64 protein-coding genes (2 of these 64 only partly in view) are annotated in these 52,429 nt (G+C 66.5%); 33 read left to right on the top strand and 31 right to left on the bottom strand.

Going from position 1 to position 52,429, the window contains the following annotated elements:
* The 9 genes from AC1RT8_RS06585 to AC1RT8_RS06625 all read left to right on the top strand — a co-directional run.
* Positions 1 to 297, top strand: partial view of a TetR/AcrR family transcriptional regulator gene (locus AC1RT8_RS06585; protein WP_493074797.1) — the 3' portion only. It extends 273 nt beyond the left edge of the window; the window shows 297 of its 570 coding nt (coding positions 274-570); the start codon falls outside the window, past its left edge; the stop codon is at positions 295 to 297.
* Between the two features lie 89 nt (positions 298 to 386).
* On the top strand, positions 387 to 1,127 hold the full coding sequence (locus AC1RT8_RS06590; RefSeq protein WP_493074798.1) for a 3-oxoacyl-ACP reductase family protein: 741 nt from the start codon (positions 387 to 389) through the stop codon (positions 1,125 to 1,127).
* 134 nt (positions 1,128 to 1,261) lie between these two features.
* Positions 1,262 to 1,549, top strand: a complete 288-nt coding sequence (locus tag AC1RT8_RS06595) for a hypothetical protein (RefSeq protein WP_493074799.1) — start codon at positions 1,262 to 1,264, stop codon at positions 1,547 to 1,549.
* 78 nt (positions 1,550 to 1,627) lie between these two features.
* On the top strand, positions 1,628 to 2,464 hold the full coding sequence (locus AC1RT8_RS06600; protein ID WP_493074800.1) for a TIGR00266 family protein: 837 nt from the start codon (positions 1,628 to 1,630) through the stop codon (positions 2,462 to 2,464).
* 58 nt (positions 2,465 to 2,522) lie between these two features.
* Positions 2,523 to 3,971, top strand: coding sequence for a M23 family metallopeptidase (locus AC1RT8_RS06605; protein WP_493074801.1), 1,449 nt, complete (start codon positions 2,523 to 2,525; stop codon positions 3,969 to 3,971).
* Positions 3,972 to 4,066: 95 nt separating this feature from the next.
* Entirely contained in the window at positions 4,067 to 4,738 is a 672-nt protein-coding gene (locus tag AC1RT8_RS06610) for a hypothetical protein (RefSeq protein WP_493074802.1), read from the top strand.
* Between the two features lie 241 nt (positions 4,739 to 4,979).
* The gene (locus AC1RT8_RS06615; protein WP_493074803.1) at positions 4,980 to 6,089 is read left to right on the top strand and encodes a hypothetical protein; all 1,110 of its coding nucleotides are present in this window, start codon (positions 4,980 to 4,982) and stop codon (positions 6,087 to 6,089) included.
* A gap of 166 nt (positions 6,090 to 6,255) precedes the next feature.
* Positions 6,256 to 6,864, top strand: coding sequence for a hypothetical protein (locus AC1RT8_RS06620; protein ID WP_493074804.1), 609 nt, complete (start codon positions 6,256 to 6,258; stop codon positions 6,862 to 6,864).
* Positions 6,865 to 6,968: 104 nt separating this feature from the next.
* Positions 6,969 to 7,397, top strand: a complete 429-nt coding sequence (locus AC1RT8_RS06625; protein ID WP_493074805.1) for a lysozyme inhibitor LprI family protein — start codon at positions 6,969 to 6,971, stop codon at positions 7,395 to 7,397.
* A gap of 27 nt (positions 7,398 to 7,424) precedes the next feature.
* On the opposite strand, the gene AC1RT8_RS06630 is transcribed toward AC1RT8_RS06625, so the two are convergent.
* From AC1RT8_RS06630 to AC1RT8_RS06665, 8 genes are all read right to left on the bottom strand, one after another.
* A complete protein-coding gene (locus AC1RT8_RS06630; protein WP_493074806.1) occupies positions 7,425 to 7,688 on the bottom strand; it encodes a hypothetical protein in 264 nt (87 codons plus the stop codon).
* Between the two features lie 287 nt (positions 7,689 to 7,975).
* The gene (arsC, locus tag AC1RT8_RS06635; RefSeq protein ID WP_493074807.1) at positions 7,976 to 8,431 is read right to left on the bottom strand and encodes an arsenate reductase (glutaredoxin); all 456 of its coding nucleotides are present in this window, start codon (positions 8,429 to 8,431) and stop codon (positions 7,976 to 7,978) included.
* Positions 8,428 to 9,093, bottom strand: a complete 666-nt coding sequence (locus tag AC1RT8_RS06640) for an aquaporin (RefSeq protein WP_493074808.1) — start codon at positions 9,091 to 9,093, stop codon at positions 8,428 to 8,430. The genes arsC and AC1RT8_RS06640 overlap by 4 nt, the downstream gene beginning before the upstream one ends.
* Complete coding sequence (locus AC1RT8_RS06645; protein ID WP_493074809.1) at positions 9,090 to 9,428, bottom strand: ArsR/SmtB family transcription factor; 339 nt, start codon at positions 9,426 to 9,428, stop codon at positions 9,090 to 9,092. Before AC1RT8_RS06645 ends, AC1RT8_RS06640 begins: the two co-directional genes overlap by 4 nt.
* A complete protein-coding gene (locus AC1RT8_RS06650; protein ID WP_493074810.1) occupies positions 9,428 to 9,856 on the bottom strand; it encodes an ArsI/CadI family heavy metal resistance metalloenzyme in 429 nt (142 codons plus the stop codon). The genes AC1RT8_RS06645 and AC1RT8_RS06650 overlap by 1 nt, the downstream gene beginning before the upstream one ends.
* 64 nt (positions 9,857 to 9,920) lie before the next feature.
* A complete protein-coding gene (locus tag AC1RT8_RS06655; protein WP_493074811.1) occupies positions 9,921 to 11,291 on the bottom strand; it encodes a PepSY-associated TM helix domain-containing protein in 1,371 nt (456 codons plus the stop codon).
* A gap of 229 nt (positions 11,292 to 11,520) precedes the next feature.
* Positions 11,521 to 13,860 carry a TonB-dependent receptor family protein gene (locus AC1RT8_RS06660; protein WP_493074812.1) on the bottom strand — a complete coding sequence of 780 codons (2,340 nt, stop codon included), beginning with the start codon at positions 13,858 to 13,860 and terminating at the stop codon, positions 11,521 to 11,523.
* Between the two features lie 68 nt (positions 13,861 to 13,928).
* Positions 13,929 to 14,342: a DUF2946 family protein gene (locus tag AC1RT8_RS06665; RefSeq protein ID WP_493074813.1), complete on the bottom strand. Its 414-nt coding sequence runs from the start codon at positions 14,340 to 14,342 to the stop codon at positions 13,929 to 13,931.
* A 313-nt stretch (positions 14,343 to 14,655) separates the two neighbouring features.
* On the opposite strand from AC1RT8_RS06665, the gene AC1RT8_RS06670 reads away from it, so the two are divergent.
* Together AC1RT8_RS06670 and AC1RT8_RS06675 are read left to right on the top strand one after the other, a co-directional pair.
* Positions 14,656 to 15,099 carry a hypothetical protein gene (locus AC1RT8_RS06670; RefSeq protein ID WP_493074814.1) on the top strand — a complete coding sequence of 148 codons (444 nt, stop codon included), beginning with the start codon at positions 14,656 to 14,658 and terminating at the stop codon, positions 15,097 to 15,099.
* 128 nt (positions 15,100 to 15,227) lie between these two features.
* Positions 15,228 to 15,938, top strand: coding sequence for a DUF2490 domain-containing protein (locus tag AC1RT8_RS06675; RefSeq protein ID WP_493074815.1), 711 nt, complete (start codon positions 15,228 to 15,230; stop codon positions 15,936 to 15,938).
* Between the two features lie 40 nt (positions 15,939 to 15,978).
* Here AC1RT8_RS06675 and AC1RT8_RS06680 read toward each other — a convergent pair whose 3' ends face one another.
* Together AC1RT8_RS06680 and AC1RT8_RS06685 are read right to left on the bottom strand one after the other, a co-directional pair.
* The gene (locus AC1RT8_RS06680; RefSeq protein ID WP_493074816.1) at positions 15,979 to 17,190 is read right to left on the bottom strand and encodes a glycosyltransferase; all 1,212 of its coding nucleotides are present in this window, start codon (positions 17,188 to 17,190) and stop codon (positions 15,979 to 15,981) included.
* A 492-nt stretch (positions 17,191 to 17,682) separates the two neighbouring features.
* Complete coding sequence (locus tag AC1RT8_RS06685; protein WP_493074817.1) at positions 17,683 to 20,883, bottom strand: cadherin domain-containing protein; 3,201 nt, start codon at positions 20,881 to 20,883, stop codon at positions 17,683 to 17,685.
* A gap of 294 nt (positions 20,884 to 21,177) precedes the next feature.
* Here AC1RT8_RS06685 and AC1RT8_RS06690 point away from each other — a divergent pair, with 294 nt between their 5' ends.
* Genes AC1RT8_RS06690 through AC1RT8_RS06700 form a run of 3 tightly spaced genes read left to right on the top strand, consistent with a single transcriptional unit; the run spans position 21,178 to position 22,438 of the window.
* Positions 21,178 to 21,714, top strand: coding sequence for an RNA polymerase sigma factor (locus tag AC1RT8_RS06690; protein WP_493074818.1), 537 nt, complete (start codon positions 21,178 to 21,180; stop codon positions 21,712 to 21,714).
* Positions 21,711 to 22,310, top strand: coding sequence for a hypothetical protein (locus AC1RT8_RS06695; protein ID WP_493074819.1), 600 nt, complete (start codon positions 21,711 to 21,713; stop codon positions 22,308 to 22,310). Before AC1RT8_RS06690 ends, AC1RT8_RS06695 begins: the two co-directional genes overlap by 4 nt.
* Positions 22,307 to 22,438 carry a hypothetical protein gene (locus AC1RT8_RS06700; protein WP_493074820.1) on the top strand — a complete coding sequence of 44 codons (132 nt, stop codon included), beginning with the start codon at positions 22,307 to 22,309 and terminating at the stop codon, positions 22,436 to 22,438. Before AC1RT8_RS06695 ends, AC1RT8_RS06700 begins: the two co-directional genes overlap by 4 nt.
* A gap of 406 nt (positions 22,439 to 22,844) precedes the next feature.
* Here the strand turns inward: AC1RT8_RS06700 and AC1RT8_RS06705 are convergent, their stop codons facing one another.
* Entirely contained in the window at positions 22,845 to 23,018 is a 174-nt protein-coding gene (locus tag AC1RT8_RS06705; protein WP_493074821.1) for a hypothetical protein, read from the bottom strand.
* Positions 23,019 to 23,441: 423 nt separating this feature from the next.
* Here AC1RT8_RS06705 and AC1RT8_RS06710 point away from each other — a divergent pair, with 423 nt between their 5' ends.
* The 3 genes from AC1RT8_RS06710 to AC1RT8_RS06720 all read left to right on the top strand — a co-directional run bounded on the left by AC1RT8_RS06710 (position 23,442) and on the right by AC1RT8_RS06720 (position 25,579).
* Entirely contained in the window at positions 23,442 to 24,572 is a 1,131-nt protein-coding gene (locus AC1RT8_RS06710; RefSeq protein ID WP_493074822.1) for an aldose epimerase family protein, read from the top strand.
* Between the two features lie 431 nt (positions 24,573 to 25,003).
* The gene (locus tag AC1RT8_RS06715; RefSeq protein WP_493074823.1) at positions 25,004 to 25,348 is read left to right on the top strand and encodes a PilZ domain-containing protein; all 345 of its coding nucleotides are present in this window, start codon (positions 25,004 to 25,006) and stop codon (positions 25,346 to 25,348) included.
* A gap of 96 nt (positions 25,349 to 25,444) precedes the next feature.
* On the top strand, positions 25,445 to 25,579 hold the full coding sequence (locus tag AC1RT8_RS06720) for a hypothetical protein (protein ID WP_272624978.1): 135 nt from the start codon (positions 25,445 to 25,447) through the stop codon (positions 25,577 to 25,579).
* A gap of 323 nt (positions 25,580 to 25,902) precedes the next feature.
* On the opposite strand, the gene AC1RT8_RS06725 is transcribed toward AC1RT8_RS06720, so the two are convergent.
* Positions 25,903 to 26,301, bottom strand: a complete 399-nt coding sequence (locus AC1RT8_RS06725) for a MerR family transcriptional regulator (RefSeq protein ID WP_493075562.1) — start codon at positions 26,299 to 26,301, stop codon at positions 25,903 to 25,905.
* 81 nt (positions 26,302 to 26,382) lie between these two features.
* Between AC1RT8_RS06725 and AC1RT8_RS06730 the strand changes: the two genes are divergently transcribed.
* Entirely contained in the window at positions 26,383 to 27,150 is a 768-nt protein-coding gene (locus AC1RT8_RS06730; protein WP_493074825.1) for a MauE/DoxX family redox-associated membrane protein, read from the top strand.
* A gap of 171 nt (positions 27,151 to 27,321) precedes the next feature.
* On the opposite strand, the gene AC1RT8_RS06735 is transcribed toward AC1RT8_RS06730, so the two are convergent.
* The 4 genes from AC1RT8_RS06735 to AC1RT8_RS06750 all read right to left on the bottom strand — a co-directional run bounded on the left by AC1RT8_RS06735 (position 27,322) and on the right by AC1RT8_RS06750 (position 31,501).
* Positions 27,322 to 27,807, bottom strand: a complete 486-nt coding sequence (locus AC1RT8_RS06735; protein ID WP_493074826.1) for an SRPBCC family protein — start codon at positions 27,805 to 27,807, stop codon at positions 27,322 to 27,324.
* A gap of 207 nt (positions 27,808 to 28,014) precedes the next feature.
* On the bottom strand, positions 28,015 to 28,644 hold the full coding sequence (locus AC1RT8_RS06740) for a retropepsin-like aspartic protease family protein (RefSeq protein ID WP_493074827.1): 630 nt from the start codon (positions 28,642 to 28,644) through the stop codon (positions 28,015 to 28,017).
* A 90-nt stretch (positions 28,645 to 28,734) separates the two neighbouring features.
* Positions 28,735 to 31,245 carry an ABC transporter permease gene (locus AC1RT8_RS06745; protein ID WP_493074829.1) on the bottom strand — a complete coding sequence of 837 codons (2,511 nt, stop codon included), beginning with the start codon at positions 31,243 to 31,245 and terminating at the stop codon, positions 28,735 to 28,737.
* A gap of 28 nt (positions 31,246 to 31,273) precedes the next feature.
* Positions 31,274 to 31,501 carry a hypothetical protein gene (locus AC1RT8_RS06750; protein ID WP_493074831.1) on the bottom strand — a complete coding sequence of 76 codons (228 nt, stop codon included), beginning with the start codon at positions 31,499 to 31,501 and terminating at the stop codon, positions 31,274 to 31,276.
* Between the two features lie 393 nt (positions 31,502 to 31,894).
* Here AC1RT8_RS06750 and AC1RT8_RS06755 point away from each other — a divergent pair, with 393 nt between their 5' ends.
* Positions 31,895 to 32,086, top strand: coding sequence for a hypothetical protein (locus AC1RT8_RS06755; RefSeq protein WP_493074832.1), 192 nt, complete (start codon positions 31,895 to 31,897; stop codon positions 32,084 to 32,086).
* Between the two features lie 61 nt (positions 32,087 to 32,147).
* Here AC1RT8_RS06755 and AC1RT8_RS06760 read toward each other — a convergent pair whose 3' ends face one another.
* The 3 genes from AC1RT8_RS06760 to AC1RT8_RS06770 all read right to left on the bottom strand — a co-directional run bounded on the left by AC1RT8_RS06760 (position 32,148) and on the right by AC1RT8_RS06770 (position 33,074).
* Complete coding sequence (locus tag AC1RT8_RS06760; RefSeq protein WP_493074833.1) at positions 32,148 to 32,417, bottom strand: GlsB/YeaQ/YmgE family stress response membrane protein; 270 nt, start codon at positions 32,415 to 32,417, stop codon at positions 32,148 to 32,150.
* A 124-nt stretch (positions 32,418 to 32,541) separates the two neighbouring features.
* Positions 32,542 to 32,745 carry a DUF6771 family protein gene (locus AC1RT8_RS06765; protein ID WP_493074834.1) on the bottom strand — a complete coding sequence of 68 codons (204 nt, stop codon included), beginning with the start codon at positions 32,743 to 32,745 and terminating at the stop codon, positions 32,542 to 32,544.
* A 68-nt stretch (positions 32,746 to 32,813) separates the two neighbouring features.
* Positions 32,814 to 33,074, bottom strand: coding sequence for a hypothetical protein (locus tag AC1RT8_RS06770; protein WP_493074835.1), 261 nt, complete (start codon positions 33,072 to 33,074; stop codon positions 32,814 to 32,816).
* Between the two features lie 215 nt (positions 33,075 to 33,289).
* On the opposite strand from AC1RT8_RS06770, the gene AC1RT8_RS06775 reads away from it, so the two are divergent.
* The 3 genes from AC1RT8_RS06775 (at position 33,290) to rarD (ending at position 34,924) form a co-directional block, all read left to right on the top strand.
* Positions 33,290 to 33,424: a hypothetical protein gene (locus AC1RT8_RS06775; RefSeq protein WP_493074836.1), complete on the top strand. Its 135-nt coding sequence runs from the start codon at positions 33,290 to 33,292 to the stop codon at positions 33,422 to 33,424.
* A gap of 110 nt (positions 33,425 to 33,534) precedes the next feature.
* A complete protein-coding gene (locus tag AC1RT8_RS06780) occupies positions 33,535 to 33,843 on the top strand; it encodes a hypothetical protein (protein WP_493074837.1) in 309 nt (102 codons plus the stop codon).
* 145 nt (positions 33,844 to 33,988) lie between these two features.
* Entirely contained in the window at positions 33,989 to 34,924 is a 936-nt protein-coding gene (gene rarD, locus AC1RT8_RS06785) for an EamA family transporter RarD (RefSeq protein WP_493074838.1), read from the top strand.
* 152 nt (positions 34,925 to 35,076) lie between these two features.
* Here rarD and AC1RT8_RS06790 read toward each other — a convergent pair whose 3' ends face one another.
* Positions 35,077 to 36,249, bottom strand: a complete 1,173-nt coding sequence (locus AC1RT8_RS06790; protein WP_493074839.1) for a serine hydrolase domain-containing protein — start codon at positions 36,247 to 36,249, stop codon at positions 35,077 to 35,079.
* A gap of 143 nt (positions 36,250 to 36,392) precedes the next feature.
* Between AC1RT8_RS06790 and AC1RT8_RS06795 the strand changes: the two genes are divergently transcribed.
* Positions 36,393 to 37,475, top strand: coding sequence for an extracellular catalytic domain type 1 short-chain-length polyhydroxyalkanoate depolymerase (locus AC1RT8_RS06795; RefSeq protein ID WP_493074840.1), 1,083 nt, complete (start codon positions 36,393 to 36,395; stop codon positions 37,473 to 37,475).
* A 31-nt stretch (positions 37,476 to 37,506) separates the two neighbouring features.
* Here AC1RT8_RS06795 and AC1RT8_RS06800 read toward each other — a convergent pair whose 3' ends face one another.
* The 3 genes from AC1RT8_RS06800 to AC1RT8_RS06810 all read right to left on the bottom strand — a co-directional run bounded on the left by AC1RT8_RS06800 (position 37,507) and on the right by AC1RT8_RS06810 (position 39,378).
* Positions 37,507 to 37,740 (bottom strand): hypothetical protein, encoded by a 234-nt coding sequence (locus AC1RT8_RS06800; protein WP_493074841.1) that lies wholly within the window; start codon positions 37,738 to 37,740, stop codon positions 37,507 to 37,509.
* Positions 37,741 to 38,055: 315 nt separating this feature from the next.
* Positions 38,056 to 38,547: a hypothetical protein gene (locus AC1RT8_RS06805; protein WP_493074842.1), complete on the bottom strand. Its 492-nt coding sequence runs from the start codon at positions 38,545 to 38,547 to the stop codon at positions 38,056 to 38,058.
* Between the two features lie 222 nt (positions 38,548 to 38,769).
* Positions 38,770 to 39,378, bottom strand: coding sequence for an FMN-dependent NADH-azoreductase (locus tag AC1RT8_RS06810; RefSeq protein ID WP_493074843.1), 609 nt, complete (start codon positions 39,376 to 39,378; stop codon positions 38,770 to 38,772).
* 107 nt (positions 39,379 to 39,485) lie between these two features.
* Here AC1RT8_RS06810 and AC1RT8_RS06815 point away from each other — a divergent pair, with 107 nt between their 5' ends.
* From AC1RT8_RS06815 to AC1RT8_RS06825, 3 genes are read left to right on the top strand one after another with little or no spacing between them, the layout of a single operon-like run.
* Positions 39,486 to 40,403: a LysR family transcriptional regulator gene (locus AC1RT8_RS06815; RefSeq protein WP_493074844.1), complete on the top strand. Its 918-nt coding sequence runs from the start codon at positions 39,486 to 39,488 to the stop codon at positions 40,401 to 40,403.
* Positions 40,396 to 40,806, top strand: coding sequence for a thiol-disulfide oxidoreductase DCC family protein (locus AC1RT8_RS06820; RefSeq protein ID WP_493074845.1), 411 nt, complete (start codon positions 40,396 to 40,398; stop codon positions 40,804 to 40,806). The genes AC1RT8_RS06815 and AC1RT8_RS06820 overlap by 8 nt, the downstream gene beginning before the upstream one ends.
* Positions 40,803 to 42,431 carry a saccharopine dehydrogenase family protein gene (locus tag AC1RT8_RS06825; protein WP_493074846.1) on the top strand — a complete coding sequence of 543 codons (1,629 nt, stop codon included), beginning with the start codon at positions 40,803 to 40,805 and terminating at the stop codon, positions 42,429 to 42,431. Before AC1RT8_RS06820 ends, AC1RT8_RS06825 begins: the two co-directional genes overlap by 4 nt.
* Before the next feature lie 276 nt (positions 42,432 to 42,707).
* Here AC1RT8_RS06825 and AC1RT8_RS06830 read toward each other — a convergent pair whose 3' ends face one another.
* On the bottom strand, positions 42,708 to 43,250 hold the full coding sequence (locus AC1RT8_RS06830; protein WP_493074847.1) for a GNAT family N-acetyltransferase: 543 nt from the start codon (positions 43,248 to 43,250) through the stop codon (positions 42,708 to 42,710).
* Between the two features lie 113 nt (positions 43,251 to 43,363).
* On the opposite strand from AC1RT8_RS06830, the gene AC1RT8_RS06835 reads away from it, so the two are divergent.
* The 3 genes from AC1RT8_RS06835 to AC1RT8_RS06845 all read left to right on the top strand — a co-directional run bounded on the left by AC1RT8_RS06835 (position 43,364) and on the right by AC1RT8_RS06845 (position 45,532).
* The gene (locus AC1RT8_RS06835) at positions 43,364 to 44,374 is read left to right on the top strand and encodes a M28 family peptidase (RefSeq protein WP_493074848.1); all 1,011 of its coding nucleotides are present in this window, start codon (positions 43,364 to 43,366) and stop codon (positions 44,372 to 44,374) included.
* A gap of 104 nt (positions 44,375 to 44,478) precedes the next feature.
* Entirely contained in the window at positions 44,479 to 45,087 is a 609-nt protein-coding gene (locus AC1RT8_RS06840; RefSeq protein WP_493074849.1) for a hypothetical protein, read from the top strand.
* Positions 45,088 to 45,097: 10 nt separating this feature from the next.
* Positions 45,098 to 45,532, top strand: a complete 435-nt coding sequence (locus AC1RT8_RS06845; RefSeq protein ID WP_493074850.1) for a nuclear transport factor 2 family protein — start codon at positions 45,098 to 45,100, stop codon at positions 45,530 to 45,532.
* Between the two features lie 291 nt (positions 45,533 to 45,823).
* Here AC1RT8_RS06845 and AC1RT8_RS06850 read toward each other — a convergent pair whose 3' ends face one another.
* From AC1RT8_RS06850 to AC1RT8_RS06860, 3 genes are all read right to left on the bottom strand, one after another.
* Complete coding sequence (locus tag AC1RT8_RS06850) at positions 45,824 to 47,065, bottom strand: esterase-like activity of phytase family protein (protein ID WP_493074851.1); 1,242 nt, start codon at positions 47,063 to 47,065, stop codon at positions 45,824 to 45,826.
* A gap of 37 nt (positions 47,066 to 47,102) precedes the next feature.
* Entirely contained in the window at positions 47,103 to 47,294 is a 192-nt protein-coding gene (locus tag AC1RT8_RS06855; RefSeq protein WP_493074852.1) for a hypothetical protein, read from the bottom strand.
* 131 nt (positions 47,295 to 47,425) lie between these two features.
* Positions 47,426 to 47,755 (bottom strand): hypothetical protein, encoded by a 330-nt coding sequence (locus tag AC1RT8_RS06860; RefSeq protein ID WP_493074853.1) that lies wholly within the window; start codon positions 47,753 to 47,755, stop codon positions 47,426 to 47,428.
* 162 nt (positions 47,756 to 47,917) lie between these two features.
* Between AC1RT8_RS06860 and AC1RT8_RS06865 the strand changes: the two genes are divergently transcribed.
* From AC1RT8_RS06865 to AC1RT8_RS06875, 3 genes are all read left to right on the top strand, one after another.
* Positions 47,918 to 48,373, top strand: coding sequence for a hypothetical protein (locus AC1RT8_RS06865; protein WP_493074854.1), 456 nt, complete (start codon positions 47,918 to 47,920; stop codon positions 48,371 to 48,373).
* A gap of 85 nt (positions 48,374 to 48,458) precedes the next feature.
* A complete protein-coding gene (locus tag AC1RT8_RS06870) occupies positions 48,459 to 48,812 on the top strand; it encodes a hypothetical protein (protein WP_493074855.1) in 354 nt (117 codons plus the stop codon).
* A gap of 54 nt (positions 48,813 to 48,866) precedes the next feature.
* Positions 48,867 to 49,541, top strand: a complete 675-nt coding sequence (locus AC1RT8_RS06875; RefSeq protein ID WP_493074856.1) for a methyltransferase family protein — start codon at positions 48,867 to 48,869, stop codon at positions 49,539 to 49,541.
* Positions 49,542 to 49,583: 42 nt separating this feature from the next.
* On the opposite strand, the gene AC1RT8_RS06880 is transcribed toward AC1RT8_RS06875, so the two are convergent.
* The gene (locus tag AC1RT8_RS06880) at positions 49,584 to 50,408 is read right to left on the bottom strand and encodes an SDR family oxidoreductase (protein WP_493074857.1); all 825 of its coding nucleotides are present in this window, start codon (positions 50,406 to 50,408) and stop codon (positions 49,584 to 49,586) included.
* Positions 50,409 to 50,510: 102 nt separating this feature from the next.
* On the opposite strand from AC1RT8_RS06880, the gene AC1RT8_RS06885 reads away from it, so the two are divergent.
* Positions 50,511 to 51,158, top strand: a complete 648-nt coding sequence (locus tag AC1RT8_RS06885; protein ID WP_493074858.1) for a TetR/AcrR family transcriptional regulator — start codon at positions 50,511 to 50,513, stop codon at positions 51,156 to 51,158.
* A 5-nt stretch (positions 51,159 to 51,163) separates the two neighbouring features.
* Here the strand turns inward: AC1RT8_RS06885 and AC1RT8_RS06890 are convergent, their stop codons facing one another.
* The 3 genes from AC1RT8_RS06890 to AC1RT8_RS06900 all read right to left on the bottom strand — a co-directional run.
* A complete protein-coding gene (locus tag AC1RT8_RS06890; protein ID WP_493074859.1) occupies positions 51,164 to 51,664 on the bottom strand; it encodes an FKBP-type peptidyl-prolyl cis-trans isomerase in 501 nt (166 codons plus the stop codon).
* Positions 51,665 to 51,729: 65 nt separating this feature from the next.
* Positions 51,730 to 52,125, bottom strand: coding sequence for a type II toxin-antitoxin system VapC family toxin (locus AC1RT8_RS06895; protein WP_493074860.1), 396 nt, complete (start codon positions 52,123 to 52,125; stop codon positions 51,730 to 51,732).
* Positions 52,122 to 52,429 carry the 3' portion of a type II toxin-antitoxin system Phd/YefM family antitoxin gene (locus AC1RT8_RS06900; protein WP_493074861.1) on the bottom strand. It continues 52 nt past the right edge of the window, so the window shows 308 of its 360 coding nt (coding positions 53-360); its start codon lies beyond the right edge, outside the window — the gene reads right to left on this strand; the stop codon is at positions 52,122 to 52,124. Before AC1RT8_RS06900 ends, AC1RT8_RS06895 begins: the two co-directional genes overlap by 4 nt.

Consider the following 52,429-nt stretch of genomic DNA (forward strand, 5'->3'; position numbering starts at 1 on the left):
GCCGCCCGGCCGGCCGGGGACGGATGCCTCGGCGTCTGCTCGATCGTCGAGTTCGGCAGCGCCGCGCCCGATATCGCCGCCATCAACGCGGCATCGGGCGGGGTCCTGGCCGCCGCGTTCGAGGCAGTGATCGTCAAGGGCAAGGCGCAAGGGGACTTCGCCGCCGATCTCGATCCGAAAGCCGCGACTCAGTTCCTGGCGACGACGCTGTCGGGGATGAAGGTCGCGGCACGCGGCGGCACCTCGCCCGAAAGCTTGCGCAGCGTCGCGCGGATGGCGCTGCGCAGCCTCACCTGACTGACCGGGAATGGAAGAAACGTCGCAACGGCGGGCATTGTCACGCCGAATTATAGATCAATCAGTCCAAAACAAAAAGGAAGCCCATCATGACCAAACCCCTTTCAGGCAAGATCGCCCTCGTCACCGGCGGATCGCGCGGCATCGGTGCCGCGATCGTGCGGCGCCTCGCGGAGGAGGGCGCGAGCGTTGCGTTCACTTACTCATCATCGGCCGACAAGGCCGGGGCGCTCGCCACCGAGATCGCCGGCAAGGGCATCACCGCCATGGCGATCGCCGCCGACAGCGGCGATGTTGCGGCAGTACGCGCGGCGGTGGCGCGGGCGGCCGAGCGGTTCGGGCGGGTCGATATCCTGGTCAACAATGCCGGCATCCTGATCCCCGGGCTGGTCGACGATTACGACCTGGCGGCGTTCGACCGGATGGTCGCGGTCAATGTGCGTGCGGTGTTCGTCGCGGCGCAGGCGGTGCTGCAGCATATGGGCGAGGGCGGGCGGATCGTCACGATCGGCAGCGTCACCGCCGATCGGTCCGGGATTGCCGGCGCGTCGGTCTATTCGATGACCAAGGGCGCGGTGGCGGCGCTGACCCGCGGGCTGGCGCGGGACCTGGGGCCGCGCGGCATCACCGTCAACAATGTCCAACCTGGACCAACCGAAACCGACATCAACGATGTGCCGGGCCAGCGCGAGTGGATTCGCCCGATGATGGCGATCGGCCGGATGGGCCGTGACGACGAGGTCGCGAACCTGGTCGTGTGGCTGGCGGGGCCGGAATCCAGCTTCGTTACGGGGGCGGCATTGACCATCGATGGCGGCTGGCTCGCCTGAGTCGCGAGCAGCCGCCGGAAGCCTCATCGCCCGCAAATTTATTTCCTATTCGGGTGTTTCCCTGTTTGCCTTCGGTGCCGCTCCGGACCTATGTTGTCGGCAAGGAGTAGGGGCTCCAGGGGGGTTGCAGGGTGATGCAGGTTTTCAAGCGGAAGGCGGCGGCAATGGTCGCCTTCCGTCCGGGTGTCGCACCGGATTTCCGGGCGGATACGGAAAAGGCGATCGCGGCGGGGCGCTATCTGATTTTCGGTGGTGAAGAGGAAGGCACGGCGACGCTGTTGCTGAGCGGCGAACCGCGGCTGGTCGCGGTCGTGCGCAAGGCGGCCGACGAGCCGGGCCGGACTCCCGCGTTCGACGTGCTGTCGGTGCGCGAGGCGCAGGCCGATCTCGACCGGGAACGGGAAGAGCTGAGCCAGCTTTGACCCGGCAAAGGCGCGGGCGGTGGCGAATCGCGCGCGGCCCGGGCTAGGGTGCACCCGAACCATCGGGAGCCTTTCATCATGACCAATCCCAGCCCCTGGGCGCATCACCGCGGCGCCGGGATCGCCGACGATATCGATTTCGAGATCAAGGGCCAGGAACTGCAATTCCTCGAGATCGAACTCGATCCGGGCGAGAGCGCGGTGGCCGAGGCGGGCGCGCTGGTGTGGAAGGACGCCTCGGTGGGCATGACCACCGTGTTCGGCGACGGCAGCGGCGACACGGGTGGCGGCTTCATGGGCAAGCTGCTCGGCGCGGGCAAAAGGCTCGTCACGGGCGAGAGCCTGTTCACCACCGTCTTCACCCATAATGGCTCCGGCAAGGCGCGCGTCGCCTTCGCCTCGCCCACGCCGGGCGCGATCCTGCCGCTGAAGCTGTCCAGCTATGGCGGGCGGCTGATCTGCCAGAAGGACAGCTTCCTCGCGGCGGCCAAGGGCGTGTCGATCGGCATCGAATTCCAGCGGCGCATGATGACCGGCCTGTTCGGCGGCGAGGGCTTCATCATGCAGAAGCTGGAGGGCGATGGCTGGGTGTTCGTCCAGATGGGTGGCACCGTGGTCGAGCGCGAGCTGGCGGCGGGCGAGCAGCTCCATGTCGATACCGGCTGCCTCGCCGCCTATACGCAGGGCGTGGATTTCGATCTGGTCGCGGCCGGCGGCGTGCGCAGCGCGCTGTTCGGCGGCGAGGGGCTGTTCTTCGCGCGACTAACCGGGCCGGGCCATGTCTGGATCCAGTCACTGCCCTTCTCGCGCCTGGCCGGGCGCATGCTGGCAGCGGCGGGTAGCCGCGGCGGGCAGAATCGCGGCGAGGGCTCGGTGCTGGGCGGGCTGGGCGATCTGATCGGCGGGAACAACTAGGGTCGATTCAACCTTGTCGCTGCCCGGCCTAGCCACCTCCTGAACCTGGAGGTGTGCAATGGCCGATGTTACCCAGCAGACCGGCGACGAGAATACCGGCGACCCCGCCGATATGTCCGCTGCGATTCCGGATGCCGCCAATGCGGTGCCCGGGCCGCAGGATAATGTCCAGGATGCGCCTCCCGACGCCGAGCCGGCGCCGGAGAAGGAGACGGACGAGCAATGGATCCTGCGCTTCCTGGAGGAGAACCAGCATCTCGCCCGCCCGCGCCCGGAGCGGCCGCCACCGCCTCCACCGTCGCCCTGGGACGGGCCGCCCTCGACCTGGAAGGTGCCCGACCATCTGAGCCTGCGGCACCCCAGGGGCGGCTATATGGCAATGGCGCTGCTGTCGCGGACGATGGACGATCTCGACGAAGTGACGAAGGGCGAGCGCGCCGCGACCTATGAGGAGGTGGACAAATATCTCGGCCATGCGCTGATCGCCGAGGGGTTGGTGCCGTTCACCTACACCGCCGACGAGGCGATCTGGTGGTGGAAGTCGGGTGGGTACAAGGTGCTAGGCGGGTCGCCCGAAGCAGCGCCTAACCCACCCTCGGCGGTCAGTGCGGCGAGCGGCGCGTATATGACCAACGACTCTGCGCCAGACGACACGCCGGAGGCGCAAGGCGACGCGCCGATCCGGTCGCCTGCCTATATGAATTTCAACGGCACATCGATTGGTGACGGAGGCGAACCCTTCGACGCGAATGAGATGGGAGAAGCGCCGGCAGGCGCGCGGCCACAGGCCGCGACCTCCCCGACAAAGCTGGCCGATATGTTCAGGGATATCGAAACATGGGGGACACCCAATCCTGTGCCGGTCGGGGCGGTGCCCGGTCCGGCCCCTGCTCCGGCGCCTCGCCAAATCCCGGCCAAACCGCCAGCCGTGGCGGGCGCTCAGCCTGGTGCTCTCAAAAGAGGCTGGCCGGTGCCCGGTGGCGGCCGTACAGCACAGCAGGGGCAGAGAGATTCGCGCGGTAGAGTCTATTCCGATGGCAGCTATGATCTGACCGGGCGGAAGAGAGGCGGCCGGAAACACAAGGCATATGATCTTCCCGGTGAGATCGGCGCCGTTATCGGCGCCGCTGCTGATGGCATTGTCGCGGCCACGCCCAATACCGAGTACGAGAAGATCTGGACCCGCGACAAGGCCGGCGTCATCAAACGAAACAAGAAGGGGCAAAAAATCTTCACGCGCGGCAAGAAGGTCGTTGGCTGGGGCAATTACATAATCATCCAACACCCCGATGGATATCGGACGGTCTACGCGCATTTGCGGGAAGTGCCGAAATTGAAAGAAGGCCAGCCGGTTCGCATGGGCCAGGAAATTGGCCGGCTGGGCATTACCGGCAACGCCGCGACCAAGGGCAGTCACGTCCATTTCGAGGTTCGCGACAGCACGATGGAAAGAACCTACAATCCTGGCGATTGGCTTGCCGGACGCCTGCCTGCACTCCGCCGCTGAATGAGATACCAAGCCGACCATATTACAGCCCGTTGGTTATGGATCGACCGGAACATTTGCAGTACAGATGTGCCGACTCGGACCCGGGGGGCTAGATGGTGCGTCGATGGATTGGTTTCGGTACCGTCGTGGCGCTAGTCGCGCTTGCGGGGTGCGGCAACGACAAGCCTCAACGTGCTGCGCCCGACGGCTCCCAGGGTCGTGCATCGCCCGCCCCGGGTGAGGCTGCGAAAACCGCCGCGGCGCGCCAGTCCGTAACGGAGCTGGATGCGGCAAATGGCGTCGAGGCAGATCGAGCGAAGGGAGAGGCGCAGGAGGCGCTATTGCCGGCGCGACCTATTCCCAAGGTCGGCGACATCGTACCGTACGATCGGGCACCGCTAAAGGGCGGCTGGTCCAATACCGGCGGCGGCTCCTGCAGTTCGCTAAGCGATGATTGCAACGTCGACCAATATGACCAGTTGGAGCCCGGCGACTCCAATATCGGCCAATCTCTCTACGTGGTCACGCGAGCTGCCGAACGAGACGCCTCGGGCGGCATTTCGAAGGGGCGCGTCACCCTTGTCTTTTATGTTCCTCTCGCCGGGCTGGAGTCGAAATTCTGTTCCATCGGCGGGCGCCAAGCGATCGTCGCGTTTGCGGATGAGAACTGGCGAAACGGCAGTGCTTATATAACCGACGGCAAGACGTTGCACGTCACGGAGTGGCGCGACAAGGCGCCGCCGGGTTGCATCCCGCCGGACGAATCGGATGAGCCAGACGAATAGGCGCCGGTGCGCTATGTGGGGGCTTGAATCATGCGGCAAGGGCTGGGCCAACTTGTCCTGATAGGGCCAGTCGATTCAAACTTGTCGCTGCCCGGCCTGGCCACCTCCTGAACCAGGAGGTGAGCGATGGCCGATATTACCCTGCCGACCGGCGACGAGAATGCTGGCGAACCCGCCGATATGTCCGCTGCGATGCCGGATGCCGCCAATGCGGCGCCCGGGCCGCAGGATCGTGTCCAGGATGCGCCTCCCGACGCCGAGCCGGCGCCGGGAGAAGGAGACGGACGAGCAATGGATCCTGCGCTTCCTGGAGGAGGACCAGCACCTCGCGCGTCCACGCCCCGAGCGCCCGCCGCCTCCGCCGCCCTCGCCCTGGGACGGGCCGCCCTCGACCTGGAAGGTGCCCGATCATCTGAGCATGCGGCACCCCAAGGGCGGCTATATGGCGATGGCGCTGCTGTCGCGGATGATGGATGACCTTAACGAGGTGACGAAAGGCGAGCGCGCCGCGACCTATGAGGAAGTGAACAAATATCTCGGCCATGCGCTGATCGCCGAGGGTCTGGTGCCGTTCACCTACACCGCCGACGAGGCGATCCGCTGGTGGAAGTCGGGTGGGTACAAGGTGCTGGGGGGTGCCTCTGTTGGTCCGCAACCAATTTTGTCCGATACGATTTCGACGCATCCGCTTGATCAAAATTCCGACCTCTATGTCCAGGATGAAGGCGCCGCAGGCTCGCCCCACCTTTCGAACGCCGCGTTCCTGATCGATCCGAACAGTCAGGCCGTATCGCAACCGAATCCGGCCCTATTCTCCAGAGGCAAGCAAAGCGCGTTCCGAGCGATGGTGCCGGTTGAGGGTGATGGGCCGATTGCTGAATCCCCCATAGGGTTTGCCGCAACCGGGATTGAAGGGCTGCCCGGCGTGCTTGGATTAGCTGGCGCGCGGGCATCGGGGCAAAAGGGCGGAAAGGGGGGTGGGCAGGCCACGGCCATGGGCGCAGCAAGGCGATCGCCAAAGGCTTCCAGCCGCGCGGCGGCGGCCATCGCGTCGCGAGTCCGGACCATGATGAAGAAGATGGAGTTCGGATTTAATCGTATGGCGGGGACGGCATCGAAAGACCCCTATTCTCCCGACAATCTGGATCTAGGAGTGAATGAGCAGTTCACCGACCAGATCAACCTTGCGGCACGGCAATCCGGACTACCGCCACAGACCGTGGCCGCGATCATCAGTGCCGAAGCAGCAAAGGGCAGGGACGGCGTCTGGAATCCCAAGAGCAAGAATCCCGATACCAGCGCCCGTGGCCTCACCCAGTTTCTGCAAAAGAGGCCTGCTCGTCTGTACTGAAAACAGCGTATTGTTGCCTTCGGCGCGTGAACAGAGTGATTGACTCTTCCGGAACAAAAGGGGATCATTCATGCGATATGCGGGGGCTTGAATCATGCGGCGCGAACTGAGTTAACTTGCCCTGATCGCGACGTTGCTTGGCTGTGCCGGCTGTGGGGATGATGGTGTGTCGGGTAGTACCGCTGCGACGTCGAAGACCGGCGCACCCGCGCTCAAGCCTGCCGCCGTTGGTGCGATGCCGGGGGCGGAAGCGCGCAAGCCCGTGGGCGACAGAGTCCAGCGCTATCCGGATCCGGGCAAGGATGGTTGGGTCACCTATTCCGGAGACGGTACCATCCAGGCCCCGGGGGCGACCTGGTTTCGCTTTCCGGGAGACTCGGCCTCTCGCTACTACAAGATCGATGTCTTCATGGACGACGATTCCCAATATGCCGAAATCAACAACGACAAGGGCAAGACAATTGCCAATTTCACCAATTTCATCGACGATGTAGGCATCAGGAAGACGCCCCGGTCGATCGACGTATTCGGCTATCATAGGGTGGAGAACGGTCTTCCCGAATATGAAATTATCCGCATCGCGAACGGCCGCGAATATGCCTCTTATTATTGTTCGATGGATCGTGCCGTTTTTGAACGCGCCATCGGGAGGCCGTTCATAGCGGCAAAGGACGGAAGTGCGTCCTTTGCCGAAAGCGGCTCAGTCATGGTTTTCCTGACATCCGAAGAGCCGAACCCGAAACGGGATCACTGCACGAAGAATAGTCAGGAATGATGGCTTGCCGTTTTCGACGCGTGCGTATGATGGATGCTGATCGGCGAGGGGAAGACTGGCTAATGATAACGCGCTCTACACCGGGACTTTCGATCGGCCGTCAAATGGCAATTCTCGCTTCCCTTTGCCTCGCATTGCCAACCCCCGGTGCGGCCCTCGACCGGAGCCAGGCGGATACGAGCGATGAGGCGGGGGAGAGCGCATATGAGCGATGTTCCAGCGCCGCGCGGGCCGTTATGCCCGCGATCTTCGATTGCCAGCGTGCCGAACTCGACCGGGTCGATGGCGCCCTCAACCGAACCTATCAACAACTCCGCCGTCGCCTTCCTGCGGCGCGATTCCGGAAATTGCAGATCGAGGAACGTGCCTGGCTCAGACGCCTCGATCCCCTATGCCAGAAAGAGGCTGGGCGGGAAAATGGTGGCACGATGGGACAGGATTGGCAGTTCTTCTGGCTCGGCTGCCTGATCCGGGAGACCGATGTGCGCCTCAGCGAGTTGGAAGCGTTATTGCCCAGGGGTAAGTCGAAATAGCAGGCTGCGCATTGTCATGGCGGCCACTCAGACCAGCCGGGCGCTTTCGCCCTCGCCGTCGTCGCCGGGGCGGTGGAAGCCGGCGGGCGGCGCCAGATCGTCGAGCAGGTCGGCGTCCATGTCGGGCATCGAGCCTTCGCCGGTCAGCTCGATCAGCGCCTGATCGAGCCTGAGCCCGACGGCGAGGAGGCCCATCTCGTCGGCCATGGTGAGCGCGGCGCGGATCAGTTCGGCGAGGTCGGCCTCGGCGGCGGCCTGGCCCGAGGCGGCCTTGCGGTCGGTGCCGCTCATGTCGCGCTGGCCCGAAGGCGGCGGGAGCTGGCCGATCGACTCGGCATATAATGGATACGCATGAACATGCCCCTTCTTTTGCCGAGGATGCGGCAAGATGGAAGAGGCTGCAACTGGCGCGATACCCGATTTGGGACTCTCGGCCGTGTTCCGCCCTTGCATACAGCGCGACTTTACTTGGATTGCTTTGCGATGCTCATGGCATCCGGCACCAACGAAGCGGCGAAAGACTTTCAATATTCCGCAACCTCTTGGGTGCTGGCAGGATTCCGGCGATCAGAAGACGGTCAACCCTGTTCGCGTTTCTGCTGCCCGGCTTCCCGTCCGGCATGGGGCGAGGAGCGTACGATCTCCCCGTCTTCCTTTGCGAAGGTGGCCGGCGCCCGTTCGAGCAAGGCGAGCACCGCTTCAGACGGCCGGCACAGCTTCGTGCCCTTCGGCGTCACCACGATCGGCCGGTTCACCAGGATCGGATCGCGCAGCATCGCCGCCAGGATCACATCGTCCGGTACCGCCGGATCGAGCAGGCCCAGTTGGGCGGCCGGGGTGCCCTTGTCGCGAAGCAGGTCGCGCGGGGTCGCGGCCATCGCGGCGAGCAGACCCTCGAGCTGAGCGCGGATCCAGCCGGTGCGGCGATAGTCGATAACGATGGGGGCATGGCCGGCCGCCTCGATCATCGCCAGCGCGTTGCGCGACGTGCCGCAATCGGGGTTGTGGTAGATGGTGACGGGGAAATCGCTCATCGTTGCGGACTCTCCTCGATCAGCCAGCCGAACGCGATCACCGCCGCGATCGCACCCATTATCTGGCAGGCGACAAACAGCGGCACCGATGCCGGGGCGATGCCGGCGAAACTGTCCGACAGGCTGCGCGCCACCGTCACCGCCGGGTTGGCGAAGCTGGTCGACGCGGTGAACCAATAAGCGGCGGTGATGTAGAGGCCGACCACCATCGGCGTCGCCTCGGGCCGCGCGCGCTGCGTCGCGAGGATCGTGCCGATCAGGCCGAAGGTCGCGACGGCTTCCGAAAAGCCCTGGTTCGGGCCATCGCGCAGCCTGGTCGAGACCTGCAACAGCGGTTCGGCAAACATCGCATGCGCGATCCACACGCCCGCCACGCCGCCGGCAAGCTGGGCGGCGACATACAGGCCGGCCATGCGCGCGGCGATGCCCCGCCGCAGCAGCACCGCGAGCGTCACCGCCGGGTTGAAATGCGCGCCGGATATCGGACCGAACATATGGATCAGCACGACCAGCCCGGCGCCGGTCGCGATCGTGTTGCCGAGCAGCGCGATGGCGATGTTCCCGCCGGCCAGCCGCTCGCCCATGATGCCCGATCCCACAACGATCGCGAGCAGCAAGGCGGTGCCCAGCCCCTCCGCCGCGAGCCGGCGGGCGGGCGTCACGCGCAGCAGCCGGGTCGCGCGAGATCGGGCAGGGGCGCGCAGATCTCCGGCCGGCCGGCGCAGCAATCCTCGATCAGGAAGCCGAGCAGGTCGCGCATGCCCTCATAATCCGCCGAATAGATCACCGAGCGGCCGTCGCGCCGCGACCGGATCAGCCCGGCATGGCCGAGAATATTGAGGTGGGTCGACAGGGTGTTGGGCAGCGCGCCGACCTCGCGCGCGATATCGCCCGCCGCCATGCCTTCCGGCCCAGCGCGGACCAGCAGGCGGAACACGGCAAGGCGGCTGGCATGGGCCAGGGCGGACAGCGCCTCGACGGCGACGGGCAACTGCATCAGCAGCACGCCCCAGCGGGAATGGGGGCAGGGGCGGCGGGGATGACGTCGTCCTCGCCATAGGAGGTGGCGTCGCCATGTGTGAAGAAGCTTTCCCAGCGCACGCCGGCGGTGTCGGTCACCCAGCTCTTGTCGGACCGGGCGTAGCAGCAGGTGGTGGCTTCCTGGTCGAAGGTGGTTTCGCCCGCCGCCTTGAGCCGTGCGGCGAGGTCGCCCAGTTCGCCGGCGCTGTCGACCTGGATGCCGACATGGTCGACCCCGGCAGCGCGGGCGCGCGATGAGATGGCGAGGTTCACCCGCGGATCCTCGAGCATCCATTTGGCGTAATCGGGCTGTACCACCGTCGGCGCCGCGCCGAACAAGATGGTATAGAAGCCGATGGCCGGTTCGATCTCGGGCACGCTGATGTGCAGGTGCAGGCGCTTCATCGCTGGTCTCCTCTTGTCGAATCGATATTTCGAATATCGTCGAAATATCGATTCGACAAGAGGTCTATGCCTCAAGCGGCCGCAGGCCGAGCCAGTGACGCACACCCGGCAGGCGGCTGAGGATCAGGCGTTCGGTCAGCAGCACCGCGACCAACGTCACGCCGAGCAGGGGCAGGAACAGGCCAAGCCCGATGAGCAGTGCGACGAAGCCGATCGCGACGGGCCGCAGCACAGGGGCCGGCGGGGCGCCGAGCACATCGTCCGGCCGCCGGCGCCACCACATCACCACGCTGCTGACCGAGAGCAGGATCAGGCCGAGCGCGGTGGCGAGGTTCATCAGCTGGTTGAGCCAGCCGAACAATTGCCCCTCATGCACCGCCACGCCGTAGCCCACCATCCGGTCGATCAGCCGCCGCTGGGCGAAATCGGTGCGGGAGAGCACCGCGCCGCTCGCACCGTCGAGCGTCAGGTCGGTGCGCAGCGGGCGGTTGGCCGCGTCCGATTTGGCGGTCCAGGGCGCCCCCATGCCGGTCGGCGGCGCGATCAGCACCGGGGCGGCGAGGTTGAGCGGGGTGACGGTCGCGATCAGCCGGTCGAGCGGGGCGTAGGAGCCCATCGGATGCGCCATCGCCATGCCGCCATGTTCGGCATGCTCGCCCATCATCGCGCGGGTGCCGGCATCGGCGGTCGCGCGCGCCTTCAGCTCGCCGGCGCTGCCCGTCGTCCAGTCCTGCTTGACGGCCTGGCCTTCGGCGACGGTGCGGATGGTCTTGAGATAGCCGCCCCAGCTCTTCGCCCAGGGCAGGCCCGAGAGCAGCATGAACAGCGCCAGCGCCGAGACCCAGAAGCCGGTGACGCCGTGCAGATCACGCCAGAAGCGGCGTCCGCCGGAACGCAGCCGCGGGTAGAGAACTCCGCCTAGCCCCCCGCCACGCGGCCACCAGAGGAACAGGCCGGACAGGATCATCACGATCGCCCAGGAGGCGGCGAGCTCGACCAGATAGGAACCCGCCGTGCCGGCGAGCAGCTCGCCGTGCAGGCGGAAGACGATGCGCATCAGCCGCTGGTCCTCGTCCACCGTCTTGAGCACCGCGAGCGATTGCGGATGGACATAGACGCGCGTCTCCCGCGCGCCGGCGCCGACGATCACCTGCACGGCCTGGTCGGGCGTGTCGGGGAGCTGGTAGCGGTGGAGCACCGAGCCCGGCACGGCGCGCACCGCGGCTGCCGCCTGCTGCGCGGCGGTGGCGCGGGGGCCGGTAATGTCGAGATGGGCATAGGGCCGGTCGATCAGCGCCTCGATCTGCGGGCGGAACAGATAGAGGGATCCGGTCACCGCCAGCCACAGCACGAACGGGATGCAGAACAGCCCGGCATAGAAATGCCAGCGCCAGATGGCGTTGTAGCCGGGCCAGCGGCGTGGGGTGGTGCTCATGAGTGACATCCTTGGAGTCTAAAATCCTTCTCCCACCGGGAGAAGGTGGCCGCGCGCAGCGAGGTCGGATGAGGGTGAGGTTCGCGACACACGCGAGCGTCGCCCTCACCCTCCCGCCGCTTCGCGGTTCCTTCCCTCTCCCGCCGGGAGAGGGAGAAAGAAGGTCGGACGGCATAAGGGAATCCCTCAGCCCCGGAAGGGGGAGAGCCGAAAAAGCCTGGTTCCACCTTCAAAACCGCGACCTCATGCCGGCGTAGATCGTCCGCGGTTGCCCCGCATAGATCGAGCCGGTGGTGTTGGAGAGCGCGGCAATCGAGCTGCCCGAAATGACGGAGGCCGATCCGACATAGGTCCGGTCGAACAAGTTCTGCACTGAGGCATACAGGCTGATCCGCGACCACCACGCATCACCCTTGGGCGGATCGTAATGGAGGTTGATATTGACCAGCGTATAGGCCGGCATCGCGAGCAGATTGCCGTTGTCGACGAAGTATCGGCCGCGATACGTCAGCTCGGCAAAGCCGCCGAGGCCCCCCAGGGGCCCGCCCGGTTGGTCATAGCCGGCACGGGCATTGACGAAGGTCGGTATCACGCCCGGGATCGCGTTGCCGTTGCGATCGAGCAGGGTCGCCGCGACCCGCTCCTGGAAGTCGGTGTAATAATGATCGTTGTAGCTGTAGCTTCCCGCGAGCTTCGCACCCGGCAGCAGGCCGGCCAGGGGCCGCCAGCTCAGCCCGACTTCCACGCCCCGATGGATCGAGCGGGGCACGTTCGAGGTATAGGCAAGCAGGTTGATGCCCGCCGACTGGCTGACCAGCTCATTGGTGAACCACTCATAATAGCCGGTCACCTCAGCCTTCAGCGCATCGCCGAGCGCGATCTCGGCGCCCACATCCACGCCGGTGTTCCGCTGTGATTTCAGGTCGGCGTTGTTACCGGGCACGCCAGCGGCCGTGACGAACAGATTGCCCGCCTGGGGAATGCCATAGCCGGTGCCGACCCGCGCATGCAGCCGCACCGCGTCGATCGCCTGCCAGAACAGGGCCGCCTCCGGCGCGACATTGGAGAAATGCCGCTCGGCCGGGATCAGGCCGAGCACCGGGTTGCCGCCGACCGGATAGCTGTACGCGGTCTGGCGCACGTCGATGATCGAGCGCTCGACGCCGATGCCCGCAATGAGCTGCAGCCGCGGGGTGAGCTGCAGCTCCTCGCGCGCCCTGGCGCCCATGTTGCGGATGTCGCCGAACACCGTCTGGGTCGGCGCGCCGAAGCCGTTGCGGCCGGCCGGCGTCTTGTTGAAGGTGAAGCTCTGATTGTCGAGATAATTGTAGAACACCCCGACAAAGCTGGTCGCGTCCATGCCGAACAGCGTGCCGTGGCGCGTAACGTCCGAGGTGATGTTGTAGCTGTCGAGCGTGCCCTTGAACGGCGTCGCGCTGGTCGGCTGGTTGACCACGCGGCTGTCGAAGGTCGCCTGGGTGCGCCAGGTCGTGTCCGGGCCGAAATCATGCTCGTAGCGCATGCCGATGATCGTCCGCCGGTCGTTGCGGGCAAGATCGCCCTCGGTCGCTGTCTGGAGCACGCGCGGATCGGGGTCGGTCGGCAGAATCTTCGGCGGCGCATTGATACCGTTGCGCAGCACGGAAATCGTGCCGCAGCCGGGCGCCGCCGTCGCCGCCGCCTCGCATCCCTGCTGATACGGGTTGGCGAGATACTGATTGTAGGAAAGCCGGGTCGAGAGGCGGAATTCGCCCTCATTGTAGATCAGCTTGGCCGCGACCCGGTCGCGGTCGCCGAGCGCGAACGTGCCATAGGCGTTGATCGTGCCGGTTTCATACCCGGTATGGCCGGTCGCCCCGTCGGCGCGGACGAAGCTGCCGAACAGGGCATATTCATATTTCGGGCCGGCATGGCCGATGGTGGCATAGACATTGGCATAGCCGTCGCCGCCGGCATCCGCGCCCGCCTCCACGCCCTGGATGTCGCGCCCGCGCCGGGTGCGGAAGTTGACCGCGCCGCCAAGCGCATAATTGCCGTAGCGCGCCGAGGATGGCCCGCGCACCACATCGACCGCGCCATAGGCATGCGGGTCGGTCAGGTCGAAACGCGCGAGACCATCGGGCTGGGTGACGGGGAAATCATCCTCGAACACCTGGATGTTGCGCGCGCCGAAGCCGTTGCGCGCATTGGAGCCGCGCACCGAGACGCTGACGTCGCGCGGGCCGTTCCCTTGCGTCACCGCGACGCCCGGCGAGAGCTTGACGATATCGGCGATGGTGGTCGCGGGCGTGTTGCGGAACACCGCGGCATCGACCGTGGTGACCGTCTGGCCGGTGACCTGGGTGGTGAGCGACAAAGCACGGCCGGTGACGATGATCTCGCCTTCGGCGGGAACCTCGGTCGCCGGGCTGGCGATCGGTGCGGGTGCAGGGTCGAGGGCGGCGAGCTGCGCGTCGATTGCGGCGCGCTGGCGCAGCAGGTCGGCGCGCTTCTGGTCAATACTCGTCTGGGCTGATGCCGCCGACGAGAGGGCGATGGCGGACGCTGCCGCGATCAAGATGGTCTTCATGGAAATGGGGTCTTCCTGATCCACGCACGCGCCACACACAGGGGCGGCGCGCGCAAAAAATGGCGAGATCAGGCGGTGACGGGCGGTCCCCGGAGAGGAGGGCGCAGATGGGCCGGCGACGCGGCCGGCAAGGGAACGACGAAGCGTGCCGCCGCGACCATGACGAACAGGATCGCGAGGGCGAGCAGGACCGGATCGGCCGCGGCGAGCGTCGGCGCCGACAGGCCGGAGAAAGCGCAAGGCATCTCCGCCTTGCTCTGCTGGTGATCCTGACCCTGCTCCTTGCCGGGGATCGGCATCGTCATGGTTTTGGGGGCCATGGTCATCGGCCCATAGCCGGAGCAGATCTGGATGATCACGCTGTTGCCGGACACGGCCGGCATATAGCCTGCGGGGACCAGCAGCTTCATCAGCAGCGCAGCCGCGACGATCCACCCGGCAAGGGCGCGATGACGCAGGAAATGGCGGCGGAGCGCGGTCACGCGAGTCGCCTAGCGAGGCCCGGCGGATTTGTCGATTTCAATGCGGTGCTAGTTTTCGGCGAGCGTCGATGGTGAGGTATCGGCGACGTACGCCTATGACATTGATCTTCCCCGGCGAAGGAGAGAAGCAAGCTGACGCGATAGCCACTGAAAGTAGCGCGGCCGAATAGATGCGCGTGCGGAATAGATGAACGCCTGCTGCAAGCCGCGTTCCGTGCACATTCACTTGCGGCTTCCTATATGGGGGGCAAGCCGGCACGGGGCGACGTTCATTTCCGCAACGTCTTCGCGCCCGCCCCCGAGGAGTGAACTGATGAAATCCCTGTTTGCCAAGGCGGGCCTTGCGCTCGCGCTGGGCGCCACCGCCCTGACCGCCGCCGCCCCTGCCGATGCGCAGCGTTATGGCGGTCGCCGCGGCCATGACAATACCGGCACCGCGATCGTCGCGGGCGTTGCCGGCCTGGCGATCGGTGCCGCGCTCGCATCGAGCGCCAATCGCGATCGCTATTATGACGACGGCTATTACGACCAGGGCTATTATGGCCCGGACTATTATGATCGCGGCTATGCCTATGACGGTTATTACCGCGCTCCCCCGGTGGTGATCTACAACCAGCATTATGTGGACCGGCGCTATTACAACCGCGGCTATCGCGGCTACGATCGCGGCTATCGCGGCGGCTATGGCCGGGGCGGTTACGGCGGCGGCTATGGCGGTCACGGTGGCTATGGCGGACACGGCGGCCATCGCCGCTAAGGCCTGACACCCCATCCTGTTCGACGCTGCACGCGTTGACTCCCTGCCGCCCGGCCAGCGATGTCCGGGCGGCTTCTTGTGTCTGGTCGGCACATGACTTTTGCCCGATGCGGCCCTAAGGCGCGCGCATGCCCGCTTGCTTTCACCGCACCGCCTTGCGCCACCTCCTCCCGGCCCTGCCGCTCGCCCTTGCCGCGATGCCGGCCCAGGCGCAGCAACAGGACGAGCAGCTCTGGCTGCAGGTCAACACCAACGTCCCCCTCTCGAATCGCGTGCGCATCACGCTCGAGCAGATCGCGCGCTTCAGCGACCGGCAGGACGGACTCTACCAGACCGAGTTCGGTGGCCTGCTCGGTTTTCGCGCCAGCAAGAACATCGAACTGGGGTTCGGCTATCGCTGGGTCGGGGCGCATAACGGCAATACGGCCGCCGACGAGGACCGCCTGCGCCAGCAGGTGGTGGGGACGTTCGGACCGGTCACCACCCGCTTTCGGGTCGACGAGCGCTTCAACCCGCGCGGCGGCGAGGTGGGTTTCCGCATCCGCCCGCTGATCCGCTACAATCACCGGGTCGGCACGAAAGGCGTGGCGCTGTTCGCCAGCCATGAGAGCTTCTTCCTGCCCAACAGCACGAGCTGGGGACAGCGCCGCGGCTATGAGCGGATGCGCAACATCGCCGGCGTCACGCTGCCGCTCGGGCGCGCGGTGACGGGCGATATCGGCTATCTCAACCAGTATCGCCCGGGCCGCGGCGGTGCCCAGGCGCAGATGGACCATGCGCTGAACCTCCAGCTCACCATCAACCTGCGCGGTTTCACCGGGTCGCAGGTTCACGACTGAACGGCCGCTGGCCCCTCCCTGGAAAGGGAAGGGCGATCAATCATATCCCGGCGACGAGCATCTGCGCGGCGATCATCGCCCCGTCGGTGCGGACCGTGCCGGCGATAGCGGCCGCCCGTTCGCGGGTTTCGGGGGCGAGCACCGCGCGGAGCCCGGCCGACAGGGATTCGGCGGTCGGGACCGGGCCGTCATGCGCTGCCCCGATGCCCAGCCCGGCCACGCGGCCGGCCCAATAGGGCTGGTCGGCGACCTGAGGCACTACCAGCTGCGGCGCGCCGGCGCGTGCGGCCGTCGTTGTCGTGCCCGCGCCGCCATGGTGCATCACGGCGGCGACCCGGCCGAACAGCGCCTGCTGATTGACCTCGCCGATCGCGAAACAGTCCTGCCCGTCGTCGATCGGCGCGAGATCGGCCCAGCCCCGGGCCAGGATCACGCGGCGTCCCTGCGCGCGAACCGCCTCGATGGCGACGCGGGCGGGGTCTTGCGACGCACCCATCGCCATGCTGCCGAAGCCGATATGGACGGGCGGCGGACCTGCCTCGAGAAAGGCTTCAAGCGCCGCAGGAAGCGGGCGTGCGTCGGGCAGGATCCAGGCGCCGGACTGCACGGCATCGATCAGGTCGGTCGGCTGCCACGGGCTGAGCGCCGGATCCGAGGTCAGCCACGGCCGGCCCGTGAAGACATGGTCGCGGACATTGTCGAGCGTCGCCAGGCCGATCGCGGCGCGATGCGCGTTGACCGCCTCGCCGAACAGCGCGTTCATCGCCTCGGCGTTATGCGCCCATAGCGCCAGATTGTCGGTCACCCCCGCCGGGTGCGGCCAGCCGGGAAAGGCCATGGGCGCGTGGTGCGGCGACGGCAAAGAGCACGGGCAGAAATGCGCGCTGACATAGCGGATGCCCCGTTTCTCGGCCACCGATTGCGCGGCGGCCTTGGACGGGAACAGGCCGGTCGCCACGATCGCGTCGCAGCCGCCGGCCGCCGCGGCGATGGCGTGGAACTGGGCCGGGACGAGCCTGGCCGCGAGCTGGGGCAGGCTTGCTCCGGACTGCCTCGCCTCCTCAATCCACTGGCGCACCGGCATGAAGGCCGGCGCCAGCGTCACGCCGGTGCGGTCGAGCAATGCCGTGAATTCCGCATCGGCCGGCGCGGACACCACCGCCTCGGCGCCGAGCGCCCGCAGCGCGAGGGCGAGCCCCACCAGCGGCTGGACATCCCCGCGCGACCCGTATGTCGATAACAATATCCGCATTTGCTGCTCCTCCGGTTCGACTCGAGGGCAGCGTTCATGGCGCATGACCGGGGGCTTGCCGCAAGTCCCCCCGTCCGGTATAAGATTTTAATGGGAAGTGAGGGGCACTTTCCGTCTTTCCGATAGCGCTGTGAATTGTGGGCCGCCCGCGAGGGTGCGGCGTGAGAAAACTCGGGGACACTATACTAATTCCTGCCTTGGCGCGGGCGAGACATGCCGTGGCCGGGGGCTTCGCCGCGGCTGGTGGAAAAATAGTATAGTGTCCCCGAACTCTTGGGCGCGCGGTTCGTGGTGACGCATCGCAGCTTTCCGACGGGTGATGGCGCGGGAGAGCGCTGGCTGGCCCGATCGGCGGCGTTCGCCGCTTCCCCGGGCCTCGACCCGGCAATGGCGTGGGCGTCAGCTGCGGCGATCCTGGAGCGACTGCCGGTCCTGTCGCCGGGTTCACGTTTCGCGGTTGGGTGGCGGTCGTGTGATGGACCGGGCGCACGCCTAAAGCAGGAAATCCGAGCCGGTCAGCGACAACATGCCGGCAAGCTGGACCTGGAAGTCCGCCACGCCGTCCCCGTTCACATCGCCCGAGACGAGCGTGTTGCCGCCGGCCATCTCATAGTGCAGCTGCCCGGCGGTGCCGGAGAACGCCGCGGTGCCGATAAAGGCGAAGGCCTGGTTGCCGCCGGCCATCACGTTCGCGTCGATCGCCGACAGCGAGATGATGTCGCCCTGGGAGTGCACGAAATCGGTGATCACGTCGCGCATCGACGCGGTGGAGTCGGAGATCGCGCTATACACGAACTGGTCGGCGCCCACGCCGCCGGTCAGGCGGTCGGCCCCCGCGCCGCCGATCAGCGTGTCGTTGCCCGCGTCCGTCTGGATGATGTCGTTGCCCTCCCGGCCATTGACCGTGTCTTCCTCGACGGTGGGGCGGAGCGAGGGATTGGCGCTGCCGGGCGTGATCGAGTCGGCGCCGGTGGTCCCGTTGATCGAGCGGCCGTTGACGTCGGTGACCGTGACGTTCAGCGTCTGGGTGTCGAACAGCGCGCCGTCGCCGGCCTGGACGACGACTAAATAGATATTGTCGCCATTGGCGTCGTCCGGCTCCTCATAGTCGGTTGTGCTGAGGAACCGGAGCACGCCGGTCTGCGCGTTGATGGTGAAATGAGCGGCATCCGCGCCGCCCACGATCGCAAAGCCGGGCGCGGTACCGTCCGGATCGGTGGCGAGCACCGTGGTGACGGCCGTGCCGTTCTCGCTCACCGAGATCGACGCCGTGGCCCCGCCGCCATTGGAGGTGATCGCGGCGCACTCGTTGACGTTCTGGACCTCGATCGAAAAGGCCTGGGTGTCGCTGAACGCGCCGGAATTGGCAGCCACCACGACCTCATAGTGCCCGTCGCCATCCGCGTCGGCCGGCGCTTCGAAATTGGGCGCGCCGACAAAGCTGAGCAGGCCGGTGGTCGAGACGATCGCGAACAGGCTCGCATCGGCCCCGCCGGCGATCGAGTAGCTGACGAAGTCGCCGTCCCGATCGACCGCCGTAACCGTCGCGACGCCGGTCTGGTTCTCGGCCACCGCGACCGAGACGCTGTCGGCGCCGCCTTCGGAGACGATCGCAACGCCTTCGTCGACATTGCCGATCGTGACCGACACCGATTGCACGGCGTTCCGGCTGCCGTCGGTCGCCGAAACCAGGACGTCGTAGACATTGTCGCCATCGGCATCGCCGGGCAGCTCGAAATCGGGCGCGGCGAGCAAACTCAGCGCCCCGGTCTGGGCGTCGATCGTGAAGAGCGCGGCGTCGGCGCCGCCGGCGATCGCATAGTCGATCGGCGCGCCGTCCTCCGACACTGCCACCACGGTGCCGACCGCCGTCGCATTCTCGCCGGACGACAGTGCCAGCACCGGCGCGGCGAAGCGCAGCTCGGCGGCGTCATTGGCGATCGTGGCGGAGATCGTCTGGTAATCGAAATATGCGCCGTCCGTGGCCCCGACGATCACCTCATAGACATTGTCGCCGTCCGCATCGCCCGGCGTTTCGAAATCGGGGGCCTGGATGAAACGCAAGGTGCCCGTCCCGGCATCGAACTGGAACAGCGCGGCATCGGCGCCGCCCGCGATGAAATAGTCGGGCGAATCGCCGTCCACATCCTCGGCCAGCACGGTCGCGACCAGGGTTGCGTTCTCGTCGAGCGTGACGGCGGCGTCGGAGACGATCGCCAGGCCCTCATTCGCATTGGTCACTGTCACGGAAAGCCATTGCGCAGCCGTTGCTACGCCGTCGGTGGCGCCGACCAGGACCTCATAGACATTGTCGCCATCGGCGCTGCCCGGGTTTTCGAAATCGGGCGTGCCGAGGAAGGTCAGCGCGCCGGTGCTGACGTCGATGCCGAACAAGGCCGCATCGGCACCCCCAACGACAAGATAGTTGATCGCCGCGCCGTCATGGTTTTCCGCCGAGACGATCGTCACCGCACTGCTGTTCTCGACCACCGAAACCGCCGCGTGGCTCTCGCCCTCACCCGAGGTGATGGCGACCGTCCAATGGGCTGCTAACAATTGCGCCATCACTTGATCGTCGTCAGCGCCCGAGCCGTTGAGATCAGTCCAGGTCACGACGAAGGAGCCGTCGTCCAGACCGACGATGCTGGGGTCGATCTGGTCGCCATTGGTCTGGGAATTGACCTGCATCGGGCCGCCGACGGCCTCTCCGTTGGCGCCGATCACCTGGACGAAGACGGCCCGGCCCGATCCGTCGCTGAGCGGCGCCTGGTTGGCGGTGAACGCGATCGCCAGCCCGCCATCGGCCAGCGCGGCCAGTTCCGGGCCGACCGCGGTTCCGGCGAGGGTGGTATCGACATCGATCTGGCTGCCGATGCGGACACCCGTCTCCGAGAAGATCTGGATGTGATGCTCGGACGAGTCATACCAGGCGACGGCGAAATTGCCGTTGGCGAGCGTGACCACCGAGGATTCGACCGATGCGGCAGCGATATTGTTGACGACGAAATCGGCCCCGACACGCGCGCCGGCCGCGTCGAAAATCTGCGCCTTGATCGCCCAGCCGGCGCCGCGATCGGTCCAGGTCACGACATAGCCGCCGGCGGCCAGCGCGGTGATCGACGAATCCGCCTGATTGCCTGCGGTCGCGACATTAACCAGCGTATCGGGGCCGGTCGCGGTGCCGCTCTGATCATAGGTCCGTACATGGACGCCCGATCCCGTGGTGTCGCCGCCCGTCGTGCGATTGTCCTCCCAGCTGACCGCGAATCCGCCATCGCTCAGGCCGATGATATCGGGCAGGCCGATGTTCGATGCGGCGGGGGAGCCAATGACGGTCAGCACCGGCCCGCTCGCGGTGCCGGTTGCGTCGAAGACCTGCGCGTTGATCGCGCCCGACCCTGCCCAGGCGACGACATAACCGCCATCGGCAAGCCCCGTAACGGTCGGCTGGACGACGCCGCTGGCCGTCACGACGATCGACTCGCCTCCCACCGGCGTGCCGTCGGAGGTGTAGATCTGCGACCTGATCGACCGGCCGGCGGAGACGTTGAAATCGGCGTCGACCCAGGTGACGATGAAATTGCCGTTGGCGAGCCGGTTCACATCCGTCTGCGCCTGAGTCCGCGCGTAAGTCGAATTGACCGTGATCTCGCCGCCCGACGCCGAATATTCCAGGATGCTGCCGCCGCTCATGTCCCACCGCCCCCGTTGCGCTCAAATCCCGAACAGATTGAGTATTGAAGACTTATAATCTGTAAATGTGGAAAATATTTTACAGTATAGAAATTGCGAGATGCCGTAGATAACGCGATCTTTACTAACTGGCGGCAACATGATGCTTCCGCTGCCGATGTCGATCGCGCAGCTGCCTGACCGGCGAAACGGCGTGCTCGCCGGAGGGCGGTCTATCTCCACCCGCCCTTTTTCGCCTGCCGCGCGTAAGATTTCCCGCGCCCGCTCGACTATATGGTCGAACGGAGGGAATGGATGCACCAGGGCCGCGCCAGCCAGGATCGGGACGCTCGCTATGCCGATGCCGCGCGCAGCTACGGCGCGGCGATCGAGCGTCTCGCGCGCGGTTATGAGGCGGACGCCGAGCTGCGGCGCGATCTCGTCCAGGAAATCCACGCCGCCCTGTGGCGCAGCTATGGCTATTTCGAAGGGCAATGCTCGGAACGGAGCTGGGTCTATCGCATCGCGCACAATGTCGCGGTCACGCACCTGATCGCCCGCCGACGCCTGAAGCGCGAAAGCCTCGCAGGGCTCGACGAGGTCGAGCTGCTCCCCGACAGCGGCGATCTCGAACAGGAAGCGGCCGGTCGGTGGCTGGTCGAACAATTGCTTGCGACGATCCACCGCCTCGCGCCGGCCGACCGGCAGGTCATGCTGCTCTACCTCGAAGATCTGAGCGCAGCCGAGATCGGCGAGGTCACCGGCATGTCCCCGGGCGCCGTCGCGGTGCGCATTCATCGTATCAAGGCCCTGCTCGCCAGGCCTTATGCCGGAAAAGGAGACCTCGCATGAGCGATCCCGATAGCATCAAGCAGGCCTGGCAGGCGACCGCCGCCGATCCGGCCTTGCCTGATCTTGCCGCGGTGCGCGCCGGAGCCGACCGCTTCTACCGCCGCGTCCGTCGCCGCAACGCGATCGAATATGCCGCCGCGATCATCGTCGTTATCGCGTTCTCGATCTATGCCCTGTTCCTCCCGTCGTTCGCGATGCGGATCGGGTCGGTGATGATCGTGCTCGGCACGCTGTTCGTCGTTCGGCAGCTCCACCGCCTCGCCTCGGCGACGCCGCCGCCCGAGCGCGCCGCCGCCGAACCGATCCTGGTCCATCAGCGCGCTCAGCTCGCCCGCCAGCGCGACGCGCTCGCCGGCGTCCTGACCTGGTATCTGCTGCCCCTGGTCCCTGGCCTGCTCGTCTTCACCATCGGCCCCGTGCTGGAGCGTGGCGGCCCCGCCGGATTGCTGCACGCGTCGCGCTCGACCTGGATCGTGCTGATCGGCGCGGCCGTCGCCTTCGCCGCCGTCTGGCTGATCAACCAGCGCGGCGCGGCGCAGTTGCGCGCCGAGATCGACGATATCGATGCGCTGATGGACGGGAGGAATGAGCGATGACGAACGGGGAACGAAAGCTGCTCGCGGGTGGTGTCGCCGCCTACGCGATCATGGGCCTGGCCCTTGGCCTCATCATCGCATTGTTCATCGCGCTGAGGCCAGAGTTCTTCGCGGCCCTTATCCGGTGATGACCATCGGCAAGGTTGGCTGACGGGCGCGACGAGCCGGCGCGCCGCGGCAGATATAACCATTTTCGGCGATAAACGACTCGCCGTGGTTAATATTGTCTCGGTGCCGGCCATCCGCTTCGCGACCCCGGGGATTCCCCGTAGTTGGGCGCCCTTCGACTCGGGCGATTACCGTGAAAACACCTAGTTTACGAGCGCGGCGAAAGGGATTCTATGAGCGCTCAACCAGCCGAGTTCGGGGTCGCCCGTTTTACGGTGGTATGGTTGGACCGAGGGTCGCGAGAGCGGTTTTGCGGACCAATTTGCTGATCGAACCGATCACGATGCGTGTCTGCGAATTCCGGAATTCCGGAGGCCACCGAACCCCGGGATTCGCAGCCGTACACTCGGCCGACACGAACTGCCCTCAGGCCTCGAAGAACCGCTCTCCGGTGCCGCGCTTGAGCGTCATTCTCGCATCCTTGTTCCGCGCGCGCAGGGCGCTTTCGGCGTAATAGCGCACGCGGTGCTTGGGCGGGTCGCTCCAGAACTTCCATACAAACTGAGCGACATAGTCGAGAGCTGTCAGTGTATTTTTCACTAGTAGCACGGCTATCCATAACGGCAATGAAACGGGAATGAATAGTATAAACATTCTTCGCGTAGATCGGCGCCAGGATCGCGGGGACCCAAGTCTAGGCCAAAGAGTTCGAGCCATTTCAGCAATCCCTCGAAAGAGATGGAGGCCGGTGCAACGCTGCACGTGGCCGTTAATGCTTTCCCTCCTCTTCTCTCTTTGAGACAGTGTGACCAATCGCGGTAACAAACCGATTAACCCTCGCTAAAATAGCCTTATATTCTAACCGTTTCGGCCATATGCTGAATCCGGCCGAAAATGGAACGGCGTCCAGGTGTCGCTGTCAGAATTTGCAGCGCACGCCAGCGGTGACATAGCGGGCCGATCGCGTCGGCATAGGCCAGGTTCGGATACCAGGCTAGGAAGAGGGTAAAAGGGGAGGCTGTCTTGAGTCCAGCGAAGCGTCTGTTCGTCGTCCTGCTCGCCCCGTTCCTGCTGTGCGCCGCGTCGGCGCCGGTGGGTCCCGAGCGTAGCGATTTCGGCGCGACTGCGGACGGCCAGAAGGTCGATCGCTATGTCCTGCGCAACGCGCACGGCACCCGGCTCGGCGTGCTGACCCTGGGCGCGGCGATCGACGAGATCAGCGTGCCCGACCGCGCCGGCCATGTCGCCAATGTCGTGATCGCGCTGCCCGACGTTGCGGCGTACGAGGCGTCGCCGACCGTCGGCTCGGTGATCGGGCGCTATGCCAACCGCATCTCGCATGGCGGCTTCTCGATCGACGGCGTGCGCTACCCGCTGTCGCCCGATCCCACCGCGATCGTCTCGCATGGCGGACGCAAGGGCTTCTCGTCGAAGGTATGGAAGGCCGAGCCGTGCAGCACCGCCGGCTGCCGCAGCATTACCCTGCGTTATTATAGCGAGGACGGGGAGAACGGCTTTCCCGGCGCGATGGACGTGGCGGTGACCTATACGCTCGGCGCCGACGATGCGGTGCGGATCGACTATGTCGCGACCACGACCAAAGCGACCGTGGTGAACCTCACCAACCACAGCTATTTCAACCTGGGCGGCGACCGGGCCGGCAGCGTCGACGACCAGCAGATCCAGATCGTCGCGGACAGCTTCGCCGTGGTGGACGACAAGCGCAATGCGATCGGCGAGATCCGCGCCGTCACCGGCACGCCGTTCGACCTGCGCACGCTCACGCGCATCGGCGACCGCGTCGCCTCGAACGATCCGCAGATGCTGCTGGGCAATGGCTTCGACCATAATTTCGTGCTGACCAAGCCGGCGGGCGATCCGCTGCCCGTCGGCGCCCGCGCCTGGGATCCGGCGAGCGGCCGCACCCTGGAGATGCGCACGACCCAGCCCGGCGTGCAGCTCTACACCGCCAATCACTTCAACGGGAAACAGGCAGCGCGCGGTGGCCGCATGCTGCGCCAGGGCGCGGGCTTCGCGCTCGAGACCCAGCATTATCCCGACAGCCCGAACCAGCCCGCCTTCCCTTCGACCGTGCTGCGGCCGGGCGAGACCTTCCGCTCGACGACGATCTACCGGTTCGGTGTGCGGCGGTGACGGACGGGGCCTAGCGCTTGAAGCGGCGCCAGTTGCCGTCGACCTTCGCCATCGCGCGTTCGCAGTCCACGCAATTCGAGCGCCAAACCCCGGAAACCTTGCGTGCACCGTACCGATCCGGCCGATGCTTCCCGAACATGCACCTCAAGCGCCCCAATACGCTCGGCTTCAACAACTCCACTTACGGCGACTCCCTATAACCCGCAGACCGACGCGGGTGGTGGATATCTCCATTGCCACCGGTGTCGTTCGTGCCTGTCGGCCCTAGGCGGCAAGACGCGCCGCTGCAACAATCAGGTGCAGGATGCGTCGTGAACTGGCGCCAAGGGTCTCGCATCCTCTGCCCCGAGGGTGGCCCGGATCGGGTATCCAATCGATGTTGCCGCGGCGTTAGGGATCATTCCCTCGGGACCTTCGCGCTGGAAGCCGTCATGGAGGCCGGAATCGGCGAGGGGCATATGGCGCAATCCATCAAGGACAAGGACGGAGCTCATGCGCGCCTCGCGCCGCGGTTCAAGACGTTCCAGCCCGCCTCGATCGATTGCGAGGGCGCGAAGCGGCGTGCGCATATCCTCGACGTCTCCGCGCGCGGCGCGCGGCTCTATTGCGCCGACGCGCTGCCGGTCGGATCCTATCTCGCGCTGCAATGCTGCGACGTGACGCTCTCGGCGCGGATCGTCTGGGCGAAGGAACAGCGGTTCGGCGTCGAATTCCAGTTCCCGCTGCCCGAAGCGCATATGCGCCGCATCCTGGATCCGGCCGTCGACGGACAATAGTCCTACCGCATCACTCCCGCCGGCAGGAACGGCGCGCCCGATGGCGCGTTGGGGTTGATAGTTCGCTCAAAGGCGAAACCTCACGGGAGTAAAGTCATGGCCGAGATCAACAGCGACGAAAAGGTCGTGGTCGCAAAGAGCAGCATCAACGTCGCCAACATCATCATCGCCATCGCCGTGTTGATCGCGGTGCTCGGCCTGCTCAAATATATCGGCGCTTCGCCCTTCTGACCGGTGGTGGCCTGGGCCGGCCGCCATTTTTTCATAAACGCAACGCGCTGGAATCCGGACCGCTTGTCGACTTGTCCACAGGATTCCGTTTCGCGGCCGGAACACGGTGGCCGTGCCGCCGTTGATCCGGACGCGAAAGCGAAAAGGGGAAGCGATGAACTACGCTGTAGCGGCCGTTCCTGCGGCCTTCAGATTGCGTCCTGGTTCAACCTGCCTGCGGGCCGCCGGATCCGGTCCGGGCGAAAGCCTGTGCACCCGGCCGCGCGGCCATCTCGGGCCGTGCCGGCACATGCCGGCGCGAATGATCGAGTTCTCCTCCTAGGCTAGGCGCGGTCGAAGGCGTCGAGGATCGGGCAGGGGCCGCTGGTACTGGCGTCGCAGGCGTGCGCGAGCCGCTTGAGCGCATTGCGGGCGAGTTCCAGCTCAGCGATCTTCTCGTCCAGCGCGGCCAGCCTTTCCGTCGCCAGCCGGCGGGCGCGGTCGCGGTCCTCGGTGGCGTCCAGCGCGAGCAGCTCGCCGATCTCCTCCAGCGTGAACCCGGCGCCCTGCGCCGAGCGGATGAAGCGCAGCCGCCGCACATGATCCGCACCATAGCGGCGGATTCCGCCCGCCAGACCTGATCCGCCGCTCCGTGCCGGTTCCTCGATCAGGCCGCGGCGCTGATAATAACGCACCGTTTCCACGCCGACGCCACCCTCGCGCGCCAGCCCCGCGATCGTCATCTCCGCCACTGCTTGACTCCGTACCATGGTCCGGAACCCATATGGGCCGGGTTCGAACGCGGACAAGCTGGAGACCCCAAGATGACGACCCGCTCGGCCCGACAGGCCATCCTCTACCGCATGGTCATGCCGGATCATGTCTGCCCCTGGGGGCTGAAGGCGAAGGACCTGCTCCGACGCCAGGGCTATGAAGTGGACGATCGCTGGCTGAGGACGCGCGAGGAGACCGACGCGTTCAAGGCCGAACATGGCGTGAAAACCACGCCGCAGACCTTCATCGAGGGCAAGCGGATCGGCGGCTATGACGATCTGCGCCGCTTCTTCGGCAAGCCGGTGCGCGATCCGAATGCGGTGAGCTATCGTCCGGTGATCATCCTGTTCGCAATGACCGCGCTGATGGCGATGGCGGCAAGCCAGGCCGTACTCGGCACGCCCTTTACGATCCGCGCGGGCGAATGGTTCATCGCCTTCAGCATGTGCGTGCTGGCGCTGCTCAAGCTGCAGGATGTCGAACGCTTCTCCGCGATGTTCCTGAATTACGATCTGCTGGCGAAGCGCTGGGTGCCGTACGGGACGATCTACCCCTATGCCGAGGGGCTGGCCGGCATATTGATGGTGTCGGGCGCGCTGACCTGGCTGTCGGCGCCGATCGCGCTCATCATCGGCGGCATCGGTGCGGTGTCGGTGTTCAAGGCGGTCTATATCGACAGGCGCGACATCAAATGCGCCTGTGTCGGCGGCGACAGCAAGGTGCCGCTCGGGTTCGTGTCGCTGACCGAGAATGTGATGATGGTCGCGATGGCGCTGTGGATGGTGTTCGGGGCGGGCTCGATGGCGATGGGTGGCTAGAGGCGAGCAACCCCAACCCGTTCGTCCCGAATAGCCATCGAGCTTGTCGAGATGGCGTATCGAGGGACAGGCGTTTCGCGCTCCAGTTGTATCTCGATACGAGCTCTCGATACGGTTCGCCTACTCGATCTCTACTCGGCACGAACGGGTGGGGTTATCAGTTCGGGGTCCCTATTTCTCCGCCTCGGCCAGCGCCTTCATCGTCTCGACCGCACCCTGGAAACGGGGGTTGATGCGGTCGAACTGGGCCTTGCGCACCTCGTCCGAGGGCATCAGCGCGGCGTCGTAGATGAGGGTGTAGACGATCCGAGACTTGCCCGTGCCGGCCGGTTCCACCGCGAGCGTGCCGTTATAGGCGAAGCCCGCCATGCCGCCCGCCGTCTGGCTATAGGTGTAGGAGTGCGCGGTGCTCGCCACCATCGGCTCGAGCGTGACTTCGTTGAGGCGGCGGATCGTGCCGACATCGCCGGTGCCCGAGATGATCTCGCATTTCAGCTTGAGCCATTCGCCGATCGCGCAATAGCCGCCGACCCGTTTCCACACTGCATCGGCCGAACGATCGACCAGGATCTCCTTGCGGATCACGACATAATCGGATGCGGATGCCGGCGTGGCTGCGATGATCAGGGCCAAAGCAAGGGCGGCGCGTACGATCATCGGTCATCCTGTCTGGTGGTTTCCCGCCTTCCTATGGCGCTTGCCGGGGGATGCCAAAGTGATTGTTCGGACGCTTGGCCCGCCAGCCCCGGCACCTTCCCCGGCGGGGGGCGGGGTCCAATTGGAAAGGCTGATGTAACGGCTCGCAACACCCCTCATGATCGTCTCCCGACTGGCCCCCGGCCTTCGCCGGGGAAGGAGAAAGAGTCAGGCCGTGTCGGGCTTCACCGGCTGTGGATGGTTCGGCTCGAGGATCAGCGTCTTGCCCTCGACCCGCCAGGATTTGAGCCGCGACAGGAAGTTCATGCCGATCACATCGGTGTCGCCGAAGGCGGGCGAGACGACCACGGCAAGCTCGCGCGCGACGATCGTGCCGAAGCGTAGCTCGCGGATCGTGCCGGACTGCGCGTTGACATTGCCGTTGGCGGTGCGCAGCACGACCGGGAACGGCGTATCCGACACTTCGACCCCGGCCTCGGCCGCGGTCTCGGCGGATATCGCCGTCACCGTCGCACCGCTGTCGACCAGCATGCGCCGCTCGACCCCGCCGATGCGCGCATGCACCCAGAAATGTCCGTCATTCGCCATGTGGATGCGCACTTCCTTGCCGACCACTTCCTGCTTGTCGGCCTGGAGAAACGCGGCGACCTTGGTGAGATAGGGGTCGAACCGCCCGCGATCGCGCACCAGCATCACCACCAGCCCGCCCAGCACGCCCCAGATGACGAGCGTCGTCAGGGTCCGCACCACCGGCATGCGCCGCCCGATCACCGCCGCGATCAGCAGCCCGGCGAGCAGCAAGTAAAGCGGCGTGTTGGCGCCAAGATCGGGAAACATCCTGCCTCTTCGTCCATACGGCCGGAGCCGAACGGCGACTCTAGCCGCCAGTGATGTATGAAGCCTGACCGTGTGGCGAAAGCCCATCCATCACTCATACCGCAACGCCCGGATCGGGCTGGTCTGGGCGACGCGCCAGGCGTGGCTGGCGATCGTCGCCATCGCGACGGCCAGCGCGAGCACTCCGGCGAGCAGGAACGGCACCGGGGTCAGCGCGATGCGCGTGTCGAAGCCGTTGAGCCAGTCGCGCATCAGCCACCAGGCGACCGGCCAGGCGATCAGGTTGGCGATCAGCACCGGCCGGGTGAACTGCCACACCAGCAGGCGCAGGATGTCGCGGGTGCGGGCCCCGAGCACCTTGCGGATGCCGATCTCCTTGGTGCGGCGTTCGGCGGTGAACGCGGCGAGGCCGAACAGGCCGAGCGCGCCGATGATCACCGCGAGCAGGGCGAAAGCAGCGAAGAGCTGCCCGCGCGCGCTTTCCTGGCTGTACTGGCGGCGCACCAGATCGTCGGCGAACTCGGCCGAGAAGGGCACCGCGGGCACGACACGGTGCCAGACCTGGTCGAGCCGGCTGCGGATCTCGCTCGGCGCGACGCCGGCGAAGCGTACCGCGATCTGCGCGAAGCCGGTCCGCTGCATGATATAGACGGTCGGCTGGATCGGCTCGCGGAGCGAGCGGAAACGTGCATCGGTGACCACGCCGACAATGGTGACCGGCACCTGACCGAATTCGGGGAGCGTGATCGATCCGCTCAACTGCTTGCCGATCGCATCCTGCGGGGTGCGGAAGCCGAGGCGGTGCGCGGCCGCCTCCGAGACGATGACGTTCAGCCCGCGTGCGACCAGCGCCCGCTCGACATCCGGCACGAGCGGGAAGGGCGTGGTCGCATCGTCGCGGCCCTGGCTGTCGGAGAAATCGCGCCCGGCGAGGATCTTCATGCCCATGGTCTGGAAGAAGCCGGTCTCGATCCCGTACAGCCCGAGCGAGACGGAACGCGCGGTGCCGGGCAGGAAGAAGGTGGACATGGAATTGCCGTTCGGCGCGACCGCGATCTGGGTGCGTGCGGCCGCCTCGACGCCGGGGATGCGGCGGATCTGCTCGATCAGGGTCTGCGACATCGGAGGGGTCACGCCCTTGTAGCTGAGATTGTCGACCTGGATCAGGCCGTCGCGCCGGTAGCCCGCATCCATCGTCCGGGCGAAGATCGTCTGGGTGTAGATCACGGTGGTGCAGACGATCAGCGCGATCGAGACGGCGAACTGGCCGATCACCAGGACGCTGCGCAGCCGGCCCGACCCTTGCGCATCGGCGGAGGACTTGTTGGCCTTCAGGATCTTCGCCGGCTCGAAACGCGAGAGGTAGAAGGCCGGGTAGAGGCCGCCGATCGCGCCGACCAGCAGCACCAGCGCGATGCTGGGCAGCAGCACGCCGTCCGCGCCGAGATAGCGCAGCTTCATGTCCGCATCGAGGAAGCTGTTGAACCAGGGCAGCAGCAGCTCGACCGCGGCCAGCGCGATGACCATCGCAATGGCCGTCACCAGGACGGATTCGCCCATGAACTGCGTGATGAGCTGGCTGCGGCGCGCCCCGAGCACCTTGCGCAGCGCCACCTCGCGCGCGCGCTGCGAGGCGCGGGCGGTGGCGAGGTTGGTGAAGTTGATGCAGGCCATGCCGAGCACCAGCAGCGCGATCACCGCGAAGGTGGTGACGGTGCCGGCGTCGTTGCCGGGGGTCATGTTGCCGCGCTGTGCCTTGCCGAGATGCACGTCGCGGATATTGGTCAGATGGTAGTCCTGGGCATCGCCTTCATTGGTGCGCTCGCCATTGGTCACCTGGTCGGGAATGTTGCGCTTCTCCCAGGCGGGGAGCTGCGCGTTGATCGCTGCCGCGCTCGCGCCGGGGCGGAGCTTCACATAGTTCCAGCCCTGCTGGGACCCCCAGTCGGTCAGTTGCTGCATCCGGTCGGCGAACTGTACGCCGAGATCGAAGCGCGCGACCATCTTCGCCGAGAAGCTGCTGTTCTTCGGGATGTCCCTGAACACGCCGGTCACGCGGTAATCAACGTCGCCGGCATTGTCGACGATCGTCAGCGTCTTGCCGAGCGGGTTCTCGTCGCCATAGCGGCGGGTCGCCTCGCTTTCGCTCAGCACCACCGAATGGGCATCGTTCAGCGCGTTGCGGGGATCGCCGCGCACGAACGGCACCTGCAGGATATCGAAGATATTGCCATCGACCATGCGCAGGTCGCCGACGTTCGAGGCCTGGCCTTCCTGGATGACGACGGGCGAGAAGGAGCGGACCCACACGATTTTCTCGACCTGCGGGAAGTCCTTCGCCAGCGCGGGGCCCGAAACGATCGAGCCGAGCTGGAGGTACATCTCCTCCCCGCCCTTGTCGGTCGCGGCATAATAGGTCTGGAACTGGAAAGCGCGGTCGGCGTGCTTCATCCAGCTGTCATAGCTCTGCTCGTAGCGGACATAGAGCAGGATCAGGACGCAGGCGGCGAGGCCGATGGCGAGCCCGGCGATGTTGATCGCGGCATAGGCCCGGTTCCTGGCCAGCGCCCGCAAGCCGACGATCAGATAGTTGCGCCACATCGAGCTTCTCCCCCTTTTTGCCCGGTGCTCATCGACCGCTCCCCATGTCGATGGTCAGGCTGATATCGTGCGACTGTCCGTTTTCGGACGTGCCTGTCCGCAAATGGACGGGCGGGCCGCCCATCGAGAGCGCCATGCGGAGCGAATAAAGCTCGAGCCCGGCGCTGATGCGCGGCGCGGGCGCGGCGCGGATCGCCAGCGCAAGGGCGCACAGGACGGCCAGTTTGAGCATGGTGCCGCGCGTCATCCGGGTCATGGCAGGTCGTTCCGCATCGCCTTTGAGGGAGCAGGAACCATGCCAACCAAAGTCGACAGGTTCAGCCGATAGGCTCACATGTGGCGACGATTTTGCGACAAAAGCGCCGCAAGGGGCTGGAACAATTTCATAATCGAAACGTATAGAGCCTCGCCAACCGCATCGGGCTCACACCTAGTCGGGGGTAAAACCAGGCCGGATCGGACAGCATCCTCCGGCCTGGTTTTCTCAAAATGCCCTGCCCGCGTCCGCCGTTTCGGCAACGCACCATCCTGTGCGTGGCGCGCTTCGCCGAGCCGGCGCGCCTCAACCGCTTGATAACATCCCGCGCCTATGATTGGGGCCGCATGACCGGGGCGGGGGCCCGCGGCGACATCATAAGCGGGACAATCTATGTTTGGTGCGATCGCCTTTGCCTATGGCCTGCTGACCAGCTTCGTGCTGTCGGGCGCAAGCCGCAACCGAAAGCTGCAGCGGCCGAATCCGCCGATCCTGGTCCATGTCGGCCATGTTTGTTTCGGCTGCTCGGCCGGGCTCTCCGCCCTGCTCTTCTTCCATGCCGGGCGGACCTGGCTGTTGGGCTGAACGCAAACGGGGCGGCCGAAGCCGCCCCGCCCGCCCGGATCGCCCCGGATTCGGGGACCGGTTAGCGAACCGATCCGCGACGTACCAGATTGACGATCGCAAGCAGCACGACCGCACCGAGCAGCGACACGAGGATCGTCGCGATGCTGTAGCCGCCGCTGGTGATCGGCGGCACGCCGAACAGCGGCGACAGGATGAAGCCGGCCAGAACCGCGCCGACAATGCCGACCACGACGTTCAGGAATACGCCCTGCTGCGCGTCGGTCCGCATGATCATGCTGGCAAGCCAGCCGATCACGCCGCCGACGATCAAGAGTATAATCAGACCCATCTTTGCTCTCCATGACCAATGGAACTGCGCGGAGGCTTACGCGGGCGCGCCGGCCTCTTGCGGGAGACCTTGAATCACAACGGATGTAACCGGCTGGCGTTCCTCCGCCTGTCGCGCAGGAGCCTTACAGGCCGAGCGAAAGCTGGTTTACATCGCGCACCGGGGCGTCGGCATCCAGCTCCTCAAGGATCGACCGGGCGAGCGTTTCCGCTGCCCGCGCGCGCAGCCGCGGATCGCGGACGGTGATGCCGATGCGCGCCCAGGCGGGCGCCCCCAGGATGACGGGGGCGAGATCGGCTGGGGCGAGGTCTGGGGCGAATCGGCTCATGATCGCAAACTAGATCAAAACGGGAACATCGTGAAGCGTCAAAACGGTGACATCGCGGTCATGCGTGGTCAGGCGAATTCGGGCGAGGGGTCTGGATCGGTGCTGGTGATCGTCACATCACGCTCGCCCACCGCGACCGCGACCACCGACGACGCGTCTTCGGCGCTCGCCCCCGCGAGATCGATGCGGACCGGCGCATCGCCCAGCTCGGCACGGTTGCGCTTCAGTGCGGCGAAACATTCGGGCAGGGAACCGTAGAGCGAGCCGAGCGCCATCGGCGCGCCGGCCTGGTCGATACGCTGCCAGGTCCAGGCGACCCGAGGCGGCACGCCGGGAACCCTGTACGCGCGGAATACCTGATACGAATGCCTGCCCGCCATATGGCGCATAACCCGGATCACGCTGGATGGTTCCCGGATTGGCGGGCCGCGCCTGTCGGCGGTGCCGCGCATGCACCGGGAAGGTTCGGCGTGGGACCTGGTGGAACTCCGATGACTCTCGCGCATTGATTGATCGGAGCGTGTGTTTGTCAAAGGCCGCCAAGATGAACAAAGTAATGCGGACGCCGCCGCGCGAGCCGTTCCGCGAAGAGAACAGGCTTCCGGGCGGAATAGCCTTTCTGATCCTGATTGCCGTCTCGATCGCACTTTGGGCGGGGCTGATCGCCTTTGTCGTCTGATAGAATGTGCTTGAATCGATGCGGCGGATTCATGGCTCCCGACATTGACGCAGATCATTGCGCGCCCGTTCCCACACGCCGATGCTCCTTCGACAAGGAGAGGCGCACATATGGACATTTCGTGGAATGAGGATGCGGTCGCGGCGATGCGCCCGCGCGACTGCGACAAGGCGAGTGGCGACCTCGAGGTCGTGGCGCAGGGGTCGCTGACCCTGGTGCTCGATACCATCGCGGCCGGCTTTGCCGGCGATATCCCGCGGATGCGCATATCCTTTCCCGAGCGCTGCAAGCCGCCGTTCCGTTATGAGGGCGCCGAGATCGCGGCCTTGCTGGCGGAGCGTAACCGCGCCGCGGCGCTTGCTTCTGCTTCCTCGACGATGGCCGGACGGCCCAGGCGATCGCGCCTGTCGATACGATAGGCACCGCCGTTCAGGCCGGTCGATAACGGGGCCATCGCGGCCCCAAGGAAAATTGCGCGCGGGCGGGTTGCCATGGCGCCCGATGCCGACCATCTCCCTGCCTCCATTCCCGTCTGCGGCGCAAGGCCCGGGCACAGGCAGAATCGTGACCGACCGCGCACCCTCCCGCCCCGCATCGACCCCCGCAGCCACCGGCGTGATCCTGGGCGTGGCGGCCTATGTGTTCTGGGGGGTGCTGCCGCTCTATCTGAAGCTGTTGCAGCATGTGCCGGCGGGGCAGGTCGTGGCACATCGCATCCTGTGGTCGGTACTGATGCTGGTCGGCGTCGCACTGCTGTTCGGGCGCGTGCGGACGATCCTGGCGGCGGTGACGAAGCGTACCCTGCTGATGCTGACGGCCAGCGCCTTGCTGATCGCGGTCAACTGGCTGGTCTATATCTGGGCGGTGCAGAACGCGCATGTGCTCGACGCGAGCCTCGGCTATTTCATCAACCCGCTGGTCAATGTCGCGCTCGGCGTGGCGGTGCTGGGCGAGCGGGTGCGGCGCATCCAGTGGGTGGCGATCGCGCTGGCGGCGGCGGGCGTGCTGGTCATGGCGCTGTCGAACGGCAGCAGCATCTGGATCTCGCTGGTGCTGGCGTTGAGCTTCGGCACCTATGGCCTGATCCGCAAGGTGGTGGCGATCGACGCATTGGGCGGGCTGCTGATCGAGACGATCCTGCTCGCACCCTTCGCGCTTGGCCTGTTGCTGGTCGCGCATCATGGCGGGGAGGGCGCGTTCGGCCGTGAGGCGGCGACCGATGTGCTGCTGGTCGTGGCCGGCGCCGTCACCGCCGCGCCGTTGCTGCTGTTCGCCGGCGCCGCGCGGCGCATGCCCTATGCGGCGCTCGGCCTGCTCCAATATATCGCGCCGACCCTGCAGTTCCTGCTCGCGATCTTCGCGTTCGGCGAGCATCTGCGCCCGCATGACCTTGCCGCCTTCGCACTGATCTGGGTGGGGTTGGCGGTCTATGCCTCGGACAGCGTCCGCGCGAGCCGGGCGGCGGCGCGGGAGACTATGGAGTGCACGGCGGCGGCGTGAGCCCAAGCTGTCGAAGAATTGGGACCGCCGCCGTACGGATGCAGGTTAGCATGTGACGTGCGGCAGTTCCTTTGCATCCGCGGGGCGTTATCGCAATTCCTGCCCGCTTCGTCGTGTTGCGGTGCAGCAAATCGTGACGCGCTCGTATCGGTTCAGGATTTGCCGGCGTGATCGCCATATTCCCATTCATAGGGGACACCGGTTTCGCCCAGGATGAAGCGGACCAGATCGGCATAGCTTGCCTCGGCCCGCACGTCGTTCGACAGGATCAGCACGCAGCGCCGGCGCTGCTCGATACAGACCATGGTGTTGCCGGTCTGATCGTCATGCCCGCCCTTGAAGAAGCCGTGCCCTTGCGGCCCGTCGAACACCACCACGCCCAGCCCGGCCGCCAGGTCCTTGCGGCGCTGCTCCGCCGGCAGGTCGGGCGCGAGATTGGGGAATTGATGCGCGGTCGCGATCGGCAGGCTCGGTCTGGCCAGCTCGGCGCGCGACGCCGGGGTCAGGCCGTCGCCGCGCACCAGCGCCGCGACGAATTTGGACAGGTCGGCGATGGTCGTGTCCATCGATCCGGCGGCACGGACCTTCGACCGCTCGTCATGCTCGACCGGCTCGCCCTTGTCATTCCAGCCATCGGCCAGATTGGGGCGGAAGTCGGGGCGCCATTTCAGGCTGGTGCGCGTCATGCCGAGCCGCGCGAAGGTCGCGTCGGTCAGATCGCCGACATCGAGGCCAAGCCCCTGTTTTTTCAGCCCATTTTCGATGGCGAATTGCAACAGGCTGAACCCTTCGCCCGAATAGCTGAAGCGCGTGCCCGGATCGAAATGGATGTGGAGCTTTTCGTCGGGTTCGAGGAACCAGAAATTGCGGAACCCCGTCGAGTGAGTCAGCGCCATGCGCGGCGTGATCCGCCGCCATCGATCATCGCCCGCCAGGTCCTTGTACGGGCCGTATTTGCCCGGCGCGATCGCCTCGCTGTCATAGGAGGGAAGGGGCCGGTCGAGGTCGGCCGCGATCGGCGTATCGAGCGCGAGGACGCCGCGATCGACCAGGGTCAGGGTCGTATAGGCCATCACCGTCTTGGTCAGCGACGCGCCGTACATCACGGTGTCGGTCAGCAGCGGATCGCCCCTGGCATTGCGGGCGCCATAGGCCCGGACATGGACGATTTTGCCCCGGTCGACCACCGCGATCGCCATGCCCTTCGCGCCGGTCTTCGCCATGGCGGCGCGGGCCTGCGCGTCGATCGCTTTCGCTGAAGGGAGGGGCTGGGCGGTCGCCGACGTCGCGATCAACGCGGTGAGGCAAAAGGCTAAAGCGCGCATCGCGCAATCGTATCGTGGTGAGGCGATCTTGACTATCGGATATGCCGCCACGGCCATGTTTATTGTGCATCGCAGCAACAATCGGCGCTATGAAGGGTTGGGGTATATGCGGACGAGTCGTTCGCCCGCGGGGGAACCGATCGATGCGCACGCTTTCCGACACCATTGCCCGGCTCGCCGCCGCCCAGCCGGGCGTGGTATCGCCGCGCGTCGCGGCCGGGGATCGGTTGACGGCCATGGCCGTCACCGGCGCCAATCCCGGCGATCTGGCGGCGCGCATCTATCTTCCCGAGGATGTGAAGCCCGGCGCGCCGCTGGTCGTGGTGCTGCATGGCTGTACCCAGACCGCCGCGGGATATGATCGCGGATCGGGCTGGTCCACGCTTGCGGAGCGGCATGGGTTCGCCCTGCTCTATCCGGAACAGCGCCGGGGCAATAACCCCAATCTCTGCTTCAACTGGTTCGAGCCCGGCGACATCCGCCGTGATGGCGGCGAGGCGCTGTCGATCCGCAACATGATCGGCCAGATGATTGCCGAGCATGATCTCGATCCGTCGCGGGTGTTCGTGACTGGCCTGTCGGCCGGCGGCGCGATGACGGCGGTGATGCTCGCGACCTGGCCTGAACTGTTCGCTGGCGGGGCGATCGTCGCCGGGCTGCCCTATGGCGTCGCGACGGGCGTGCCACAGGCGTTCGACCGGATGCGCGGTCATGGTGGGCCGAAGGGGCCGGCGCTCGGCGCGCTCGCCCGCACGGCATCGGGTCGTGACGGGCCCTGGCCCAGGCTTTCGGTCTGGCACGGCACCGCCGATATGACCGTCGCCGCTTCCAACATGGAGGATATCGTCGAGCAGTGGCGCCAGCTCCAGCACATCGACGCGGCGCCCGCGCGGACCGAGACCGTCGGCGGTCACACCAAACGGACCTGGACCGACGCCAAGGGCCAGATCCGTATCGAGGCGCATGCCATTGCCGGCATGGGGCACGGCACCCCGATTTCCCCGGGCGAGGGATGCGGCACCGCCATGCCCTATATGCTTGATGTCGGTGTCTGCTCGACCGGGCAGATCGCCGCTTCCTGGGGCATCGCCGGGACGATACCGGCCTCGGCCCGCACGGTGGCGCCCAAGCCGCGGCTCGTGCCCGCCGCGAGCGTGCAGGCGGAGGCATTCGGCGTGAAGAAGGTGATCGAGGACGCGCTGCGTGCCGCCGGGCTGATGCGCTGACGCCCTTGCCGCCGGCCGGATTGATAGGGCGCTAACCCGTATCGGCGGAGGATCCGGGCGGGGTGTCGGCCCGTTCGGGCGCGGCGACGATATCGATCCTCTGACGGGGCGTGTGCGGGTGGTCCTTTCGGTTCCGGCGATGCTTCGACCGGCGGCGCTTGCGCGATCGTGCGAGCCCCGCCCTGATCATCGGCATCAGCACGGCCGCACCGCCGACGACGAGAGTGATCGCCCCGAACGTGATGACCGGAAAGGTAAGTACCATACCGCTCCCCTGCTCGAGCGGTCCCGCCGAATGGCTGAGCGGGCCTTGTTCTGTGTCCCGTCCCACCATGCGACCCATGCCGCTCGTCACGCTCCACCCATCCCATAAATCGCGGCGTGGCGCGAGAGGGAAGGGGCCGTTTCGGGAGTTCGGGGAAAAGAGCCCCGGCCGAAGAGGGGGATGGCCGGGGCTCCTTGTGGGCGCGAGAAGGGGGGTGCCCACCCGCAATATACTTAATTCACATTAATTAATTTTTGGTTAATTCCGGCGAGGAAGATTCGGGATCGCTTCAAAATGGAGGAAATACGCGCGGACTCAGGCGTTTCGCCGGCAGGTGATCGCCTTCTGCTCGGCTGAATCGGACGGCGCGGTCTTGGGTCCCTCGATCAGGACGCCTTCATTGCCCCTGGTCTGCCACATCAGGCTCTGGCCGGGCTTGCGGCCGGTTTCGGAACGGTATTTGTTGTTGCTGGTGTCCGACAGCATGTTGGTCAGCTCGAACGTCTTCGCATCGATCGTCAGCCGCATCACGTCCCAGGCCAGGTCGTGGTCGACCGTGAGGGTCAGGCCGCCCGCGCAGCTATAATGCACCATCCCCTCGACCTTGCTCGCATCGCGCTTCAGCGCAGCGGAGCCGCCATTGGCGGTGGGCGGCAGCGCGATGAGATTGTCGACCGGAATGTCGGGCGTGGCCTTGATCGATGGGGTCAGCACCGGGCCCTGCGCGTCACTCTCGTCGGGGGCGGACGGGCCGCATCCGGATAAGAGAAAGGGTGCCGCCAGAACCGTAACCAACCACGCGCGCATTGAAAGACTCTCCCGGATCGGCGCGCTCCTGATGGAGGCGCCGTTGCCGGGGTCCGCTAGCATGATCGCGCCGCGACATACTAGGGTGCGCCGGCTCGGCCGGTGAGCGGCATTATGCATCCCTCACCGTCGCCCAGGACTGGTTCCGGGGTCCATGGTTCCGCAGGCGCAACGGGGACTGCGCTCGCGGAACCATGGATGTCGGTAAGAGATACGGCCGGCCTACGCCGCCAGCTTGCGGATTTCCGCCTCGGCGCTGTCGATCGCCTGCTGGCGCTGCGGCTCGCCCATCGCGACGCCTTCGGCGCGGAAGAACCGGATATCGGTGATGCCGAAGAAGCCGAACACACCGCGCAGATAGGTTTCCTGATGGTCGAGGAAGGCCGCCTGCGTATCGGCGCCGTAGAAGCCGCCGCGCGACGAGGCGATGATCACCGTCTTGCCGCCGGCCAGGCCCTTGGGGCCGTCCGGACCGTAGCTGAAGGTGCGGCCGGCGACCGCGAGGCGATCGATCCATGCCTTGAGCTGGCTTGGGATGCCGAAATTATACATCGGCGCGCCGACCACGACTACATCGGCGGCGAGGAACTCCTCGAGCGCTGCCTGGCCCGAGGCGAGATCGCGCTGGAGCGGCTCGGCTTCGGGCACGGCGCCCTGGGCCGCGGCGAGGTGGAGGCCGGACAGATGATCGACCGGATCGGTCGCGAGGTCGCGCCGGACGATCTCGATGCCGGGGTGCAGCGCCTGCTGCTGGGCGACGATCGAGGCCGACAGATGACGGCTCACCGAGCCCGGGCCGAGAATGCTTGAATCGACATGGAGGAGCTTCATGATGGTGTCCTTCGCAAACGAAGAGTGATTGCGAAGTGCAGATATGGACTCGTTATATAGCGTAGTAGCCTATATATTCATCTGGATACCATCTGGGATTCCGATACATGCTCGACGCCGTCTCGCTCGATCAACTCCGCACCTTCCTCGCCGCGGCGGAGGAAGGCAGCTTCTCCGCGGCCGGCCGACGGCTGGGCCGGGCGCAGTCGGTGGTGAGCCAGACGCTCGGCACGCTCGAACGGCAGCTTGGCGTGCAATTGTTCGATCGCAGCGCGCGCTATCCGGCGCTGACCGAGGCGGGCGGCGCCTTGCTGCCCGAGGCGCGGGCGGTGGCGGGGCGGATGGATTCGTTCAAGGCGCGCGCCCGCGATCTGGCCGGCGGGCTCGAGGCCGAATTGTCGGTGGCGATCGACGTGATGTTCCCGATCTTCGTCTTTGCGCATGCCGTGCGGGATTTCCAGGCGACCTTCCCGCACACCCCGCTGCGGGTGAATGTCGAGGCGCTGGGCGCGGTGATCGAGCCGGTATCGGAAGGGCGCGCTGCCTTTGCCGTGGTCGGCACCTTGCCGCTCGTGCCCGAGGATTTTGTCCAGGAACGGCTGCTCTCGATTCCGCTGATCATGGTCGCGGCGCCCGAGCACCCTCTGGCGCAGCAGGCCGCACCGATCCCCCGGCTGACCCTGGCCGAGCATGTCCAGCTCGTCCTCACCGACCGGTCGGACCTGTCGCGCGGCAAGGAATTCGGCGTGCTCTCGCCCAGGACGTGGCGCATCGCCGATCTCGGCGCCAAGCATGAATTCCTGCGCGCGGGTCTCGGCTGGGGCAGCATGCCCGAGCCGCTGGCGCGGGCCGATCTCGCCGAGGGGCGGCTGGTCGAGCTGGTGCTGGAAGATGGCTGGCCGGAGGGCAATCTGCTGCCGATGCTCGCGGTGCACCGCAAGGACACACCCCCGGGCCCTGCCGGGCGCTGGCTGATCGAGCGGCTGAAGGATACGGTCGCCCAGTGTCCGGGAGGGCATGACTGAGGCGATGGTCGACCATCCCATCATCGTGTTCGACGCGCAGTGCGTGCTGTGCTCTGCCAATGCACAATTCGTGCTGAAGCATGACCGCCGCGAGCATTTTCGCCTCGCCTCGATGCAGGGCGATGTCGGCGCCAGCCTGTACCGGCGCTTCGGCGTCGATCCGGCCAATCCGGAATCGATCATCCTGGTCGACGGCGACGCGGTGAAGCGCGACAGCGACGCGGTGCTCGCCATCTATGCCGGGCTGGGCTGGCCGTGGCGCGCGGCCGCCGCGTTGCGGCTGGTGCCGCCCTTCCTGCGCGATCCGGTCTATCGGTGGATTGCGCGGAATCGCTACCGCCTGTTCGGCCGGCGCGAGACCTGCTGGCTGCCCACCCCGGAGCAGGCGCGCCGGGTGTTGTGAGCCGGATCCTGATCCTTGGCGGTTATGGCGGGTTCGGCGCGCGGCTGACGCGGCGATTGGTCGGTCGCGGGCATCATGTGCTGGTCGCCGGCCGTAGCGGGGAAAAGGCGCGGATCTTTTGCGCAGGGATAGCCGGGACCGAGCCCGTGGTCGCCGACCGTAACGGCGATGTCGCTGCGCTGCTGGCCGAGCATCGTCCCGACCTGCTGATCGACGCGGCGGGGCCGTTCCAGAACAGCGACTACCGGGTGCCGGTTGCCAGTATCCGGGCGGGCATATCCTATCTCGACCTGGCCGATGCGCGCGGGTTCGTGATCGGGATCAGCGCACTCGACGACGCGGCGCGAGAGGCGGGCGTTGCGATCGTCTCCGGCGCATCGAGCGTGCCGGCGCTATCGGGCGCGGTGGCGCGGCACCTCGCGAAGGGCATGGAGCGGGTGACTGAGGTCGAGGTGGCGATCAGCGCTTCCAACCGCGCCACCGCCGGGCCGTCGGTCGCGGCGGCGATCCTGTCCTATGTTGGCAAGCCCGTCCGCCTCTGGCGCAACCGGCACTGGACGCCCGGCTGGGGTTGGCAGGAGTTGCGGCGTGAGACCTTCGCGGTGGCGGGCGTGCCGGATGTGCGCGAGCGGTGGATCGCGCTGGCCGAGGTGCCCGATCTCGACCTGATGCCCGCTATGCTGCCCGGCCGTCCGGCGGTGACCTTCCGCGCGGGCACCGAGATTTCGGTGCAGACCATCGGGCTGTGGCTGCTGAGCTGGCCGATTCGCTGGTTCGGCCTGTCCGCCACCCCGCTCGCGCCGGTCCTGCTGCCGCTGCAACGCCTGACCAGAGTGCTGACCAGCGACCGGTCGGCCATGTCGGTGCGGCTGACCGGGGAGGTGGCGGGCGCTTTTGTCGAGCGGCGCTGGACCCTGATCGCGGAACAAGGGGACGGACCGGAGACGCCGACGCTCGCCGCAGTGCTGCTGGCGGACGCGTTGTTTGCGGGGCGGCTGGCCGCGGGTGCGCGCGACGCCGGACGGTTGCTTGAGCTGGTCCAGTTCGGGCCGCTTCTGGCCGCACTGCGCATGCGGCACGAGACGGTCGAGACGCGTCTGCCGGACCCGCTCTACCAGCGGGTGATGGGTCCGGCGTTCGATGCGCTGCCCGAAGCGGTTCGGGCCATGCACAATGTCTGCCGCGATGGGGGCGCTTCGGGCGAGGCTCGGGTGGAGGGCGGCACCAACCTGCTCGCCCGCGCGGTCGCCCGGATCATGGGTTTCCCGCCGCCGGGCACGCACCCGTTGCATGTCGCCTTCACGGAACGGGATGGTGTGGAGACATGGACACGCTCCTTCGGCCGCCACGCCTTCACCAGCCGGTTGAGCCGGAAGGTCGACAGGCTCGTCGAACGCTTCGGGCCGCTACGCTTCCATTTCGCCCTGCCCTCGGACGGACAGGGCCTGAGGATGGAGATGCGCCGCTGGACCTGCCTTGGCATTCCCCTCCCGCTGGCGCTCGCACCGCGCACCGAGGCGCGTGAATGGCAGGAAGGCGAGCGTTTCCGTTTCGACGTGCCCGTCGCGCTGCCGCTGATCGGGCTGGTGGTGCATTATGACGGCTGGCTGGTGCCGGAGGCGTGACCGATCGCTGCCGCCGCATACCGGAAAGGGCGATATGGCGCTTGATTCAAATCGATTCAAATTTTCGGGCAGGCCGTCCGACCAGCAGTGCCAAAACTATCCAACATCGTGATCGGGTTTTTGGCGGTTTCCCCTCGTGCCCGTCCAACATCGGTCGCGAAATCCGCAGAGAGTTTTGGCACATGCTCCAACATTTTCGTGCCGCAACTGATTCAATCGCCCGCGCTTCTCCGCTAGCCACACCCAATGATCGAAGGTTTCGCCCCTGTCGCGCGTTCAGTCCCGCAGCGGCCCGTCGGCAAAACCGTCCCGGGCGATCGCATAGGTCACATGCCGGATCATCGCGTCGCCCATCCGGTATTCCTGCACCCGGTCGGTCAGCACGCCGCCGATCTTCTCCACTGCGCGGCGCGAGCGGAGATTGTCCTCGCCGATACGAAGGATGACGCTGTCATACGACCCGAAGGCGTGGCCGAGCATCAGCCGCTTCATCTCGCGGTTCCAGCCGCCGCCCCAGCGGTCGCACGCCAGGAAGGTCCAGCCGATCTCGACCTCGCCCGGTTCGGCGAACTGTTCCGAATAGCGCGAGAAGCCGAACACCGAGCCATCGGCGCGGTCGCGCGCGACCAGCCCGCCGCGATCGGCCAGCGCCTCGTCGAAGAATTTCCGGAACACCGGTTCGCGATACCGCTCGCGCATCGGGTGCATTGCCCAGATCGCAGGATCGGACGCCACAGCGAACAGCGCACTCCAATCCTCAGGCACCTGCGGGGTCAAGGTGAGCAGATCGCCCGACAGGCTTGGCTGGAAATCGAACATGACATGAACCCTTCCGTGGCGACCGCTCTGGCGCCCGAAAAAGGCGATGTCGTGGCGCCGGTTTGGCATTGGTGGGCGCGCCTGTTAGCCCTGTATGGGCGGGAAGGGAGCCAATGAGGAACGACACGAGCATCTGGCGAACCCGGCTCATATCGCTGGGGATCGTCGCCGCGATCTTCCTGCTTCCGGTTCTGGGGCTGCTCTGGCTGACTGCGGTCCCGGGCATCTCCTATGCCGGTCCGCTTCCGCCACTGACTCCCGGCGAGACGCACCTTGCCGAGCGGCTGCGCGGTCATGTGACGGCGATCGCCAGCGTGCCGCACAATGTCGAGCATCCGATCGAGCTCGAGCGCGCGGCGCGGCATATCGAGGGCGCACTCGCGGGCATGGGCTATGCCGTGCGCCGCCAGAGTTTCGGCGCGGGCGGGGAACGGGTACGCAATATCGAGGTGGCGATCGAGCCAGCCAAACCCGATGCAAAGACGCTGGTGATCGGCGCGCACTATGACAGCGCGTTCGACGCGCCGGGCGCGAACGACAATGGCAGCGGCACCGCGGCGGTGATCGAGCTGGCGCGCAGCCTCGCCGATCTGCGCGGCAAGGCGGCGCTGCGCCTCCGGCTGGTGCTGTTCGTCAATGAGGAGCCGCCCTGGTTCCAGACCCCGCTGATGGGCAGCGTCGTCTATGCCGCGCAGCTGAAGCGCAGCGGCGAACCCGTGCTCGGCATGATCAGCCTCGAGACGATCGGCTATTACAGCGATGCGCCGCACAGCCAGCATTATCCCTGGCCGCTCGGCATGCTCTATCCCGAGACCGGGAATTTCGTGGCGTTCGCCGGCACGACCGATGCGCGGGGGTTCGTGCGGCGGACGATCGAGTCGTTCCGCGAGGTGGCGCATTTCCCCAGCGTGGGTGGGGCAGCGCCGGGCTTCATCCAGGGTGTCGACTGGTCGGATCACTGGGCCTTTTCGGGCGAGGGTTTCCCCGCGCTGATGGTCACCGATACCGCGCCCTTCCGTTATCCGCACTATCACAGCCTCGCGGATACGCCCGACAAGATCGATTATGACCGGCTGGCGCGGCTGGTGTCGGGGCTGGACCGGACGATCAGGGTGATGCGGTAATCCGCGGTTCGGAGATGTCGCGGCTATCTCCTTGTCCGGGCGCGCATCTCGGCTAGACTGACGCCACGGCAAGGGCGAGGGGGCCCGAGCCCCGGGAGGATGACATGACGATCGATCGTATCGCGAGGCGCTGCGGGGTGCTGTTGCCGGCCGTGCTGCTCGCGGCATTGCCGGGTATTGCGCCCGCCCAGTCGCGCATCCAGCCGCCGCGACCCGAGGCGCGCGTCGCGCCGGTGCTGCGGGACGGGTCGCATGACTTCGATTTCGAATTCGGCCGGTGGAAGGCGCATATCGCGCGCCGGCTTAGGCCGCTGACCGGGTCCACGACATGGGTCGATTATGACGGCCTGTCGGTGGTGCGGCCGGTCTGGAGCGGCAAGGCAAATCTCGGCGAGCTCGACGTCTCGGGGTCGGCCGGGCGGATTCAGGGCATGAGCCTGCGCCTCTACGACGCGACATCGCGCCAGTGGAAGATCCGCTGGGCCAACAGCGCCGACGGCGCGCTGGGCGAACCGATGGTTGGCGGCTTCGCGAACGGGCGCGGGCTGTTCTACAATCAGGAAGAGCTGAACGGCCGGGCGATCCTGGTGCGGTTCATCTTCTCCAACATGACCGCCACCAGCTTCCGGATCGAGCAGGCCTTTTCGGACGATGGCGGGCGGAGCTGGGAGACCAACTGGATCTCCGAGTTCACCAAACTGCCGAAGCAATAGGGAGGAAATGATGCGATTCCCGATCCTGGCGCTGCTGCTCGCCGCGGCCCCGCTTTCGGCCGCCACGCCGCCGGTGGAAGACAGCGCCGCCCTGGTCGCGTTCGCCGACGCGTTCGACCGCGCGCAGCTCGCCAAGGACGGTCCGGCGCTCGAGCGTATGGTCGCTGACGATCTCGTGTTCATCGACGGATCGGGCAAGCGCCAGGGCAAGAAGGAATTCATCCAGGGCTGGACGACACCCGGCGACCGGTTCGATCCGATCGTCCTGCACGATCGCATCGTGGTGATGCTCGGCCCGGATGCCGGCGTGGTCGGCGCCGAGACCACCTTGCGCGGCGTCTCGGGCGGCGATGCCTTTGCCAGCCATTTTCGCTTCGCCGACACGTTCCGCCGGAACGGAGGGCAGTGGCAGGCGGCGCATATCCAGGTCACCCGGATATCATGATAGCGCTACCAGTTGCAGTTTTTGTATGCTGCAATGCAATATTTGCACTTGCGATGAAACCTGCTGCAGTGCACAACGACTGTGCCTTTCAGGCATCCTCTCCTAAAACTTTCACGGCCGGTCTCGTACCGGCCTTTTTTTTGTCCGCGGTTCGGCTATGAAGGCGCCGCCATCGTATCGCCTGACATAAAAAAGAAACGCAACAGGAGCGGAAAAGCCGCCGGAAAGACCGGCACTGGCGAAACGATAGCGCGGGGGATCGAGCTGCCACAGGCGCTCTCCCCCGCATTTTCACTCCATCACGACATTCGCTGGTAGAGCGACTCGCCAGAATCGAGTCGGCACGCCGTCCACCCCGAAATCACTGTCGTTGACCAGCAACAAGGTGCGCTGGGACAGCAGGGTCACGCCTTCCAGGTCGGCATCGATCTCCGGATGATCGTCGGTCGAGAATATCAGGGCCTTGGCGAGATGGGGAAGCGACTCGTCCGCCGCGCTCTGCTCCTCGATCGTCGGCCGGGTAGCGGTATCGAGGTGGCGCCCGTCGAGTGCCCGGCTGTCATCGAGCGTGACGGTGTATAGTTTCGTCGTGGCTGATCCGCGTTCCAGCACCAGTAACGATTGCGGGCCGGTCATGGCGATATCGCACAGCTTGAGGTCGCCGCGCTTTACCCGGCCGATCGCCGCGTCGCGACGAAAGCTGCCGGGCTTGTCGAGCCGATAGAGGAATTGCCGGGTCACCGCGCCGCTCGCCACGTCGAGTTCCCACAGGCGGACATGACGGGCGCGGCGGTGCGCCTGCTCGTCGGGATGGGCGAGCGGGCTCTGGAAGGCGAGGTACAGACGGTGCCCGCCAGCCGAAAGCGCCAGCGCCTCGAACCCCCGGTTGAGCTCACGGCGCGCGGCAATGGCTGGCAGCGCCTCGACCACGGGATAGTCGGCGGTGCGAAACGCGTCGCCGCACCCTTGCGGGACCCAGCGGACCAGCACCGTTCCGTCGGGCGCGACATGGAAGATCGACGGGCCATATTCGTCGGCGATCCAGAAACTGCCATCGGCCGCGGCGGCGATGCCCTCGGTATCGGCGCCCGACGAATCGGGGGCGATCGGCCCGCCATGGATATCGAAGGCCGGCTCGTTGAAGCGGCCCGGCACCGGCAGGCCGGACAGGGGCTGCCCGCTGCGATCGCGCAGGGCGATGGTGCGGAGGCAGGTCACCTGGTCGCCCTTGACGCGCAGTTCCGAGATCGCCGGGCCGATGGTAGGGAAGGGCATGATCTTGGCCCCGGCCAGATCGGCAAGGCGGCCGAGATCGTCCAGCCCGTAGCGATCGATCGCAAAGGGGATCTTCAGATTGGGCCCGCGGTCCCCGATCGCCCAGACGATGCCGGGCGCATCGCCCGCGCGCCGCGACAGCCCCGACCCCAGCCCGCGCGTGACACGGAGCGTGCCGCCCGGCAGGTCGAGCGTGCCGAGCAGCTCGTCATCATAATCGAGCCGTGTGGCGTGGAGGGAATCGCGCGGATCGGCCATTGCGCCGCCATAACCGGTTTGTCCGGTTGAGGCGCGCTCAGTGTTCCCGCGGCCGATCGACGAGGCCGAAGAGCGAAGGCCCCTCGACCAGCATGCCGATGCCGGGCAGGCCGGCCAGCACGATGAAGGCCGCGAGCAGCAATTCGGCCATGGTCGCCGGATGATTGCGAGGGGGCATCGTCACCAGCCATCGCAGCGCGACTATCGCCGCCACGCTCGCCATCACCATCGCTGCTCCCGCGCACCGGGTTCGCATTGTCGTCGTCCCTGCGCCCGGATTGGCGCGTGGCGGAGATGGGCGCGACAGGCATTAAGTTTCGAGAGCGAACCGGCGCTCCCGCATTAAGTCGGCGTTGGTGGTCAGTCCCGTTCGGCGGCGGGCACGAGGATGCAGCATGACCGGAAATTGTCGGCCGCCAGATGATAACGATGGTCCTCGCTCGCCTCGCACACCCATTCGACGATCAAGTCCGCGCCGCCGCATGCGGCTGCCCGGCGCAGCACCGAGGCGATCAGCCGCGGATTGGTGTTCAGCAGAAGGACCGCGCGGCCATCGGCCTCGGGGGTAAAGAGCAGATAGCGTCCGCCTGCAATCGCCTCCCGGGTCGGGTCGCGATGGTGCTCCGCCACCTCGGCCTGGAAAGAGACGGTCTCTGCCGGACGCTTCTTTCCGAAAATGCGACGTAACAAAGGAGCGTTCCTCAACGGCGACCTGGGCAAACGTCCGATACGGGCCAAAGGCTGGGGCGTGATTGATCGAGAGCAACTCGCGGCGTTTTTGGTGTTGATTTTGGTGTCGATTCACTGCGGGTCCGGATCGCGCGATACAGGCCGTTCACTCGGGAACTGAGCATGGCCGACGCAGATCCAATTGCCCGCGCACTTCACCCGGCGACCGCGCGCCAGGCCGGCTATGCCGCCTGGACGGGTGATCCCGCGATCGCGGCGCTGTTCGCGATCCTGCGCGATCTCGATGCGGCCGGTGCGCGGCTGGAGGCGCTCCATCACGACCGGCCGGATCTCGGCGCGGGCGCGGCGCACGGCGATATCGGGGAAGTGACAAGCCTGTTCGAGCGCTGCCCCGAGCGCTTTTTCGGCCTTGGCTGGCGCACCCGCGCCAATGGCGGCGCCTGTGCCGGCCTGTGGCAGTTGCTGGCCGCGCGTCGCGACGCCTGGATCGACGCGCGGCTGGAGGCGGAAGGCTTCCCGCCCTATGCGACGAGCGCGGCGAAGACGGCCCGGACCGTTGCGCTCGGAGTGGAAGCAATCCCGGTCGAGCTGGCATGGGAGCGGTTCAACTCGGCGTGAACGGAAACCGCATTCCGGGCGTTTTCGTCTTCACGCCAGGCGCCGATTCCTGCGACAAGGACGGCGCCACGAAGGAGTCCCTGCGATGAAGATCCTGATGCCAGCCTGTCTCGCCCTGGCACTCGCCGGGTGCAGCCAGCCCGCCGCGCAACAGAATGCCACCGCGCCGGCCAAGCCGGAGGTCGATTATCTGGGGCGGATCAACGCGCTGGCGCCGAAGCAGCGCGATGTCGTCTTCTACCGCGCGCTCGACGATGCCGGCAGCGATTGCCAGTCGGTCTCCAGCTCCGCACCCCGCGCGCCGGTGCAGGGCCGCCCGGCCTGGACCGCGCATTGCGAGGACGGGCGCGACTGGGTCGTCATCCTGCAGGAAAGCGGCATGTTGCAGATCGCGACCACCGATGTGGACGGCAAGGCGCCGGGCAACACCGCGCCCTGAACCAAATCGCAATCGAGGATCATCGCCATGGAGCCTCCCCGAGAACCAGATCCGATGTCGCGCAGGACAGCGATCGCCTACGCGATCGGCCTGCCGCTCTCGTTGCTCCTCCTCCTCTTCCTGCCGGCCGGCTCGATCGGTTGGCGCCCCGGCTGGGTGTTCGTCGCGGTGACGATCCTTGGCTTCGGCGCGTCGGCGCTGGTGCTCGCCCGGGTCAATCCGGTGATCTACCGCGCGCGCAGCCGATTCCAGCCCGGGACCATGGGCTGGGACAAGGCGTTGCTCGCGGTGATCCTGCCGGCGATGGTGGCGATCCTCCCGGTCGCGGCACTCGATGCGGGGCGGCTGCACTGGTCGGCGGTGCCGCTCTGGCTGGTCGTGGCGGGTTATGGCGCCGTGCTGGCGGGCATCGCCGTCACTGCCTGGGCGCAGGCGGTGAACCCCTTTTTCGAACCGGGCGTCAGGATCCAGTCGGAGCGGCACCAGCGGGTGATCGACACCGGGCCTTACCGGTTCGTGCGCCATCCCGGCTATGTCTCGGCGCTGCTGCTGTTCCCGGGCATGGCCCTGGCGCTGGGCTCCTGGTGGGCGCTTGTCCCCGCGGGCCTGGCCTCGGCGGTGCTGGTGCTGCGCACGGCATGGGAAGACCGGCTGCTGCACGCCGGACTGCCTGGCTATGCGGACTATGCCGGCCGAGTCCGCTGGAGGTTGATCCCGGGCCTGTGGTGAGGGCTCGCGCGCCGGTGCCCTCACCGATCCGCCCGTTCCGGCTCAGACGTTCCACACACCCGAGGCCGCCATGTCCCGCGCATAGTCGGCGAAGTCGCGGGCCGGCCGGCCCAGCGCCTCGTCGACGCCGTACATCACCTGCTCGTTGCGGCCGTCGAGCACCACGATGAACAGCTCGTTGAGCAGGTCGACGATCTCCTCCTCGACGAAAGGCCGCAGCCCGGCGACGAAGTCCTCGGGCGAGATCTGCGTGTAGCTGATCGGCCTGCCCGTCGCTGCGGCGATCTCGCCGATCGCCTCGGCAAAGGTCAGCGCGCGGGGGCCGGTCACCTCGTACAGGCGGTTGGCGTGACGCGTGTCGGTCAGCGCGGCGACGACCACATCGGCGATATCGTCGGTGTCGATGAACGGCTCGCGCACCGCGCCGGCCGGCAGCGCGACTTCGCCCGCCAGCACGCCGTCGATCAGATAGCCCTCGCTGAAATTCTGGTTGAACCAGCTCGCCCGCACGATCGTCCAGGGCACGCCCGATGCCTGCAGCGCTGCCTCGGCGCGCTCGGCGCCGGGTTCGCCGCGTCCGGACAGCAGCACGACGCGCTCGAGCCCCTTGTCGCGGGCGAGGCGGCTCAGTTCGGCGATCGCCTCGCTCGCGCCCTCGACCGAGAGATCGGGCTGGAAGGTCACATACGCCATGGAGACGCCGTCGAGCGCCGCGGCCCAGTCCTCGGGCTTGAGCCAGTCGAACGGGATCGCGGTGGAGCGCGAGACCGGGCGCGTGGCGATACCACGCGCCGTCAGCAGGGCATCGACGCGCCGGCCGGTTTTGCCGCCGCCGCCGATGATCAGGATGGGAGCCTTGTTCGTCATGATCAACTTTCCTTTGCCAGTGAAAATACGAGAAATTCTCGTATTTGCAAAACCCGATAAACTCTCGTATTTGATTCGTCAAGCGGCGAAAAAGGACGATCGGTGGCGGCGAAGACAGGACGGACGGCGGTGGACGGTGAGAGCGGGAGCAAGCCGCGGCTCGTCCCCACGCAGCGGCGCAGCCGGGAACGGTTCGAGCGCATCCTCGAATCAGCCGCGGCGCTGATGGCCGAGAAGGGCAGCGAGGCCTTTCGCATGAGCGATGTGGTCGAACGGAGCGGGGTGCCGTTCGGCTCGCTCTACCAATATTTCCCCGACAAGACGGCGATCATCGGCACTTTGGCGGAACGCTACAATGCGATCGGGCGCGCCTGCGTGGTGGCCGAGCTGGGGCCGGTACAGACCGTCCGGGATCTGCATCCGGCCTTGTGCCGCGTGGTCGACGGCTATTACCGCATGTTCATCGACGAACCGGTGATGCGTGACATCTGGCAGGCGACCCAGGCCGACCGGGCGCTGCAGCGGCTTGACGAAGAGGATGGCGCCTTCCTCTCCGGCCTCCTGCTCGACGCGATGCGGCGCATCGCGCCGGATCGGGACGCGGCCGCGTTAGACGCGCTGGCGCAGCTGACCATGACCCTGATCGCCGCCGCGGTGCGTCATGCGATCACCTTGTCCCCGGCCGAGGGCGCGCAGGTCATCGATCTCTTCAAGCGCATGATGCCGGACGATCTGCCCGACCTCGCCTGAAGGGGTCATCCCGGAGTGGTGGCGAACAGCTCGATCGTGAACAGCAAGGTCGCGCCGCCCGGGATAGGGCCGGTGGCCTCGGTGCCGTAGGCGAGGTTCTGCGGGATCGCGAATTCGAAGGTGTCGCCGACCGCCATCAACGGCACGCCTTCCTGCCAGCCGCGGATCAGCCGGGGCAGGGGAAAGGTCGCGGGCGCGCCGCGACCGACCGAGCTGTCGAACTCGGTGCCGTCGATCAGCCGGCCGGTATAATGGATCGTCACCCTGTCGCTCGGCGCGGGATGCGGCGCGCCGGCGGGACCCGCCTTGATCCGGCGATAACGCAGGCCGCTTGCGGTATAGTGCCACCCGTCGGCGGCCTTGAGGGTCAGCAGATAGAGCATCTGGCGGTTGTGCCAGCGCGCATCCTGGCTGTTGACCGCATCGGGTGCGTCCTGGGCCAGTGCCATTGGCGCCCCGGCCAGCGTGATCGCGGTCGCCATCGCCATTACCCAAAACTTGCCCATCGTCATCCTTTCGCGCGCGTGTCGAAGGCCGCTCTATAGCGGCCTGCACGGGCAGGGGAATTGGGTCATGCCGGGTCGGGAAGGGCCGATCGAATGTCGGTCCTGGCGAAGTCGTCGCCAATATAGAGCAGGCCGCATTGATGCTCCTTCGCCACTTCATAGGCGAAGCAATCGCCGAAATTCAGCCCGGCCGGATGGAGCCCCTTGCCCCACCGGGCATAGGCCCCCGCGACGCGCCGCGCCGATGCGGGCGTTACCGGCACGATTTCGAAGCCGAGGCCGTCGATCAATGCGGTCAGTTCGTCGCCGACATTGCGGCGCTCCGCCACGATCAGCGCTTCCGCCACGGTGCCCGCCGAAATGACCAGATCGTCCTCGCTTTCAAGCACCGCGATACAGGCATTGGCCTGGGGCTCGTCGAGCAGGATCGCGATCAGCGCCGACGTGTCGACGGCGATCATCCCGGCAGGCCGTCATCTTCATAAAGGAAGTCCTGGCTGCGAGCGGCGGGAGGGCCCGCCGTCTTTTTGGCTGCACCGGACGCGCGCATGGCCTCGAGCAGGACCCGGCGCGCCTTGCGGTCCGGCACCGGGTTGACGGGCACCAGACGGACGGCCGGGTGGCCGTGCCGGGTCAACACGACCTCGTCACCCGCTTCGGCACGGCGCACCAGTTCGGTGAGCTGCCCCTTCGCCTCGGTTACCGATACGCGCATCGCCATGTCCTCCATAGACCGCTGAATGGACCAGCGGAGAGAAATGTAGA

The organism is Sphingomonas sp. GW821-FHT10F11 (assembly GCF_058809095.1).

Excerpts from the sequence above, each read along its gene's own strand:
- AC1RT8_RS06590 (WP_493074798.1), top strand. The coding sequence starts at position 387 with ATGACCAAACCCCTTTCAGGCAAGATCGCCCTCGTCACCGGCGGATCG.
- AC1RT8_RS06595 (WP_493074799.1), top strand. The coding sequence starts at position 1,262 with ATGCAGGTTTTCAAGCGGAAGGCGGCGGCAATGGTCGCCTTCCGTCCG.
- AC1RT8_RS06600 (WP_493074800.1), top strand. The coding sequence starts at position 1,628 with ATGACCAATCCCAGCCCCTGGGCGCATCACCGCGGCGCCGGGATCGCC.
- AC1RT8_RS06605 (WP_493074801.1), top strand. The coding sequence starts at position 2,523 with ATGGCCGATGTTACCCAGCAGACCGGCGACGAGAATACCGGCGACCCC.
- AC1RT8_RS06610 (WP_493074802.1), top strand. The coding sequence starts at position 4,067 with ATGGTGCGTCGATGGATTGGTTTCGGTACCGTCGTGGCGCTAGTCGCG.
- AC1RT8_RS06615 (WP_493074803.1), top strand. The coding sequence starts at position 4,980 with ATGCGCCTCCCGACGCCGAGCCGGCGCCGGGAGAAGGAGACGGACGAG.
- AC1RT8_RS06625 (WP_493074805.1), top strand. The coding sequence starts at position 6,969 with ATGGCAATTCTCGCTTCCCTTTGCCTCGCATTGCCAACCCCCGGTGCG.
- AC1RT8_RS06630 (WP_493074806.1), bottom strand. The coding sequence starts at position 7,688 with ATGAGCGGCACCGACCGCAAGGCCGCCTCGGGCCAGGCCGCCGCCGAG.
- arsC (WP_493074807.1), bottom strand. The coding sequence starts at position 8,431 with ATGAGCGATTTCCCCGTCACCATCTACCACAACCCCGATTGCGGCACG.
- AC1RT8_RS06645 (WP_493074809.1), bottom strand. The coding sequence starts at position 9,428 with ATGCAGTTGCCCGTCGCCGTCGAGGCGCTGTCCGCCCTGGCCCATGCC.
- AC1RT8_RS06650 (WP_493074810.1), bottom strand. The coding sequence starts at position 9,856 with ATGAAGCGCCTGCACCTGCACATCAGCGTGCCCGAGATCGAACCGGCC.
- AC1RT8_RS06655 (WP_493074811.1), bottom strand. The coding sequence starts at position 11,291 with ATGAGCACCACCCCACGCCGCTGGCCCGGCTACAACGCCATCTGGCGC.
- AC1RT8_RS06660 (WP_493074812.1), bottom strand. The coding sequence starts at position 13,860 with ATGAAGACCATCTTGATCGCGGCAGCGTCCGCCATCGCCCTCTCGTCG.
- AC1RT8_RS06670 (WP_493074814.1), top strand. The coding sequence starts at position 14,656 with ATGAAATCCCTGTTTGCCAAGGCGGGCCTTGCGCTCGCGCTGGGCGCC.
- AC1RT8_RS06675 (WP_493074815.1), top strand. The coding sequence starts at position 15,228 with ATGCCCGCTTGCTTTCACCGCACCGCCTTGCGCCACCTCCTCCCGGCC.
- AC1RT8_RS06680 (WP_493074816.1), bottom strand. The coding sequence starts at position 17,190 with ATGCGGATATTGTTATCGACATACGGGTCGCGCGGGGATGTCCAGCCG.
- AC1RT8_RS06685 (WP_493074817.1), bottom strand. The coding sequence starts at position 20,883 with ATGAGCGGCGGCAGCATCCTGGAATATTCGGCGTCGGGCGGCGAGATC.
- AC1RT8_RS06690 (WP_493074818.1), top strand. The coding sequence starts at position 21,178 with ATGCACCAGGGCCGCGCCAGCCAGGATCGGGACGCTCGCTATGCCGAT.
- AC1RT8_RS06695 (WP_493074819.1), top strand. The coding sequence starts at position 21,711 with ATGAGCGATCCCGATAGCATCAAGCAGGCCTGGCAGGCGACCGCCGCC.
- AC1RT8_RS06700 (WP_493074820.1), top strand. The coding sequence starts at position 22,307 with ATGACGAACGGGGAACGAAAGCTGCTCGCGGGTGGTGTCGCCGCCTAC.
- AC1RT8_RS06715 (WP_493074823.1), top strand. The coding sequence starts at position 25,004 with ATGGAGGCCGGAATCGGCGAGGGGCATATGGCGCAATCCATCAAGGAC.
- AC1RT8_RS06720 (WP_272624978.1), top strand. The coding sequence starts at position 25,445 with ATGGCCGAGATCAACAGCGACGAAAAGGTCGTGGTCGCAAAGAGCAGC.
- AC1RT8_RS06725 (WP_493075562.1), bottom strand. The coding sequence starts at position 26,301 with ATGACGATCGCGGGGCTGGCGCGCGAGGGTGGCGTCGGCGTGGAAACG.
- AC1RT8_RS06730 (WP_493074825.1), top strand. The coding sequence starts at position 26,383 with ATGACGACCCGCTCGGCCCGACAGGCCATCCTCTACCGCATGGTCATG.
- AC1RT8_RS06735 (WP_493074826.1), bottom strand. The coding sequence starts at position 27,807 with ATGATCGTACGCGCCGCCCTTGCTTTGGCCCTGATCATCGCAGCCACG.
- AC1RT8_RS06740 (WP_493074827.1), bottom strand. The coding sequence starts at position 28,644 with ATGTTTCCCGATCTTGGCGCCAACACGCCGCTTTACTTGCTGCTCGCC.
- AC1RT8_RS06745 (WP_493074829.1), bottom strand. The coding sequence starts at position 31,245 with ATGTGGCGCAACTATCTGATCGTCGGCTTGCGGGCGCTGGCCAGGAAC.
- AC1RT8_RS06750 (WP_493074831.1), bottom strand. The coding sequence starts at position 31,501 with ATGACCCGGATGACGCGCGGCACCATGCTCAAACTGGCCGTCCTGTGC.
- AC1RT8_RS06755 (WP_493074832.1), top strand. The coding sequence starts at position 31,895 with ATGTTTGGTGCGATCGCCTTTGCCTATGGCCTGCTGACCAGCTTCGTG.
- AC1RT8_RS06760 (WP_493074833.1), bottom strand. The coding sequence starts at position 32,417 with ATGGGTCTGATTATACTCTTGATCGTCGGCGGCGTGATCGGCTGGCTT.
- AC1RT8_RS06765 (WP_493074834.1), bottom strand. The coding sequence starts at position 32,745 with ATGAGCCGATTCGCCCCAGACCTCGCCCCAGCCGATCTCGCCCCCGTC.
- AC1RT8_RS06775 (WP_493074836.1), top strand. The coding sequence starts at position 33,290 with ATGAACAAAGTAATGCGGACGCCGCCGCGCGAGCCGTTCCGCGAAGAG.
- AC1RT8_RS06780 (WP_493074837.1), top strand. The coding sequence starts at position 33,535 with ATGGACATTTCGTGGAATGAGGATGCGGTCGCGGCGATGCGCCCGCGC.
- AC1RT8_RS06790 (WP_493074839.1), bottom strand. The coding sequence starts at position 36,249 with ATGCGCGCTTTAGCCTTTTGCCTCACCGCGTTGATCGCGACGTCGGCG.
- AC1RT8_RS06795 (WP_493074840.1), top strand. The coding sequence starts at position 36,393 with ATGCGCACGCTTTCCGACACCATTGCCCGGCTCGCCGCCGCCCAGCCG.
- AC1RT8_RS06800 (WP_493074841.1), bottom strand. The coding sequence starts at position 37,740 with ATGGTACTTACCTTTCCGGTCATCACGTTCGGGGCGATCACTCTCGTC.
- AC1RT8_RS06805 (WP_493074842.1), bottom strand. The coding sequence starts at position 38,547 with ATGCGCGCGTGGTTGGTTACGGTTCTGGCGGCACCCTTTCTCTTATCC.
- AC1RT8_RS06810 (WP_493074843.1), bottom strand. The coding sequence starts at position 39,378 with ATGAAGCTCCTCCATGTCGATTCAAGCATTCTCGGCCCGGGCTCGGTG.
- AC1RT8_RS06815 (WP_493074844.1), top strand. The coding sequence starts at position 39,486 with ATGCTCGACGCCGTCTCGCTCGATCAACTCCGCACCTTCCTCGCCGCG.
- AC1RT8_RS06820 (WP_493074845.1), top strand. The coding sequence starts at position 40,396 with ATGACTGAGGCGATGGTCGACCATCCCATCATCGTGTTCGACGCGCAG.
- AC1RT8_RS06830 (WP_493074847.1), bottom strand. The coding sequence starts at position 43,250 with ATGTTCGATTTCCAGCCAAGCCTGTCGGGCGATCTGCTCACCTTGACC.
- AC1RT8_RS06835 (WP_493074848.1), top strand. The coding sequence starts at position 43,364 with ATGAGGAACGACACGAGCATCTGGCGAACCCGGCTCATATCGCTGGGG.
- AC1RT8_RS06840 (WP_493074849.1), top strand. The coding sequence starts at position 44,479 with ATGACGATCGATCGTATCGCGAGGCGCTGCGGGGTGCTGTTGCCGGCC.
- AC1RT8_RS06845 (WP_493074850.1), top strand. The coding sequence starts at position 45,098 with ATGCGATTCCCGATCCTGGCGCTGCTGCTCGCCGCGGCCCCGCTTTCG.
- AC1RT8_RS06850 (WP_493074851.1), bottom strand. The coding sequence starts at position 47,065 with ATGGCCGATCCGCGCGATTCCCTCCACGCCACACGGCTCGATTATGAT.
- AC1RT8_RS06855 (WP_493074852.1), bottom strand. The coding sequence starts at position 47,294 with ATGGTGATGGCGAGCGTGGCGGCGATAGTCGCGCTGCGATGGCTGGTG.
- AC1RT8_RS06865 (WP_493074854.1), top strand. The coding sequence starts at position 47,918 with ATGGCCGACGCAGATCCAATTGCCCGCGCACTTCACCCGGCGACCGCG.
- AC1RT8_RS06870 (WP_493074855.1), top strand. The coding sequence starts at position 48,459 with ATGAAGATCCTGATGCCAGCCTGTCTCGCCCTGGCACTCGCCGGGTGC.
- AC1RT8_RS06875 (WP_493074856.1), top strand. The coding sequence starts at position 48,867 with ATGTCGCGCAGGACAGCGATCGCCTACGCGATCGGCCTGCCGCTCTCG.
- AC1RT8_RS06880 (WP_493074857.1), bottom strand. The coding sequence starts at position 50,408 with ATGACGAACAAGGCTCCCATCCTGATCATCGGCGGCGGCGGCAAAACC.
- AC1RT8_RS06890 (WP_493074859.1), bottom strand. The coding sequence starts at position 51,664 with ATGGGCAAGTTTTGGGTAATGGCGATGGCGACCGCGATCACGCTGGCC.
- AC1RT8_RS06895 (WP_493074860.1), bottom strand. The coding sequence starts at position 52,125 with ATGATCGCCGTCGACACGTCGGCGCTGATCGCGATCCTGCTCGACGAG.